Source organism: Undibacterium sp. GW821-FHT11H02 (assembly GCF_058808015.1).
On sequence record NZ_JBXARG010000001.1, the window covers coordinates 437,299 to 494,969 of the forward strand.

The window sequence follows — 57,671 nt, forward strand, 5'->3', positions numbered from 1 at the left end:
CCTGACGCCCAGCCACCAGATTCGATTCAATCATGACGCCGACGATACGTCGATCGCCACCTGCAATTTGAGCAGCGATATCAGCGCAAACTGGAATTTGGTTCAAAGGATTCTTAGAACTATTCGCATGTGATGCGTCTATCATAATGCGTGGCTGTAAGCCATTCGCCGCAATATCTTTCGCCGCAGCGTCAACACTGGCAGCATCATAATTTGGTGTTTTACCGCCACGCAAAATAATGTGGCAGTCTTCATTGCCATTTGTCGACACAATCGCAGAGTGACCACCTTTTGTCACGGACAAGAAGTGATGCGGTTGTGAAGAGGCTTTGATCGCATCCACCGCGATCTTTACGTTCCCATCGGTACCGTTCTTGAACCCCACTGGGCAGGACAAACCAGATGCCAATTCCCTATGCACTTGTGATTCGGTGGTGCGCGCGCCAATTGCACCCCAACTGATTAAGTCGGCGATATATTGTGGGCTGATCATATCCAGATATTCAGTACCCGCTGGCAGGCCAAGTTCATTAATATTCAATAGCAATTCACGGGCAATGCGCAGGCCGTCGTTGATACGGAAACTATTGTCCATATACGGATCATTGATCAAGCCTTTCCAGCCAACCGTAGTGCGTGGTTTTTCAAAATACACACGCATCACGATTTCTAATTCACCAGCAAATTGCACACGGGCTGCAGCGAGTTTTTTTGCATACTCGAGAGTCGCTTTCGTGTCGTGAATCGAGCAAGGACCTATCACCACCATGACTCTATCGTCTTTGGCTTGCAGAATGTTATGCAATGCGGAGCGCGCATTGGCAGTGACTTCTGAGGCTTTATCGGAGCAAGCAAATTCGCGTATCAAATGCGAAGGTGGAAGCAGCTCTTTCATTTCTCGAATACGTAAATCGTCTGTGCGTTGCATGATGTTTTCCCGAAGTTTCAGTTAGATAAAAATAGATTTAAAAATAGTGTTTAGAAAATTAGTTTGATCGGTTTTACCTATCCGCTTATCTGTCGAATAAATTTCAACAGGCAAAAAAAAACCGCCAAGACTGGCGGTTTTTTTGGATCGGTTAGGTTCTCTGTACGTCGATTTTGCTTCTACGTGAACTTACCGCTTCTCCACCGCCTTAGGGTTGGAATAGCTAAAGTAAAAGTGAAAGTAAAATCGTGCAAAATTCATGAAAACCTCGTGATCGAATGGGACGACTATAACAACATCAGCACGCTGTTGGCAAGCAATTTATCTGAATATGCGCGTATATTTGCAAAAGCCTTGAGCCAACATATGACTTAGGACATAAGCTTATATGCATTAACTTATTAAGCCCTATAAAAAACTGGCAATCTCATTCAAAGCTTTCTTACGAATGTTTGGCACCATGCAATGATCAGCAGGGTAGCCGACCACCAACAGTATGTAGGGCTTTTCATTATCAGGACGATCTAACAGCTCATTCAAAAATCCCATAGGACTTGGAGTATGTGTCAAAGTCGCCAAGCCTGCATGGTGCAAAGCTGCAATCAAAAATCCGGTGGCAATTGAAACCGATTCTGGCACGTAGTAATTTTTAACTGCGGTACCATCGTCCATCAAAGTGCTTTTTTGACCGAAGATTGCGATCAAATAAGGTGCAACTTCTAAAAATGGTTTGTCTGAATCTGTGCCCAATGGTGCTAAGGCATCTTTCCATTCTTGCGGCGCACGGCGCTCATAAAATTCACGCTCTTCGATTTCTGCTTCAACGCGGATACGGTGCTTCAATTCTGGGTCGCTGACAACGGCGAAATGCCATGGCTGATGATTGGCGCCAGACGGTGCTGTTCCGGCCGCCAACAGGCATTGCTCTATTACCTTACGTGACACCGGCTCGGAGGAAAATTCTCGTATGGTTTTACGACGCGCAAGCTCTTGGTAAAACTCTGCAGCGCGCGTTTCCATCTCACTTTCTGGATAGGCGCGATAAGTGCTCAAGGGGATAAATTGGGGGGAGCCTTGATTGAAGGAAAGTTTAGACATGCTGATCCTTTCGTAGAAAAAAGACACTGTAATCACAATATCTAATCTACTCAAGACGCAAAATGACATTCAATACAAGTTGCAAAAATAAAGGCTTTTTGACAATCAATCAACGGCTAAAAGATGTATAGACAATACGAACTTTTGCCGTTGATTTTTTATTGGCGCTATTTCAACAAACGATCAGGCGGTTCCACCTACGACCAAGCCGTCAATGCGCAAAGTCGGCTGTCCCACGCCCACGGGCACACTTTGCCCTTCTTTGCCACAAACACCGACACCCGAGTCAAGGCGCATGTCATTACCTATCATTGATACACGATTTAATACGTCAGGGCCGTTACCGATCAGGGTTGCGCCTTTCACTGGGTAAGTGACTTTACCATCTTCTATCATATAGGCTTCGCTAGCCGAGAAGACGAACTTACCGTTAGTAATGTCGACTTGTCCACCGCCGAAATTGACCGCGTACAAACCATTTTTCACTGACGCCAAAATCTCTGCCGGATCTTTATCACCACCCAACATATAGGTGTTGGTCATACGTGGCATAGGCAAATGAGCGAAAGATTCACGACGCGCGTTACCCGTCACAGGCATTTTCATCAGACGTGCGTTCATGGTGTCTTGAATATAGCCTTTGAGTATGCCATCCTCAATCAAGGTAGTGCATTGAGTAGGATTACCCTCGTCATCAATGTTCAAAGAGCCCCGACGATTCTCTAAAGTGCCATCATCCACGACAGTAACACCTTTAGCGGCGACTCTATCGCCGATACGACCAGCAAAGGTACTCGAACCTTTACGATTAAAATCACCTTCCAGTCCATGACCAATCGCTTCATGCAATAAGACCCCTGGCCAGCCAGAACCAAGCACCACAGTCATAGGGCCAGCAGGAGCCGGGCGCGCATCCAGATTAACCAAGGCTGATTTCACTGCATCATCCGCGTATTGTTCCAACATCGTGTCAGTAAAATACGAAAAGTTATAGCGACCGCCGCCACCGCTAGAACCCGTTTCACGACGTCCATTTTGTTCTGCAATAACGGTCAATGACATACGTACCAAAGGACGGACATCGGCGGCAATAACGCCATCACTACGAGCCACCAAAATCACATCGTATTCGCCTGCCAGGCTGGCCATCACTTGCACGATGCGTGGATCTTTAGCACGCGCAATTTTCTCGATGCGTTCTAGCAAAGCGACTTTCTGTGTTGCATCCAATGAAGCTAATGGATCATCTTGCAAAAATAAATTATGGCCTTGTATGCCTTGCATAGAGGAGGCAACTTGTATCTTGCCAGCACCAGCACGCGCAATTGTGCGCGTTGCTGCGGCAGCCTCTAATAGTGCATGTTCGGAAATTTCGTCAGAATACGAAAACGCCGTTTTATCACCGGACACGGCGCGCACGCCGACACCTTGATCAATAGAAAAACTGCCCGTCTTCACGATACCTTCTTCCAGACTCCAAGCTTCATTCTTGGTGAACTGAAAATACAGATCAGCATAATCAATTTTATGCGTGAACATGGTTTTCAAGGCTGACGCCAACTTGGTTTCATCCAAGCCAAACGGCGTCAAAAGGATATCGCGAGCGATCGCAAGATGTTTTAAATTCGAATCAAATGGTGTCATATTATTCAATCTTTATTGGCTATCATTTTTGACTGCCATAGTGGCTGTTAACTTGCGTATTGTAGAGTATTTCGTGTTGCTACTCGTTAGAAGAACAATCACGACTAAATAAGGACTAACAAGCAAAACGTCGGTGCTTTAAGGCTGGCAAGTTGTTACGGATATTCTGCATGACTTCACTGTCCAGATCAGCGACGACAAAGCCCTCCCCCTGCTCCAGGCAACTCAAGATCTTGCCCCAAGGATCAATCAACATACTATGCCCCCAAGTCTTGCGACCACTGTCATGAGTACCACCTTGCGCTGAAGCCAGCACATAACATTGGTTTTCAATTGCTCGGGCACGCAGCAGAATTTCCCAATGCGCCTGTCCTGTCGTATAGGTGAAGGCAGCGGGCAAAACTAACAAACTACATGTGCCCATATTTCGGAATAACTCTGGAAAACGCAGGTCGTAACAAATACCCAATCCAATTTTGCCTATCGCACTATCAAAACTAACTATGTCATTGCCTGCTTGTATCGTGTTTGATTCTTGGTAGCTTTCTTCGCCATTCGTAAAACCAAACAAGTGAATTTTATCGTAGCGCGCAATTTGCGTTCCGCTGGAATCAAACGCCAGACAGGCATTATAAATTTTATGGCTATCACCTGACTGCAAAGGAATAGTGCCGCCGATAATAGTCATCTGCAACTCTTGCGCCATCTGCTTTAAAAAATTCTGTAATGTGCCATTCCCAGGTGTTTCTGCATACGCCACCTTATCGGTATCGCGCAAGCCCATGATCGACCAGTATTCGGGTAAGACTGCCAGCTCGGCACCAGCTAGCTTGGCTTGCTGCAACAATCGTTTTGCTGTTTGCATATTGGTGTCTGGATGAGATACCGACACCATTTGTATCGCCGCGATTTTCATCATAGTCCTTATTTCACTTCTGCCTTATTTTTCTCTTGTTCAGCTTTTAATTGCTCTGCTTTTTGCTTATCTAAAATTTGTTGGCGCTCTTTATTTTCTATCTTAGTCACGACAGGGTTTTTCCAAGGACCCGTGATTTGGTACTCATAGGTAAATGCGCGCTTTAATGGATCCCTAAAAAACAATTGGGCTAAGAAAGTACCTAAACCTATCACTGGATTAACCGCCAGACCATACACCACCGAAGCTGCCCCTGCGTTCAAATCAGGAATCACAGCGACATGCAAATCTTGGGATTCTTTCGCGACGTCGGCATTACCTTCCATTAAAACGGTTGCATTCACGCTATTCATTTTTAGATTATCAGTCTTAGCGATTCCATGCTGTATCTGCGCTGTTCCCGTGATCGTATCGAAAGCAAATCCATCTGAAAAAACATCACGAAAATCTAAAGTAAATCGGCGTGGCAAAGACTGCATGCTCAACACACCAAGTAATTTAGCAGCACCTGGATCTACTTTGAGGAACTGCCCAGCCGCCAACTTTAATTGCAATTGCCCGCTTAAACTAGGAATATCAATATCGAATGGCAATCCTGTCCATTGTGCATCTCCTTCCAAACGCCCTTTACCACCCCGCATCACTCCCGGAAAATCTAACCTGTCCAACAGTTTCCCGGAGTTTGCGATATCTAAAACATAGCGCAAATTGGTCTGACTGTCATTGGCTCTCGCCACCCATTTGCCACTGGCGCTGAGCTCCGCATCTTCATTTTTTAGATTTAATTTATCGATGTGCCATTCGCGACCTTGTGCCGCCAGAGTATTGCTGGCATTCAAGTCCAAACGCCCTAACTTCTTATCAAACAATTCGAAATTTTCAACTTGAATATCGAGATTAGGGATTTGTTTGGTTGTATTTTTCGCTTCCAACAAATCACCTACATCCGATGCCGCTGATTTAGGGATCATTAAGCGACTCAAACGTGCAGATATCTGCCCGTTCGGCTGCTGATTGCCTAAGCCATTCCAGGTCAGATAGCCCGATGCCTGCTTAGAATCTAAATTTGCCTGCCACAAGCCAAATTGATGGGAAGCACCGAGCACAATATGATCTAATTTTTTTCCAAACAAAAATATTTCGTCCGTTGTTACGGAAAAAGTATTCGGCTCCAAATACTGTGCGATATCAGGATTCTTTTTCCGCTCTAGCAACGGTGCTTGTAAATTCTGCGCAATCCCTGTAGCCCCCTCAATATTTCCTTCAGCGGGTTTGCTTCCTTTTTCCAATACACGACGCCATTCGTCAACATTCAAAGATTTAGTATCGATATGTACACTGAGACCACTATCCGGCAATATCGCTGGTCCATTTACCGCAACGCTGCCACGTGCCACTTGCCACTTTGCATTTTTTTCATTTGATTTTTTACGTTGATAATGAGCATTAAGTCGACTACCAACGCTGAGTTTTATCTGTTCACGTGATTCGCCATTTATACCGGCGATATCAGGCAGGAGCTCAAATTTCAAGGCTAAGCTTTCATTGGCCGCTTTGTTTAATGGTGCAGGCAGATTCCATCCTAAACCTTGCAAAGCAGAATCCACAATCACTTCGGTCTGATGCTGCTTGACATTAATCTGCGTCGCATAACGACTTTCGCCGCTCAATCCAGTTAAAAGTCCGCCCAAATCCACATCCGCAAAATGTTTTCGTATCCCATCTGCACTAGCGATACCTTCCAGTTTAATGCGAATAGCGCCATCTTTCTGAGTACCGCCGCTCGCCTGCACAACACCACCTAGCATCGATGCTTTCAAATTACTCAAATTTAAACCACGTTCATTAAACTCGATACGACCATTTAATCCTGTGATCAATGGCAAATCAGCTTGCAGTGTCGTATCGTTTGCCCCAAATTGCAGAATACCCTGCACTTTAGAATCCATAATCGTATGCAAAGGTAACTGCAACTTTAAGCCCAACTGAGCATTGCCCGTCGCGAGCGTATCGTGCAAGAAATTGCCCAACCAATCATCCACAGGACTGGCCTTGACGTAACTGAGCATAGTTTGCAATCCACCGCTGGCGATGCCATCAATCTGCAATACAGAATTGTGTTCCATCAAATCTGGAATGATTGCTTTTACTTTCGAAACAGTAACACCATTAGTCATTCCGCTGTCCGCACGAATTTCCATACGGGCGCGATCAAAAATAAAGTTTCCCTTGATATTTTCTATCATCGGCCAAAAAGGCGCAGCCCCGTCTTTTGCAAAAACACCAGGCAAGAAATTCAATTTACCTGCTTGAAGATTGCCCTTCACAAAGAACTCGCTTTGTTCCAAGCTACGCCCTTCTTTTTTATGAAATGGGAATTGTGCTAAAGGACCTTTAAGGCGAAAAACCACGTCATTCGCCGTGCCATCGAGTAAAGCATTGCTCAACCAGTAACGCAGATCCTCAGGCGTGTGTGCAGGAATGTAACGATTAATCGTTTTTAGATCAAAACCATTCAAACGTCCGCTAATATCGACTTCACCCAAATCTTGTTGGCTCATGGATAAAATATGTTTGCCGCTCAAAGAAGCAATAGCACCGTCTTGCTCAAAATCCATATCATGAACTTGAAATAACAATTTGTCGCCGCCAACAAATTGCCACTGCGCGTGCATTTGCAAGCTTTTAAAAGGCATCAAAGGATCAACAAAATAGCTGGGCAATTGCAACACCAGATCATGCGAATCCAAAGTGAAACTGCCGCCTTTGTCGGTCGCATCGATAGCACCAGACAAGTTATCAAATCCGGGAATCGCGGGTACCGCAGCTCTCGCTGGGATCTTTCCTACTCTAGGGCGTGCAAGTTGCGCCTTCAACGGTTGCATTTCGAGATTACTGAAATGGCCTTTAATACTATAGCTAGAAATTTCGGGGAAACTACCTTGCCACCGTGCGGTAAATTCTTTCAATACGCCTTTCGGTGCGACATCAATTAGCAAACGGCGTTGATCCAAAGGAATAGGTAGATGTTCAGCAAAATTGGCTAAAGAATGCAGATCAAGTGACTGAGCGTAAAGTTCCACTTTTTCGCCCTGACCGTTTTCCCCTGGCGTAAAAGTCTCTTTTAGCGTGGTTGCAGGCAATAATAAGCCATCCCGGGTTTGCATAGAAAAGTCAACCAAAGCAAGGCTATGTCCTGCCTGACCCGGCACCCACGATAAATAACGGTGATTGTCTGCAACCCGCTCGGCGGCGATGATACGACCGCTCACTCGTGCCATATCCAAGACCGGCAAATCACGTCGAAATTTCCCTAGCACGTCTTGCAAACGTACATCTGCGGTGAAGTCGACAATTCGCCCCCGATCCAATTTCACCCAAGATCGTAATGTACCCACGCCCTTATCGAGCTTCACTGGCAAAGGGAAATATCGATGAATGACAGGCAAGTCAGCCTGTTTGAGATCCGAGTAAAGCTCACCCGACCAAGACGCCACATCGGTTTTTTTATGAGCAAAAACCGATTGACTAAAATTACCGCGAATATCGACCGGTGCCGCTAACCACGCCGGTGGCTTTGCATGCAGCGCAAAACGATGTTTATGCCACTGATTTTCCAACACGAAATTAACTTCATTTAACTCTAAAACAGGATTTCCCTGCAATTGATCGTCCCAGCTCATTTGCCCGTCTTGGATACTAATTTCATGCTGAGCCAAGATCCAGTCTATGCCAGCATCATCCTGATTCGCCTGTTGTTTCAATTTAATAGGAAAGCCAGCGACTTGTATGCTGCCTTCACGATCTCTTAGTATTTTTAAGCTGGGCTTCAACACAGAAATCTTGTCGAACCTGATATCCAACACGAACAAGGACCACCAGGAAATGCTGGTGCGAACTTCAGGCAAGCTCAATGCTGGCTTGGATGACTGGTCATGAATAACGACGTTGTTGAGCGTCAATTGCGGATTGAAATTTTGCCACCCAGCTTGAATCTTTTCGATACGAACTTGTCGCCCCATTTTGAGGCTGGCAAACTGCTCTATGTCGGTTTTGTAATTTTCAAGGCCTGGCAGCACCACGTAACGCAGTAGTAGAAATAAGAAGGCGAACAAAAAATACAGCACTAACAAGCACTTCATCGCTATGGCAAAAGTTCTTTTCAAACCTCGACCACTGTGGCACGCGATAAGGAAGCAGGCCCCGCGCGCATTTCGGACGACCTTACGCCAGCCACGCACAGGATCTTGCGGCTGCATCTCTGTTAGTAAGGATGATTGTGACGATTCCAATTTCACGTTGGAGCCGAACAAAAAAACTCAGAAAAAATAGGGGCGTCCTGTAGCACAAGTAAGCGCGACATCAGTAAAGCTATAAACAACCGCATACTCCCCCGTTTACTTCATAGTGAACTCGATACAAATGTCGCGAGCGGTCGAAGTTTGAATCGATAAGCGCAACTATGTTAAAACACAGTGAGCATCGCAGATTCAAAATTCGGTCACGCCAAAGTTTGTGCGGAGTTCTCTCAGAAAGAATTCAAAAATTGCCATTAAAGGCATCTATATAAATTAATGACATAGAGTATCAATTCACAGCACAATTGACCACTACTTTGCCAGCTCACACCCGTTTCAATTTAAATCAACGCATGTGTTTGTGATTCTATACTCTGGCTTTACAATGCATTTAGGCATCGTTGTCCTTCTGCACAACAGTGCGCCTGCTTTTGCAATTTGCCACCATTTGACCGCAATACTATGACTCCTACTTTCGTACTATCTGACCCACTACATCCTGCTTTACGCTCGCGTTTTCTGAGTCGCTGGTTAAATGCCAAAAGCACAAGAGCTCAAGAGCTTGAAAATATAGCGCAATTATCCCTGAGCACGGCCACTTTTGGCGAACTTTTACAAAATGAAATCGCGCAAGGCGTCAGTTTGGCTGCAGCAATGCGTCGCACCCGAAATCTTGTGCTCGCTAGCTTAATCTGGCGCGACTTGACTGGCGCGGCAAAGCTAAACGACGTTATCACTGCTATTAGTGAACTCGCCGATTTTGTAGTGCAAACACATTTACGCCATTTAATGGCAGAAATGGTGACGCTACACGGCGAACCGATAGGTGAAGAAAGTGGTGAGGAGCAGGAATTAATTGTTTTAGGCATGGGCAAGCTAGGCGGATATGAACTGAATGTCTCATCCGATATTGATCTCATTTTTTGTTATAGCGAAAATGGCGAAACCAAAGCGGGACCAGAACAACGAGAGCTTTCTAACCACGAGTTTTTTAGTCGACTCGGCAAAAAATTAATCGCGGCGATCTCAGAAATTACCGAAGATGGTTTCTCATTTCGGGTTGACATGGCCTTGCGCCCCAATGGTAATTCTGGCCCCTTAGTCGCCAGTTTTAGTATGGTCGAAGACTATTTTTTGGTGCAAGGACGTGAATGGGAACGTTATGCTTGGGTCAAAGCGCGTGCCATTACTGGCAAACCAGAACACATCGCGGCATTGAACCAAATTATTTTTCCATTTGTGTATAGACGTTATCTCGACTACGGCGTGATCGACTCACTACGCAATATGCACCATCAGATACGCGCGGAAGTCGTGCGTCAGGAAACCCGGCACCCAGATCGTGGTATCAATGTGAAATTGGGACGCGGTGGTATACGTGAAGTAGAATTTTTGGCGCAAGTATTTCAATTGATACGTGGCGGGCGCGAAGCAGTGTTGCGTGACCGCTCTACTCGCCAGACTTTGATAACACTTGCTGAAAAAGGCATACTCGATCAACAAGTCGTGAGTCAACTGATGCTTGCTTATACCTTCCTGCGTGACGTTGAACATCGCTTGCAGTATCTCGACGATGCCCAAACCCACATTTTCCCCGCTAAGCTGGAGGATCAGCATATCGTGGCGCAAATGATGGGTTACCCAAATGTCAACGCCTTAAATGCCGTACTGATTCCTCACATGCAATTTGTGGCCGAACAGTTTGACGCTATTTTCAAAGACAAGTCAGATAAAAAGACAGAACAATTATATGCGCCTAATCTGTCTGATCCAGAGGCCGTCGAAACGATAGAGTTGCATCTGCAAAGCCTAGGATTTCAAGAGGCCAAAGCGGTGGCACAGCGACTTGCAAGCACGTGGCAATCAACAAAAATGCAGTCTTTGTCGGATGCGAGCCAGCAAAAAATGACCGGCTTGATCAACCATGCGCTGACCATTCTGTCCAAACAAACTGAAGGGCAAACAGACACCGTGCCACGCTTGCTCGATTTCTTAGAGCAGATCGCACGACGCAGTGCCTACCTTTCGCTACTGAGTGAATTTCCTCATGCATTAGAGCGCTTGATTCGCATGATGAATGCGAGCGATTGGGCGGCCAAGTTTCTGAGTCGCCATCCTATCTTACTTGATGAATTATTAGATGAATCGGTATTGCATCAAGTCCCTGATTGGAATGCATTCAGTCAGGAACTTAGACTTAATCTGCAGCAGCAAGACGGCGACATTGAAACGCAGTTAGATACGCTAAGAGAAATGCATCACGCCTTATTGTTCCGTTTATTGGCGCAAGATCTGGAAGGTCGATTGAGCGTAGAACATTTGGCTGATGCCTTATCAAAATTAGCTGACATTATGGTGGAAGCAGTCATTCAGGCGGTCTGGCAAAGTATCCCGAATCGACATCGCCCAGTACCACGTTTTGCGGTCATCGCTTACGGCAAATTAGGTGGTAAAGAATTGAGTTATGCCTCAGATCTCGATGTCATTTTTTTATACGATGATGAAGACCAAGATGCGCCTGCGCTATATGCAAAACTCGCGCAGCGCTTCATCACATGGATGACTTCGCATACCTCTTCCGGGGTGTTATTTGACATTGATATCGCTTTACGTCCTGACGGCGCGAGTGGGCTGATGGTATCTTCAGTTAATTCATTCGAACGTTATCAAGAAAAATCAGCTTGGCTGTGGGAGCATCAAGCATTGACACGTGCTCGCTTTTGCGCTGGAGATGTAGCAATTGGTGCTAAATTTGAGCAAATAAGAGAAACGGTTTTGCGCTTGCGACGTGAACCAGAAATTCTGAAATCCGAAGTAATTAGCATGCGTAAAAAAATGCGGGAAGCGAATGTAAATCGCACTGATTTATTCGACTTGAAACATGACCACGGCGGCATGATAGATATAGAGTTCATGGTGCAATATTTAGTGCTGCTGCATGCACATGAATATCCTGAATTGACCGGCAACATCGGCAATATCGCGCTATTAAAACGTTGTGGAGAACTCGGTTTAATCGATTTGAAGCTCGCTTTAGAAACCGCAAATACTTATAGAGTTTTACGCAAATATCAGCACAATATGCGCTTACAAGGCGAAGAAAAAGCACGAGTCCAAACTGAAAAAGTGGCCCACGTCATTCTCGCTAGTGAAGCATTATGGGGTGTTTTATTTACGTAGCGATTTGCGTGAGGGCATAAAAAAGGCTTTGCGATGCAAAGCCTTTGGCGTATTTCGAGCGACAGCCTTTTATCCTTGCGGATGCATCGCCGTTATCCATTTTTTTATACGACCAGCATCCGCCAATCGAGAGTACTTACCCTTGGAATCAAGAAATACCATTACCACAGCACGGCCCTCGATGATGGCCTGCATCACCAAACAACGTCCTGCTTCTGCGATATAACCTGTTTTTTGCAGGCCTATATTCCAATCTGAACTCGCCACTAATTTATTGGTTGTACCATATTCGAGCAATTGCTTACCTTTGGGATTTACCGCATATTTAGAATCGGTTGAATATTCACGAATTAAAGGATACTGGTAAGCTGCATTGATCAATTTGACTAAGTCACGTGCACTTGCCACGTTCTTACTCGACAAGCCGCTGGAATCCACATACAAAGTATCATTCATACCCAATTGTTTGGCCTTGGCGTTCATGGCCGCAACAAACGCTGGCAAGCCACCTGGGTAATTGCGCCCCAACGCAGAGGCAGCGCGATTTTCAGAGCTCATCAAAGCAATATGCAACAAATCAGCACGCGATAACTTAGCACCTATCGCCAAACGAGATCCTGTACCTTTTTCTTTGTCCAAGTCTTCCGCAGTGATATCAATCATTTCATTCAAATCTTGCTTTGCTTCGACTACAACCAAACTCGTCATCAACTTTGTAATTGAAGCGATTGGCAAGGAAACTTCCGCATTTTTTTCAAATAAAACAGTTGAGCTATCCTGATCAACCACGAAGGCAACATTCGAAGCGAGCGCCAATGCATCTGCCTGTTTCAAACCAGCCACATCGCCCGCACTAGGACGCGAGTCTTTAACCAAGCGAAGCGCATGGCGTTGTTTGGAGGCTTTTGCTGCCAAAGTTTTTTGTTTGGATTTTTTAGATACTTTGCTATAAGCCACTTTAGACTTATGCGAAGTGCTTTTGATCACTTGTGCTTTTTTCGCGCGATGATGACTGGAGTTCGTAGCTGCCTGGGCTTGAGAGAGAACGAGAACTGAGGCTATGGCAAGCACTGATAGTGCGGATTTATTAATTGATACTTTAGAAAAACCTAACATAGATGTCACCATAGACTTCAGACTTAGTGCAACCATGTAATACTCCTTGAGACGAAAAATTTCCTAGTGGAACGAAGTGTAGCAAATTCTTGATAATTCGCAAGAGAATTAAAGACTTAGCGCCACTTCTTCACTACAAATCTACAAGTTGCAAGCAAATGAGATAAATAAAATATATCTTTCGGCATATTTCAGTATAAAAACAGTATGCCGACCTTGATTAGAAAATACGATCAATCCAAAAAACTGACGTACTCAGTCAACACTGCTCGCTCGGTTATCAAGCTATTTTCTATTTTCGACATATCTGCAAAGCCCAATGACATGCCACAAACCACCATTTGCTCTTCAGGCAATTGCAAGTGTTCTTCAATAATTTTGTGATATTGCGTAAACGCCGCCTGCGGGCAAGTATCCAAACCACGAGCACGCGCCGCGAGCATGATGTTCTGTAAAAACATGCCGTAGTCCAACCAAGATCCCTGCTCCATAATGCGGTCTATCGTAAAAATCAAACCCACTGGCGCGTCAAAAAATTGATAATTGCGTCCATGCTGTACATGCATGCCGACTTTATTTTCACGCGTTAAATTGAGTAAGGCGTACAAATCCCACCCAACTTTACGCCGTCTATCGATATACGGGCTGCGCCATTCAACAGGATAGTATTTGTATTCCTCGGTATGTGTTTTTGCTAGCTCAGGATTGTTATGTGCGGCTAAAATTGCGCCAGAAAGACGCTGCAAGCTTGCGCCGCGCAAAACCGTAACCTTCCAAGGTTGAGTATTGGTACCCGAGGGTGCGCGAGCTGCAATCTCGAGTATGGCCTGAATATCTTCCGTGGATACGGGCGTAGGTAAGAATGCGCGTAAAGAACGTCGAGAACGAATCACCTGATCCACGACTTCTTGCACGGTGTTTGAAATCATTTCTATGTCCTTTTAATGAATTGATCAGCAATTAGTGCTGACTTTAATCCAAACTATTTACTTTACAACTGCGTTAATTTCGTGACACGTGCCTTATCCAATTCAGCAAAAAAATCCAAGATCACACTTAACTCACGGCTACGCGTAAATGGTGGCAGGCTTTGCCAGATGCGTTTGCCATAAGGCTTAGAAATAAGTCGTGGATCGCAAATCATCAACACACCACGGTCAGTCTCATCACGAATTAAACGCCCGGCGCCCTGCTTCAAATTGATAATTGCTTCTGGCAGTTGATGATGGACGAAACCATTCAAACCTTTTTTTTCCATCGCTTCTATGCGAGCCGCTAATACCGGATCATCAGGCGGCGCGAACGGTAGCTTATCAATGACAACCAATGATAAGGCTTCGCCACGAACGTCAACCCCTTCCCAGAAGCTCTGACTACCGATCAGTACTCCATTTCCTGATGCCCGAAATCGATCCAACAATTCGGTACGTCCCGCATCGCCTTGAACAAACAAGGGGAAATTCAATGCACGTTTAGTGAATTCATCTCTCAACCTTTCCGCGCAATGCTTGACCGCCTTATTCGTCGTACACAATACAAAGCTGCGCCCACCAGCAGCCTCAATCACTGGCAAAGCAGCGTCCACTACCGCGTCGGTATACTCTCTGGAGTTGGGCTGCGGCATGCCATCTGGCACATAGAGGATACCTTGTTCCTGATAATTAAAAGGGCTAGGCCAGGTGCGGGCTGGCTCATCCCACAAACCCATCTGCGACACATAATGGCTGAAATCATTTTTCACCGCCATGGTCGCTGATGCGAATATCCAGGTACGCGGCACGCCTTCTCGTTGCTTGTTAAAAATGGGGGCAATCGATAGCGGAGTTCTATGCAATTGTAAGGAAGTTGAATATGCCTCTACCCACAACACGCATTCAGGTTTACCCTTACTTTCTTTTGCATTAGGGTCGAGTTCGCGCCAGTCATCTAGCTTCGTTTGCAGATCAAGTGCGCGCACCCGGCATTGCTCTATGGTTTCCGCACGTTCCGCTTGTTTTTCCAAAACACCAATCAAATCGCCAAGACTGTCTTTCAAGGTTTCCAACGCTGGAAAGAATGGGCTCGACGGTGCAATTTGTTGCAGGGACATCCGCATCGAATCCTGCGCGAAACAGAGACGTAAATCGCGTGCTGCACGTTCTACTGGTGAGACAACTTTTGCCCATTCCGCACCATCGCGCGCATGCGATAAACCTTCTGCCAAACTATCGCGACAGAGCTCTAAAATTTGCGATGTTGAGATCGATTCGCCGAAAAATAATGTCGCTGTTTCGGGCAATTGATGTGCTTCATCAAAAATAACGGTATTCGCCGACGGCAGCAATTCCGCAATACCGGTATCTTTTAATGCCAGGTCGGCAAAAAATAAGTGATGATTGACCACTACAACATCAGCCTGCTGCGCTTCCTTGCGCGCTTTCATTACAAAGCAATCCTGATAATACTGACATTCGGACCCCATGCAAGTATCTTTAGTTGATGTCACCAGATTCCATACCGCGGCAGTCTCTGGAACTCTCGCCAGCTCGGCCTTATCGCCACTACTCGTGGTTTTAATAAAGCGAGAAATATCACGTAGATAACCAACGTCTTCGCGTGAAGTCAGGCGACCATTTTGCAGGGTACGCTCTAAATGAAAATGACAAAGATAGTTCGCACGTCCCTTTAACAAGGCAACCGACACTGGCGCCTTTAAGACTTTTTTGATGGTGGGGATATCGCGTAAATACAATTGGTCTTGTAGGTTTTTGGTGCCGGTGGAAACAATGACTTTGCCACCCCACAATAATGCGGGGATAAGATAAGCAAAAGTTTTACCCGTGCCAGTGCCCGCTTCGGCCAATAAAGTTTTTTGATTTTCAATCGCATAAGCAATTGCTTTCGCCATTTCAATCTGCGCCTGGCGCGAACGATAGCCTTGAACCGATGAGCTTAGAACACCTGATTCACCGAAAATCTGTTCGACTTCACGATCATGAATACTACTGCCATCCGAATTTAAATTATGTTCAATCAAAATATTGCACAATCAAATACAACAAAAAAACATACTCCTGACAGCCTACAGGAAAGGAGCGAAGAAAATTAGAAATCTACATCATCACGCTGGAATATCTGGCGAGAGTTGCATTTTCAATAGTGATATGTAATCCTTGAGTTGCAGCTTACGTTTTTTCAAGCGACGCAATTGCAATTCATCGTGATTGGGATCCTTAATAATGGTCTCTATCACGGAATCAAGATCACGATGTTCGACTTCTAATTCACAAATACGCATTCGAATTTGATTTGTATGGTCCATAAGCTATAAGAGCGAGTAAAATGCAACGAGTTAATTTAAAAAAATCGGAATTTCCGACTAGTGTAATCTACCAAGACGTATGAGCCAATATAAGATCGAAGCTGGCACCGCTCAACATATCGGTGATCGTAAAGAACAACAAGACCGCGTGGCACTTTTTGCCGCGCCTAACGCGCCCGGCCATATGATGGCGGTCGTCGCTGACGGGATGGGTGGTAAAAGTGGTGGCGCTATTGCGGCGGAACAAGTGGTACGCTCAGCTAAGATGTTGTTCGACGAATTTTTTCCTGGCAACGACATCAAAGCAATGCTAGAAGCCATAGTACATGAAGCCCATACTGTCATTAAATTATCAGCAGTTTCCTCCGAAAAAGAACCTCACAGCACATTCGTAGCACTCGTCGTCTCTCCCGAAAAAGCAGTCTGGGCTCATGTTGGCGATTCGCGCCTTTATCGTTTCTCAGGGCCTAACTTTGCAGAACGAACGAAGGATCACTCTTATGTTGAACGTTTAGTAGACGAAGGAACTATCACAGCAGAAGAGGCAAAAAATCATAAAATGTCTAACGTGCTGGTGAATGTCTTAGGTTCAAAAAATGCCATTCCCTATGTGTCATTTGGCGAGAAAGACAACTTAGCAGCTGGAGACTCATTCCTATTGTGCTCCGATGGCTTATGGCATTACTTTGCGGATATCGAATTATCGGTAGCAGTGGGTGCTAGTAGCCCCCGCCAAGCATCAGAATTGATGATACGCAAAGCCAGAGAACGTGCCAACTCGCACGGAGATAATGTTTCTTTTGCGATTGTCAAACTGGTGCAACCTCCAGTCGAACAAAAAAACTATATTGCCAAGAAAATGACCCGCGCCAATTAGCTCAATTTTAAATAAAAAAAGCCTCACTAAAAAAAATTAGTGGGGCTTTTTTATTTAACCGAGATTTTCCGTTAGGATTTGAGATGACGAGGGATGCACTTTTCGAGGCAGTTTTGGTGCGAATGAGGCGCCAGTAGCGAGCTATTGGCAACGAAGAGCAACAAAAATGACCGAAAATGCGCCTTCGGCGCGCCTGATGGAAAATCTCGGTTTAAGTCAATTTAGTTAATGTAACTAAACAAGGAAAGTGAAGCAGTCTTTACAAAAGATTGTTGAGCAGCCTGTAAAACGATCTGACTCTGATTTAGTTCGGTGATTGCTTTGGCATAATCGAGATCTTGCAAGGCAGACAATTCTTGCTTGTAGATAACGCCCATGCTCTCTCCTGCGCTGTTCAAGTTCTCTAATTCTTTTAAAGAGACTCCAAGGCCTGTGCGCGCCAGCAACACATTCGACAAAGACTTATCAATATTAAAATTCGCCTGACTCAAATCTGCCGTCAATTCTAATCGCCGCTGCACATTGCCTGTTGGCGTTTTCAAGGTGTTAATGAGATCTGTAAGCGTCTCAAAAATATTTTGATTGCCAGGTTGAATCAAGAATTTATCACCAGGCCCTGGAGCGCCGGGCGTGTTAGTCAAAGTGATATCCATACCATCAACTGTGACTGTTTGTGGGCTGACATAAGCAGTACTAGGTACAACAACAACACCCGTAGTCTTATTAGTAACAGTGAAATTTGCGCCCATGTTATCAAAAGCGACTTCGTAATTATTGCCAGTCAAATTAGCCGTGGTTGGCACATTAATCGCTGCCGTTGCCACTGTTTGTCCAACATTTGAAGGATTTGGACGAATATTAAACTGGCCATTGGAAGTACGGATATTCCCAAAAATCGCTGAGCCAATTTCACTGATAGGTATTTGTCTTGAAGTATCAACTTGTAAAGAGCGCCCACCTTGATCACCGTTATATTGTGCACCGCCCTGTGTCTTTGTATAAGGCGCTGTGGTCGATGAAAAGCCTGAAAAAAGATAGGCATCAGTACCATCGGTAGCATTCGCAAAACCAAATAATTGTTCAAGATTACCTTGCAATTCATTTGCAATAAAACCTCGCTCTTGGTCTGTCAATGTGCCATTTCCAGCACTGACCACCAGAGTTTTTACGTTATGTAGGACATTCGTAACATTACTCAGGGTGTCTTCGGCAATACTTAAGGTATTAATTGCGTTTTTTCTATTCACCGCCATCTGATCATTGACTGCATCGGTCTGTGTTATCACTAAAGAACGAGCGGCACCAATTGGATCATCGGAAGGATTTAATATCCTACGACCCGAGGCAATTTGTTGCTGCGTGCGATTCAGTCCAACTTGCAGATCACTAATGCGCGCCCCACCGGATTCATAAATGGTATTGGTACTGATACGCATGGTTATTCCTCTTATCTTCCTAAGGCGAGTAAAGCATCAAATAACTGGCTAGCAATCTGCATTAATTTACCAGCTGCTTGATAAGCTTGCTGATAACGCAACAAATCTGCTGCTTCCTCGTCCAGATTTACCCCTGACTCAGATTGTTGCGCTTGCAAAGCTTGCGACAACAACTTGGATTCTGACTTATTCACTACTTCCATCTCATGGGCCTTATTGCCAACATTACTTACGAATTGGCCGTACGCACCTTGAAAACTTGTAGTACCAGATGCCATCGTATTTTTTGTTTGCAATCCTGCCAATAGACCTGCATTGCGATTATCACCCGAGCCTGAAGGATTGGTTGTGATTTTAACCACGTCACCGTTTGTATAGGAACCCGAAACATTAAAGCTCAAACCATTAAAACTAATGGTAGAACCTTCAATATAAGGTATCGCTGATCCGGCATTGTAGGATGTAGTGGTGCTGCCATTCTTCACGGTCACGTTCGCATTTGCGGGGAATCCAGTGAAATTATTACCAGCAGAGTTATATGTCAGTGTTGTAGGCGTAATTGGTAGAGAACTACCCAAAGTAAAGGTGTCGCCCGCCGCAGGCGTCGCTGGATTGTCCTTAATGATGAAACTTACTCCACCGTAGGTCACTGTAGCGCCACTGGTGTACGGTACGTTAACCACTTGCGGTGGTGTGGCAGCAGGCGCCGCAGCTGCAGCCACTTCGTAGTTGGAAGTAACTCCGCCGCTGGTAACTGATACTAGAGCACCTAAAGGAAACCCCGCTAAACTGTTTGGACCGGTTGCGAAAGTTAAATTAAGTGCGGGTGTCACCGTAGCGCTCTTAAACGAATCACCAACCGTGACCGAACCGATCACACCATTGAGTGAATTACTGGTAGCTGATACCAAGGAATTCACAACACCTGAGCTAATTTTTCCAGTCCCCAAATTAGTGCTGGGGACGCTTGTCGCCACTGGTGTCGCCGCGGCAATTTTTGTAATATCCGCAATTGCCAGGCTGATGGATGAGGCCGCCAACGCGGTTGGACGAACCATGAATTCGTCGTTCACATTTGGTGTAACAACTGCTGCGGGTGAACCGACAGCCGCCAAATTAAAACTAAGGCCATCTATAACTGCCGGCAAGGTCGCTGAAGTATTTACACTTCCGTCAGACACTCGGGTAATTTTGAAATAATTAGGCGCCGGCCCGACTCCCGCAAGATATTGAACACGATAATCACTCGTAGTCAAAGCACCTGCGTCTGAAAAAGTGACGGCCATATTTGCCGTACTCGTATTCAGGCCACTAGGGGTGGAAACCGGACCTGAAAATGAGAAAAAATCAGCTCCAGCCTGTCCATTTAAGTCTTGTCCCAGTTTATGCTGATCATTAAATTCGGTAGCAATAGAAACCGCAATTCGTCCTAGCGAGTTGCGCGCGACATCTAATGAATTACTTCTAAAGGCAAACAAGCCTCCCAGTTCACCACCGTTCAAACTTTGTTCATTTAGCTGAATTAAGGTGCCGTTGCTTTCATAGGAAACCTGGATGCGACTAGGGTCAGTAAGTGAACTGGTCGGTTGCAATACGCTGACTTTCGCGCCCAATACTAATGGCTGCCCAGTCCCCATAAAAATATTAAATTTTCCACCTTGATTGACGACTGAAACGTTGACCAATTTACTAAGTTCAGTCACCGCATAGTCACGCTGATCTAATAAATCATTTGGTGCGGCACCACCTGATGTTGACTGTGCAGCCTCAATAAAATCATTAAGATCAGCGATTTGTTTAGAAAAAGCATTAATACTCGTGACGGTTTGACCGATACGATTACTCACGTCCTCTGAAATCTGATCGAGACGCCCACCCAAACTTTGGATACGGGAAGCCAATGCCGAGCCTGTAGACAGTGCAGCCTGGCGTGCTGCCGCGCCTGCCGTACCATTTGGACTCGCTGCCAAATTTTGTATAGAACTGAAAAATTCTTGCAATGCAGGCGATACCCCGGCCGATTGGTCTGCAACCAAATTACTGATCTGTTGTATTTGATTTAAATAAGCGGCTGAAAAATTTTGTGAAGATTGAGTGGAATTGACTTGTTGACCAATAAATTCATTGTAGACGCGGCGAACTTCACCGACAACCGTTCCTTGTCCGATAAAGCTACCACCTACATTTTGCGCAGCTGCGGCACTTTGAAGCAAGAGTTGGCGGTTGTAACCTGGTGTATTGACGTTTGCAATATTGTGACCCGCGGTCGCAATACCCATTTGCGCTGCCGCTAGTGCACTTTGCCCAATCCCTAAGATATTGGTACCCATAATTCAACCTATTCACTCAAAATATCAATCTTCTTATTGCCTACGCTGAAATCCATTACAGACCTCCGTCTTCTAATTTAACGGGTTAATCTAGGAAAACTTTAATTTTTATGCCGCTTGGAATCAGCCTGAGAACGATTGCTGTATCACTTTCGTCAACTTTTGGGCATATTGAGGGTCCGTTGCATAGCCCGCTTTTTGCAAGGCATGCGCAAACTGTGAGGCATCACCGCCGTTTTGCAATACTGATTGATATCGAGGATTGTCGCGAATCAATTTTGCGTAATCTTTAAATGCATCGCTGTAGTTATCATAGGCGCGGAATTTTTCAATTTTTTGAAAAGCAACACCATTGGTGTATTCCGTAGTCATTGCATCCACAGTCCGCCCTGTCCAATTACCGGTCGCCTTAATGCCAAATACATTATGGCTGGATGAACCATCCATCGCGCGAATCTCGCGTTTTCCCCAGCCCGATTCTAATGCAGCCTGACCCAGCATGAACTTCGCCGGGATGCCGCTAGCAAGACTAGCCGATTCAGCATGAGGGCCTAACTTCCGGGTAAATTCTTGGACATGGCGAGCCGAGGAATTCGACTCAATAGGCCCGGTTGATTCAAGTAGTTGTGCTGCATTTGCCGCGTACTTCTGTTGTTGAAGATACTGACTAGCGCCACCCAATCCCCCCATTGGAACTGGTGGCGCATTTTCCGACTGCAAGGCTTGTGTCATTGCATTATTTGAAAGCTGCCGCACCATCGCATCAGCCAAACCTATGCCACGACTGGCCATTTTTTGTGATAGTTGCTGATCTAACATCGAGGTATACATCCGGCTTTGTTCATTATCAAACATACCATCCTGCCCGCCAGCTTGCCGCATTGATTTGAGCATCATACTCACAAATAGGGCTTCAAATTGACTTGCTGCAGCTTTCAGCGATTCGGGAGAATTATCCTTGGAAGACTGGCGTAATGCATCCAAACCCTTACTATCAAAAGCAAGTTTTTCAGACAAATCAGCACGACCAATCATTGAATTTCTCCCGCTAAAAGATCAAATAATTTCCAGATCAGCACGCAAAGCACCTGATGCCTTCATCGCTTGCAAAATAGCCAGCAAATCCTGTGGCGTAGCACCAATCGAATTAAGTGCTTTCACTACATCTGATAAGGACGCACCCGCCTTTAACATCAACAATTGACCGCCCTCTTTTGTAATCGAAATATTCGAATTCGGCGTCGCAACGGTTTGTCCATTACTTAAGGCATTGGGCTGACTGACGGCATTGTCTGTATTGATCACTACGCTCAAATTACCATGTGCGATGGCGCAAGTTTCCAAACTAACCGATTGATTCATGACAATTGAACCCGTACGCGCATTCAGAATTACTTTTGCTGCCATCTGAGCTGGCGTCACTTCTATACTTTCCAAGGCACCTAGAAAGGCGACGCGTTGATCATTTACCTGTGGTGCCTTCACTTGTATCACACGTCCATCGACCGCCGCAGCGGTTTCAGGCCCAAATTTTTGATTAATGGCATCGACCACACGGCTAGCAGTAGAAAAATCCGCTGTATTCAACTCCAACTGAATTGAATTACCGTGTCCCAATGGGGATGGAACTGCACGCTCGACCGTAGCACCAGCAGAAATTTTGCCGACACTGAGGTGATTAACCTGTGCTTTACTGCCGTTGGCTGATGCCCCCACACCACCAACCAAAACATTCCCCTGCGCCATCGCATAAATTTGATTATCAGCACCTTTTAATGGCGTCATCAATAGCGTGCCACCTTTCAAGCTCTTTGCATTTCCCATGGACGAGACTGTAATATCCAAAGTCTGTCCAGGTTGCGAAAACGGTGGCAAGGAAGTCGTCACCATAACTGCAGCCACATTTTTGAGCTGTAGACTAGTACCGACTGGAATTGAGACACCCATTTGTTGCATCATGCTGATAATGCTTTGCACCGTAAATGGAGTTTGCGTTGTTTGATCTCCGCTACCATCGAGGCCAACTACCAGACCATAACCCATCAGTTGATTTTGACGCACGCCTTGAATGCCAGCCAAATCCTTCAAGCGTTCGGCCTGACTCAGTTGCGGACTTGACAAGGCTCCTAGCAAACAGACAAATAGCGCTATACGCTTAAAAAGACCCTCACACTTAAAATGGATTTGATTGCGCGATTCCATATTGGACTCTCAAATTAAAAAGGCAAAAAGCTAAGGAAAAATCGGGTCAACAAAGAACTGACTTCCGCCATATCTACGCGTGAAGTAGAGCGATACTCGAATCGGGCGTCTGCAACTTGTGTGGACGAGACAGAATTTGCAGCGGTTATCGTTTGTGGATTAACGACACCGGAAAATCGGACGAATTCAGCTCCCTTATTAAACGCAATTTGTTTCTCTCCACTGACTAACAAATTCCCGTTGGGTAGCACATCAATCACTGTTGCCGCGATAGTTCCAGTAAAAGAATTGCTCGCAGTCTCTGCGCCTTTTTCATCAAACTTAGTTGAAGCTGTCGTAGAAATAGATGCTTTGGCTGTAGTACTTGCAGGGATGCCAAAAATAGTCGGCGCTGCGAATGCGGCACTACCTGACTTACTACCAGAAGCACCGGCCGCTTTGGTTGCCGAAGTATTTTCACTGATGGCAATCGTCAGCACATCACCAATCAAGCGTGCTTTAACATCTTCAAACAAAGGGCGATAACTGGCTGACTGAAAAATCGCCCCATTTGCTTCACGCTGATTCTTAGCGGTCTGCGCGTGCACGACACCGGACTGATGACTAATTGCTGGCGGCGTGGTCGCGCAACCATACAAAGAGAACAGCCCAAACAATATACAAGTAAATTTTACGATCTTCATCCTGAATCTCCCGCTTACATTCCTTGCCATAACCTAGCAAACAAAACAATAAGTATTACAACTGCGACAGGCGCTGCAACATTTGATCGGAAGTGGTAATCGCTTTACTATTGATTTCATAAGCCCGCTGGGTTTGTATCATGCTCACCAATTCCTCTGCCACATTGACATTCGAAGTCTCAACAAAAGATTGCACTAAGAGGCCGGCACCGTTTGTACCTGGTGTATTCGTACCTGGGTTACCAGATGAGGCGGTTTCCACATAGAGATTCTCGCCAAGTCCCATTAAGCCCGTTGGATTTATGAAGGTAGCAAGCTGAATCGAACCAACTTGAACTGGTGCCGTTGAGCCTGGCTGTGTGACCGAGACTGTACCGTCACGACCTACGGTGATTGACTGCGCATTTGCCGGGATTGTGATCGCAGGCTGAATGACAAAACCGCTGGAAGTCACCATTTGACCTTGTCCATCCACCTGAAACGATCCATCTCTGGTGTAACCAGTAGTTCCATCTGGCATCAGGACTTGAAAAAAACCTTGTCCATTAATCGCCAAATCTTTGGCGTTGCCGGTTTGTTGCAAATTACCTTGTGTAAAAATTCGCTCCGTTGCTACTGGACGCACACCCACACCAAGTTGCAAGCCTGATGGCAATTGCGTTTGTTGCGAGCTCTGAGCGCCTGGCTGACGTACTGTCTGATAAAGCAGATCCTCAAAAACCGCGCGCGAACGTTTAAAACCTGTCGTGCTGACATTGGCCAGATTATTCGTTATCACGTCCATCTGCGTCTGCTGCGCATCTAAGCCAGTCTTCGCAATCCATAATGAGCGTATCATTTCTTTCTCCTATTTATGCACAATGTGGCGACAGTCGTTCAGATACATAATCGAACACTCGACTAAAACGTAAGACCTACCAGCCAACTTAGTCAACTATAATTGTCGCAGTTACTTCATTGTGCATTGATTCGACTTAAGTCAATGCGAAGATCTGACTAGCTTTTGTGGCATTGCTCTCTGCATTGGTCAATAGTTTCATCTGCATTTCAAATTGGCGAGCGAGGTTAATCATCGTAACCATAGACTCGACCACATTTACATTACTACCTTCAAGCATGCCGCCGGCAACAGATACATTCGCATCTGGATCGGGCACAACGCCGTCTTTTGTTTTAAATAGACCATCGGCATCGCGCACCAAATTGGTTTCTGGTGGATTAACCAGTTTCAATCGTCCCAACACCTGAACCGCATTTGGCTTACTACCCATAGGTACACTAGAAACGGTGCCATCTTTGGCAATTGCAATTGTTACTTCTGGTGGAATAGTGATTGGCCCACCGTCGCCTAAAGCAGTCAAACCACTGTGTGTCTGCAAAATACCATTTTCGCTAATTTTTAAACTTCCATGGCGGGTCATCTTCTCACTGCCATCTTCTGCTTGTACCGCCAACCAACCTTTGCCTTGAATTGCGACATCGAGTTCGCGTCCGGTATTTTGCAGACTACCGCTGGAAAAATCTGTACCAACTGTCGCATCCACTACAAATGCGCGCGTTGGCATCCCTTCACTAACCACTGGCACGGCCCGAAATGAATCGAGCTGAGCACGAAATCCTGTCGTGGTGGCATTTGCCAGATTGTGCGAAGTCGTTGCTTGCTGCTCCAGGATATGTTTCGCCCCTGTCATCGCGGTATAAATTAAACGGTCCATCGCACACTCTCCGACTGAACAAAGAAAAGAAAAAATTAACGCAAATTAACCAAGGTCTGCAGAATCTGATCAACCGTTTTGATGGTCTGTGCGTTCGCTTGATATACGCGCTGTGCGGTAATCATGCTCACCAGCTCACCAGTCAAATCGGTATTTGAATCTTCAGTCGCATTCGACGTCAATAAGCCCACACTGCCTGAACCTGGAGGGCCCACTAAAGACGGTCCGGAAGTTGCGGTTTCTATCCATTGATTGTCACCCAAGGATTGCAAACCATTTGGATTTGTAAAGTTGGCCAAAACGACTTGACCTAGAACTGAGGTTTTACCATTCGTATAGCTACCGACAATAGTGCCATCTTTTGAGGTACTAAATTTCGATAACTTGCCTGAGGTATAGCCATCTTGCTTAATCGAATTTACGCTAAATGCAGATCCAAATTGTGTGGTGCCGGTCATATCATATTTGACGGTGAATGGCGTGGTAGCTCCAGTCAAAACGGGGATGGTAATCGAAAGTGCATTAGGATCGGTCGCTGCAAATGGCGGCGTTGCGCCCGTCAATTTGCCTAAACTATCGAACCCAACTATCCCAATAGTGACAGGTGGCGCAGGTAATACCGAGCCAATCGACAAACCATCAACCGCGGCATACACATCCCATTCTGAAGTGGCTGGCGCGGTCGGCGGCGTCGCGACAGGATCTCTACGAACGAAAAAAGTTTGTAATACGTGGGAGTTACCTAAGCTATCAAATACAGCAACTGAAGTCGCATTGTTATAAGACAGTGGATCAGACAAAGAGAACGCGATAGGCGTAATTACTGGCGGCGATGTCACAGGCAATTGGGTTCCAGGTACCAGCGCGCGTGAATCTAAATTAAATAATGCAGACACCGACTCAGAAACCTTTGGCGCGATATCACTAGTATTGATATTGATCGTGGTCGCAGCACCCGTCGACAAAACACCATTTGAATCTGCCGCATAACCAGTTAACTTAGCACCTTGTGCATTGACTATGTTACCTTCTTTGTCCATTGAAAACTGGCCATTGCGGCTATAGGTAATTGCACCGTTGGTTGACATCCTAAAAAAACCAGCGCCATTGATTGCGATATCAAGTGGGTTGTTGGTCGAAGTGATATTCCCCTGAGTAAACATTTGCGAGACGGTCTGCACCCTGGTACCAATCCCGGCACCACCACCACCCGCACCACTCAAGGAGTTTGCATAAACATCAGCGAACTGCGCCTGTGCCATTTTGAATCCAACTGTATTTGAATTGGAAATATTATTACCTATCACATCGAGTGATTTGGACGCAGCATTTAAGCCGCTTAAGCCTTGTTGAAAACCCATGACACTTCTCCTCTATTTGGGGTAAATAGCACTAACAAACAATCGACTATTAAGGACCATTGACTAATGGTCACTAAAAAAAATTAACTACCTTGTTCTAAATTTCACACATCAAAATACTTGCTTTACATCAGACATGGCTACTTCGCCTGCATTAGCGATACTCAACATGGTTCCTTGACTGCCAAATGACACGCTCGACACCAAACCAAAACTAAATGGCGTTACAGTCAGCTTCGTTTCGCCAGCGCTGGCTGTAACTTCAAATTTATAGTTACCGTTCGCAGCATCCTCACCCGCATCGGTTTTTCCATCCCAAGCCATAGAATTAAAACCGCTGGTCATACTATTGGAAGACATCGTTCTCACAACAGCACCGGATTGATCCTTAATCAAGACGCGAATCTTGTCGGCGTTTTGCGGCAAATCAAACCCCAAAACTGACTTACCATCTTTCAATTCAACATTCGAGCCAGGCACAACGACACCATGTCCTATCATTGAAGCAGCCTGTAGATTCTGGCTACTTTTAAAACTGCCGCTCATAGCAAGCATGGTTTCATTCAACTTATCAATTCCTGTCACAGTAGATAATTGTGCCAACTGACTAGTCACCTGGGCATTATCAAGTGGATTCAACGGATCTTGATTCTTCATCTGTGTGACTAACAAGGTCATAAAGCGATCCTGAGCATCCTGTGCGGTACTTTTGGTTCCGCGCGCCCCATTCATCGACGTCAACAAGCTAGGGTCGATGGTTTGTGTATTCACTGTACTCATAATGATTTCTCTCTAATCTAAGCGAGTTATTGACCAATACTCAGGGTCTTTAACAACATCGACTTTGCCGCATTCATGGTCTCGACATTGGTTTGATATGAACGTGAAGCGGAGATCATATTCACCATTTCCTCGACCACATTCACATTCGGCATTGCGACATAACCTTTTTCATCTGCCAATGGATGCTTAGGGTCATATTTCATCTGAGGAGGATTTGGATCCTCGACGACTTGCGTTACTTTGACTCCAGTGGACGCAGCATTGGATGTTGGCATTGCGGTAAACACGACCTGCTTGGCTTTATAAGCTTGTCCATTTGAACTGGTAACACTGTCTGCATTCGCCAAATTACTTGAGACCACATTCAAGCGTTGTGCTTGCGCACTCATCGCCGATCCTGAGACATCAAATATCTTAAATAAGGACATAATAATTACCCCTGAATCGCAGAAAGCAATCCTTTAATCTGCATATTAATAATGGTGAGACTTGCTTCGTAGCGCAAAGCGTTCTCGGTAAACTCATTGCGCTCAACATCCATGTCGACTGTATTTCCATCAACATTGCCTTGAACTTCCTTACGGTAGGCCGGTGGCAGCCCCGCAACCGTTCCAGCTTGACTCAGATGTGCCGCAGCGGTCTTAGTTAGATCGCGTGCGCCGTTGGTTTTATCGAGCGCCGCATGCATCGCCGCACCAAAGTCGATATCTCGCGCCTTATAATTTGGCGTGTCGGCATTTGCAATATTCGAAGCAAGTAATTGCTGGCGCTGACCACGTACTGACAGTGCCAACTGGTGAAAGCGCATGTAATCATCAAGCTTGTTCATCACAACTCCTTTATTGCTACTTCTTCGACATTGCTAACCGACATTCGTTGTTGTTGCGGTTTCTGTTAATGTGCATCATAGACCCGCGACTACACATTCAAACCCCAGATAAACCAATAAAAAGCCCGTCTATTCACGCAATCGAAAGTTATGCACGAGCTTACAATTTCCCCACTTTCAATGAATTAACAGAGCCACTCTGACATCATCATGAAAAACGTAGTGAAATTGATTTGTCTTTGTTTGATAAGCTTTGCAGCGCGTGGGACAAGTGCGCAAACAATCGATCTCAATTTAGTGTCACAAGAAGCTGAGAAATTTTTAAAACTACAAACACAGGCGATTCAAGACTCTCAACGAACTGTCGAAATCACAGTTGGCCGACTAGATCCTCGTGTCAAACTTCAAGCCTGCGATCAATTGAGTCCATTTTTGACGCCAGGTAGCAAAGCCTGGGGCAAAATTACTTTAGGCATACAATGCAGTAGTCCGAAACCCTGGACAATTTACCTGGCTGCCAATATCAGAGTATTCGGTGACTATTTTGCAACCAATAAAGCCGTCAGCCTAGGTCAGGTATTAAGCGAACAGGATTTAGTGAAGTTACATGGAGAAATTAGCAATCAACCGGCAGGCGTCATCACCGAGCTTGAGCAAGCGATAGGGAAAACGATGCTGGCGTCCTATTCAGCTGGTGTGAGTTTAAGAAAAGATATGTTTAAAATTATCCCTGTGATTCAACAAGGGCAAACCATTAAAGTCAGTAGCAGTGGCGTTGGCTTTACCGTATCGAACGAAGCGATCGCCTTGAATAATGCCGGCGAAGGACAAATTGCAAAGGCAAAAACCATGAGTGGGCAAGTGCTTAGCGGGATTGCAAAAGTTGGCGGCATCATAGAGATCAAATAACTTAATTTAAAATTACAACAAAACGATAATTTCTGAATTTCTTAAATAAGATTAAAGTTTAAAATAAGTGCGCCGTTATAATGGATGTAGATGTATGTAAATCCAACCCAAAGGTGACGAAGTGAAAATTAATGACGCTCTCAATTCAACGCAAGGCCTGCCCGCCAGCCAGCCTGCGCCCCGCGCCGATAAAGCCGGGGAAAATGCGAAGGTAGTCAATACACCTTCACATAACGTACAAATATCTCCGCTTTCAGTTCAACTGCAAGCACTGCAAAGCACGCAGGCAAGCTCCGCGGTTTTTGAAGCAAAGAAAGTGGAAGAAATTAAACTCGCTATTTCCGAAGGTCGCTTCCAAGTCGATGCTGAAAAGGTTGCGGATGGACTTTTAGAAACAGTTAAAGACTTACTTAACGCAAGAAGACAACCAACATGAATGAAGCACTAACCAACTCGCGCAAATTACAACAATTAATGGAAGATGAAGTTGTATTAATGCGCTCGTTGGATCAGCTTTTAGCCGAAGAGCAAAGTATCTTGACAAACAATGAGGCTGAAAAATTAGGTGTGATTACACCTGAAAAGAATAATCTATTGACGCGAATCATTGAACTCGAAAAAAATAGAAATTTATTATTATCCTCAATCGGATACTCGCCTGACACTAAAGGCATGCAAGCGTTTTTTGACACCGTGCCAGATAATTTGGCAATGGAAGAAACTTGGAAAGTTCTACTGTCTATCTCCAGCGACGCCCAAGAAAAAAACCGCACCAATGGCTTATTAATTAACCGCCATCTTAGTCGTAATCAAAGCGCACTCAATATACTCCAGCAAAATAATCAATCATCCTCCATGTATGGGGCGGATGGACAAACAAGAAACAGCTCAAATTCAGGTCGGGGCATCGTCGCAGGCTAAATAAGACGAATGATTTTTCCCACTCGTTTAGTTTAGTTAATTATTGCGAGCTGGGCTTTGACAAACTAACAGGCACATCCACTGGAGTTTCTGGCAACACCGCCAAAATCGTCACCGTGACACGCCGATTACGGCTACGTCCTTCTACCGTTTCATTACTTCCAACTGGAAACTTCGGTCCCTGCCCAACCGCTGTCATACGATTTTCATCGACACCGTTCTCCATAAACAAACGCGCAACCCTGCTGGCACGCACTGCAGAGAGCTCCCAATTAGATGGGAATGTGGAGTTCTTAATCGGCACGTTATCAGTAAAACCTTCGACCTGAATCGCATGATTATCACTTTTTAAGACACTAGCAATCGCATTAAGCGCTTGTATCGAATCTGAATTGAGTTTTGCTTCCCCGGGTGCAAACAACAAGCTAGCATTAATCTCGATGGAAACGCCTCTGCTGGTTTGCGTCACCCTCACCTTCCCTTCACGTACTAGAGGTTCAAGTGCGCTCAAAATATCTTTCGCGACCGTCGTCATTTTTTCGCGCTCTTTACGCAAAGACTCTGTAACACGAGGCTTTATAACAGGGAATTTATCGATTAAAGAACCTGAAGTATTTTTGATGTCCGGGATCACCCCTCCCGCCACGATAACAGAACCAAAGGCACCAGTTAATGCATTTGACAAGACACGATATTTACCATCGTTCACCGATGAAATCGCATACATCACAACAAAAAACGCAAACAACAATGTCATGAAGTCAGCATAAGATACTAACCAACGTTCATGATTATCGGGTTCTTCAGCGTATTTTTTGCGTGCCATAAGAAAATTCAGGCTTAGTTGCGATGGTTAGACAAACGTTCCTCGACGATTCTTGGGCTATCACCTTGTGCAATGCTAAAAAATATATCTGCCAACATTTCTCGTCGAACGACTTCGCGCCCCACAATTTCCTTTAATTTATTTGCCACAGGAAGGAAAAATAGATTGGCTAGTCCGACGCCATAAATCGTTGCGACAAAAGCGACAGCAATCCCACTACCCAATTTACTCGGATCAGTCAAATTTTCCATGACATGTATCAAACCTAAAACCGCACCTAGAATACCTATCGTTGGAGAATAACCGCCAGCGGCATCCCAAATCTTGATCGCCTGGCGTTGCTCCATTTCGTAGAAGGAAATGTCCACGTCAAGAATTTCTTTGAGACGCTCCGGATCGATGCCATCAATCACCAACTTCAACCCCTTTTCAATGAAGGGATCTTTGGAAGAGGTGATATAGCGCTCCAGGCTTAAGAAGCCTTCGCGCCGCGCGACTACACTCCAGACCAGCGCCTCATTGACATTCTTTTTGCTCTTATCTTCGGGCATGAATGCGATCCACTTCAGCATCTTAATTCCGCGAATAAAGACTGGCATACGACTTTGCAACAACACGGCACCGATGGTACTGACAACCACAATCACGAAAGCGGCCGGTTGCAATAAGGACGACAAATGTCCGCCTTCTAAGACCTGCCCAGAAAGGATACCAACTAATACTAGAATTATTCCTACTAAGCTAGCCCGGTCCACGCGCGCTCCCTCAAAGATGCTCTTAATCTCGCCACAGCCTGACTATGCAATTGCGAAACACGTGATTCAGAAACGCCCATAACAGCGCCGATTTCTTTTAGATTCAATTCTTGTTCATAGTACAAACCCATCAATAGTTTCTCACGCTCGGGGAGATTATTAATGGCATACACAACTGCATCACGAAAGTCTCCATGCAACAAATCTTGCAAAGGATCGCCCGAACGTTCGTCATTGCAAAAATGATCTAGAAAATGTTCCTTGGTATCTGCATCATGAAAATCCTCATAGTACAAGAGCTGATGCCCACCACTCTCACCCAACAACTCTTGATAGTCGATGAGAGTGAGTTTCAAATGCTTAGCCACTTCGGTTTCCATCGGCGGGCGTCCCAATCTTTGCTGTAGCTCGTTCATCGCCGTTTCGATCTTACGCATATTTTGACGCACGCCACGTGGCAACCAGTCACTACTACGCAGCTCATCCAACATGGCACCGCGTATCCTTTGGATCGCATACGTCTCAAATTGTGCCCCATGATTTTCTTCGTAACGATTGACTGCATCAAGCAATCCTATCATTCCGGCTTGAACTAAATCATCCACTTCAACACTGGGGGGCAGGCGAGCTTTTAATTGATAAGCCAAGCGTTTAACCAACGGAGCATGCTCAGTAAGTATTGAATTTTTATCTGATTTGCCGCTTGCTGTGTACATAAATAAATTAATTAATATTCCAAATGAGCACCCAGAGCAGGTATTGAATTCAATTGGAAGCTCCCGCTTGCAGAAGATACCAGTTTATCCGCCATGCGCACAAAAGCATTTGCAGCTTTCGAGAAAGGAAAGGCATCTACTACCGTTCTTCCCAACTCTGTAGCTCGTTTCAAATACATATCTTCAGGCACATGCCCAACAAAATTTAAATCTACCGCCAGATAACGTCGCGCGGTCAAAGATAAATTTGAAAAGACACGCTGAGCCTGATCTTCCGTTGCGCCAGACACGACAATATTATAAGTACGTCTGCCAAGGCGATTATTCAAACGCTTAATCAGGCCATAAGCATTCGTGATTGTCGCTGGATCAGTCGATACTTGAATCAACATTTCGCTTTCATCAAACGAAGACAAAATAAAAGAGTCATCAGAATTCAACTCACAATCCACCACCACCATATCTGATCGGTTCGCAGCCAAGTCAAATACTTTTGATAGGTCACGATAACCGCTTTGCGGCAAGCCTAAAGACTTAGGGATGATATTCGCGACTTTCGTCACGGATAACCCTGGCGACACTACCTTTATCACAGCGTCCATTGTACGCTGATGTCGTGCCACCTCCAACAGCGTCTGATCAGATTTCAAGTTTAGCCAAGCACTTAATGTTGAGCTAGTTGATTTTGCATCAACCATCAATGTATTTTTGCCGCTACGTGCGAACGTCGCTGAAAGATTAATCAGCGTTCCATTTCGCTCTTCTGCAGGCAGGGCAGACATAAAGGTGAGTACACGTAGTTTAGGCAGTTCCAGCATGCGCCGCAAGCCTTCCGCCTGATCAAATTTAGCCAAGATGTACTCCCGCTTTCGCCGCTCCATGTGCACTATTGAAACTTGTCCCACTCGACATCAATAGAGGCAGCTCATCATTTTCAAATTTATAGGCGGAGGTTTCACGTTTCAATTTGAAAGCACGATCCACCAGATATAGCTTATTGGCGACATGCAGATCCTCGGGCACGCGCTGACCACTCGCCACATAATAAATATTTAATTTTTGACGAATCGCAATATCCAATGCACCACCGATGGTCGCTGCCTCATCAAGTTTAGTCAAAATACAACCAGACAGGCCATTACCTTTATATGCACGTACTACTTCGCTCAGTGTCTCGCCAGTTGACGTCGCATTGAGGCACAGCAAGCGCTTCACGTCGACACCCGAACCAGACAACATGGCAACCTGTTCTGTGACCATTTTATCGCGCTGACTGACGCCGACCGTGTCAATCAAAACGGTATGTTTGTCTTTTAACTCACGCAAGGCAATTTTCAAATCTGCCTCATCTTTGACGGAATGCACCATAACACCGAGAATTTTCCCGTAAATCCTCAACTGCTCATAGGCACCGATACGATACGCATCAGTCGTAATCAAAGCCAATTTCGAAGGACCATGACGCATCACGCAACGTGCAGCCAGCTTTGCGGTGGTAGTGGTTTTTCCAACACCCGTGGGACCGACCAGCGCGTACACACCGCCGCGCTCCAAGATTTCATTTTCGTTATTAATTGCCGACATGTTTTTGACCAAAACCGACTTAACCCACTCTAGGCCGGACGTCGCATTTTCAGATTCAGGCATTCTTTCAACCAGGTGGCGCGACAAACTTGCGCTGAAACCAGTGGCCAATAATTCGCGCAAGATGTCAGCTTTATGTGGTGACTTTTGTTGCGTACCTTGCCATGAGATTTCGGACATTTTATTTTCCAACATCCCGCGCATAGAGCGAATTTCATTCATCATCAAGGCCATCTCAGCTTGATTGGCACGCACAGTCTGCTCAGCCTCCCAAACTTGGTTCGTATCAAATTTAGGCTCTGTCAAATGTGCTTTGGAATTAAATTGTGGCTGATCCACTGTCACTTGCGGCTTGGCTGATTCAGGCATGATAGATCCTAACATGCTGTCATTCATCGCCAAGATTTCTACTTGTCCATCGACATTCCGATTCGACAAAATGACGGCATCATCGCCCAAGGCGGCACGTACTTTTCTTAAAGCTTCGCGTGAGCTAGGCGCGATAAATTTCTTAACGTTCATAATTGTCCTCCAACTAGGCTAGTCACCCGTATAGTTTTTGTTTCTGGCAATTCCGCATGCGATAACACTTTGACCTGAGGCAAGCTACGCCGTAGGAATCGGGCCATCAAGGCGCGCAAAGGGCCTGGTACCAATAACACGGGCGTTAGCCCCATTTGCTGTTGATGTTGTGCTGCGACCTCGGTTTGCATTGCTAAAGTGTCGGCCAGACCTGGTTCCATGCTGGCGCCATCGACGCCATTGCCCTGTAAGGTTTGCATGAGTAAGCGCTCCAATTTATTGTCCAGAGTCATGACACTCAGCTCATTCCCAGTGGGGAAAATCTGTTGCACGATTGCGCGTCCCAAAGCGATCCTGACCTGCGCCGTTAGTTCATTCGCGTCTTGTGTTTGAGTGGCGAACTCAGTCAGGGTTTCTACTATCGTTCGCAGATCACGGATGTGTACCCCTTCTATCAACAAGTTCTGCAATACTTTTTGAATGATCGATAGAGACAAGACGCGTGGCGTTAAATCTTCAATTAGCTTCGGTGAATCTTTCGCCAAATGATCGAGCAATTGCTGAACTTCATGACGACCTAATAATTCAGAAGCGTTACTTGTGATGAGATGATTCAAATGTGTGGCAATGACTGTCCCAGCATCTACCACGGTGTATCCCATAGACTGAGCCTGCTCCTTGGTCGCAGCATCTATCCACACGGCAGGCAAGCCAAAGGCAGGATCGGTTGTTGGAATACCTGGCAATGGACCTGTAACCATGCCAGGATCTATCGCCAAAAATTGGCCCATATTGGCTTCGCCCGCTCCAACTTCAACTCCTTTAAGGGCAATCCTATAGGCACTTGGTTTCAACTCCAGATTGTCACGGATATGAACTGGTGGCGATAAAAAACCGATGTCCTGTGCGAATTTTTTTCGTATGCCTTTGATCCTACGCAGTAATTCGCCACCTTGAGTTTTATCAACCAGTGGAATTAAACGGTAGCCTACTTCCAAGCCTAAAGTATCAACAGGAAGGATGTCTTGCCAAGTCGCTTCTTCCATTTCAGGGGTTGGTGCTGGTGCCACCGGCGCCTGATCTGCGGCCTCAGGCGCAGCTGCACGTTTTTCCATTAAATACCCGCCGCCAGCTAGCGCTGCGGCCAGCAGGATGAATGCGATGTGTGGCATACCTGGAATGACACCCAAACCGCCAATAATTGCAGCCGTAATGTAAAGAACCTGTGGTTTAGCAAACAATTGGTTGATAAATTGACTGCCAATATCTTGTTCGCTCGCCACACGAGAAACCACAATACCTGCTGCAGTAGAAATGATCAAAGAAGGAATTTGCGCAACCAAGCCATCACCAATTGCTAGTAGCGCATAGATTCTCGACGCATTCGCAAAGTCGAGATCATGCTGCACCATACCAACAATCAGTCCGCCTACGATATTAATGATGGTCACAATAATGCCCGCGACTGCATCACCCTTCACATATTTGCTGGCACCATCCATTGCGCCATAAAATTCGGCTTCTTGAGCCACTTCAGTACGACGTTTGCGAGCATCTTGTTCACCAATTAATCCAGCATTCAAATCAGCGTCAATCGCCATCTGTTTTCCAGGCATCGCATCCAAGGCAAAACGAGCACCAACTTCAGCGATACGCCCCGCACCTTTTGTCACCACCGTGAAATTGATAATAGTCAAAATAATGAAGACGACGATACCAACTGTGTAATTACCGCCAATCAAAAAATGTCCGAAGGCCTCAATGACTTTACCGGCAGCATCTGGGCCCGTATGTCCTTCTGTCAGGACAATACGAGTTGATGCGACATTGAGTGACAGACGCAACATGGTGCTCACCAACAAAACCGTTGGAAACACCATAAAATCTAAAGGTCGCACAGTATAAAGACTAGTCAGCAAAACGATAATTGATAGCGCGATATTGAAACTAAAGAAAATGTCCAGAGCAAACGCCGGCAAAGGCAAAATCATCATCGACAACATCATGATGATTAATATCGGTGCCGCTAGAGCTTTACTCCCCATACCCGATAACCAGCTAGGAAATTTTAAGGAATTCATGTTGGCATTTCACTTTTTATTGACATTGGATCCAGACCATCTGGCACAGCAATATTCTTAGGTTCTTGAGGCGGCAAACCACCCGTTTTTTTGAAAGTCTTTAGTTGGAATACATACGCGAGTATTTCAGCGACTGCTGCGTACAAGGCCTCAGGAATTTCGTCGCCTAGTTCTGTATGTTTGTGTAGAGCACGTGCTAACGGAGGGGCCTCTAGAATTGGCACATTATTTTCTTTTGCGATCTCACGAATTCGAGCCGCGACTACGTCGGTACCTTTTGCCACAACGCGCGGCGCACCGGATCCATCAATATATTTTAGAGCAACGGAAAAGTGGGTTGGATTCGTCACCACCACATCGGCGGTCGGAATTTCAGCCATCATACGGCGGCGAGCCATCTCGCGTTGTTGTGCACGTATTTTGGCTTTGATCTGAGGATTACCATTTGCTTCTTTTGATTCTTGTATCACTTCCTGATGCGTCATTTTCAACTTTTCGGCATATGCCCACATTTGATATGGCGCATCGATGACTGCAATCAGAACCAAACCACTCACAATCGTCAAAAAACAAACACCCAGCATATGGCCCACGTGTGCACTACCTTGCTGTAGTGTTTCATGCACCAGACCGAAAATTGCCTCCTTTTGACGCATGATCACAACCCATGCGATGACACCAATCAAGATCGTTTTCAAAATAGCTTTGACTAGTTCAACACCAGAACGTGCAGAAACTAAATTGCCCAAACCAGCGATAGGATTGAGACGTGAAAACTTAGGCTCTAAGGCCTTAAAACTAAACAACCAACCACCAATTAATAATGGTGAAGCTAATGCAGCAATCAATAAGAGCGCAGCAATCGGCATGAAGGCCAGCATCACCTCTTCAACCATATTTAAGATCCGAGTCAACAAGAAACTTGAGTCGAATGCCACCGCCCGCTCAAACGACACACCAGTAACCAGACTCTTTTCCAATTGACGGAACAGCGTATCGCCATAGAAAAATAGACCACCGCCCGCAGCCAATAGCACGGTACAGGTCGAAAGCTCACGGGAGCGCGGGACGTCGCCCTCTTCACGCGCTTTTTCAAGGCGCTGGGGCGAGGCCGGTTCCGTCCGTTCTAATCCACTGTCGTCAGCCATTTGTTTTCCATTAGTATCGGTACTAGCACTATCTCTCTAGGACAAATTATTAACGAAAAGCGCCGCGTGACATCAATGGAATAAGCAGTGATTCACCCCTTAGTTCTCAAAAACAAGAGAGAAAGGCGAATCCCACTAAAAAGCGTGAGTAAGGTGAAAGAAAATCGGAAAGTACAATAAAAAAACTCTGCAATCTGAATTCGATTGCAGAGTTTGGTCAATTAAGACAAGCTAGCACCGGGTTAAGTGCTAGTCTTAAGAAAGAAACTAGGCTGAAGCGATATTTTTCGCCCACACCAATGCCGAAAGATGTGCCTTATTAACATCTTCATGTGCAATTTTTAGTGTTTCCGCTAATGATTGCACCAGCATACTATTTAATTCACAAGCTTCCGCCAAAGCTAGATAAGGGCCATACACGCCGCTGCGTGACACTAATGCATCAACTACCGATTCAGGTAATTGGATCGTTGACAAAACTTCTTCCATCGGCAAGCCGAGTAATCTATCTAACAAGGAAAACATGCCTGCAACAAATAAATTTTCAGCCTCGGTTTTGCTCATAAATGGCTGACCAAGTATCTCTGCGAAACGCCCGCGAATAATTGCAGTTTCAAGCAATACTGGAGAATTTCCGTTCGTGCTAGCTGTTGCCAACAATAGCGACAACCAGCGATATAGAGGGCTATAACCCAAAATTGTGACGGCATGCTTTAGTGACTGTACTTCTGTACGCAAACCAAAACCGGCAGAATTTATATATCGTAATAATTTATACGCCAAAGCAGCATCGCGTTTAACCACGGTTTCCAATTGCTGAATATCCGCGTTTTTGCGTATCATTTCCATTAATTGAAGTATCGTAGTCTGCGTCGTATTTAGCCCCTTTTGCGCCAAGTTTGGGCGAGGTGTCAAATGCAGTTTGCCGACAAAACTCGAGAGGCCCAAAGCCGCACAGGCATCAAAATCTTGCCAGCTACCGACATTACGCGCCACCATTTGAACATTTGACTGTTTAAGCGCAGCGTACATTTTTGCTTGCGATGCCAAGTTACTGGAATCGAGCTGTACTTCCATGTGGGTAATCAGCGAGAAAAATGAACGCTCGAGTGCGGTAATATCCGCATTACGGAGACATATACCAAAGCCTAGAGCACGTAACTCTTTGATCGTTTCCAAACTAGCAGGATCACCAAAATAACGTTTCGAGAAAATCAAAACGGTATTTTTCGCAGAAAGTTGACGCAAACCTTCCGCTTGTAACAAGCCAGGAACAGCCTCCAAGAAAATCAGACTATCCCCGAGCAAAAAACCCTTTTCTTCATCATGAAATTCAGCCGCAACAAAAGACATCAAAGAACTCAGCGTGGAAATATCCACCTCAACATTCTTTGCACCATTTTGCCACGACAGCTGAAATCCTATGACTCGTTGAGTTGGATCCAGTAAAGGCTCTCTGACAATGAAATTTACATCACTCATAAATTAAGAATTATTTTTTCAATTAAAAACCAAAATCAATTTCAATATTTTTCAATTTGGTTTCGATTTGATCTACAACTAAATCTGGACACGCGATCCACAATTGAGCCTGAGTGCAGCCAAAGAAATCAACTTTCATCACGTTCTGATCATGAAATTAACTGTTACAAAATTCCAGACAGTTTCATTCCATTATTACGTTTGCTTGTTCAATCTGATAAGCGAGAAACTAGGCAGGTTTGCCTAATTTTTCGAAAATCTTTGACAACTTCTCATCCAATGTCGCTGCCGTAAAAGGTTTGACAACATAGCCATTTGCGCCAGCCTGGGCTGCAGCAATAATGTTTTCCTTCTTCGCCTCTGCAGTCACCATCAAAACAGGCAACTTTGCCAACGCTGGATCAGCACGAATATGCTGCAACATCGTCAGGCCATCCATATTTGGCATGTTCCAATCCGAAATAACGAAGTCGAAATCTCCACCTTTCAACTTGGCCAATCCTAAGGCACCATCTTCTGCCTCATCAACATTGGAATATCCAAGTTCCTTGAGAAGATTTCGTACAATACGACGCATAGTTGAAAAATCATCTACAACTAAAAATTTGAGGTTTTGATCAGCCATAACTTACTCCATAATTTCACAAAGGACGGTAGTACATATTATCGGTTATATACACATATTTGGGTATGCAATTTCTTCGCAATTCCCTGATTTGACACTAAACACGCAACGCTCGACTACCATGCTGATCCAGATAATGAAGGACTCGATGAGATAGTTCGTTAAGCGGCGCTACTTCATTGACAGCACCAACTGCAATTGCTTCCCTGGGCATTCCAAATACTACACAGCTTGCTTCGTCTTGGGCAAAATTGTACGCGCCAGAATTTTTCATTTCCAACATTCCTTCAGCACCATCCTTACCCATGCCAGTCAAAATAACGCCAACTGCATTTTTACCTGCATACTTTGCCGCCGAACGAAACAATACATCGACCGAAGGTCTATGCCTATTTACCGGCTCACCATCGCTCAATTCGGTCACATAATTCGCACCACTACGTGCCAATAACAAATGAGAGTGACCCGGCGCGATATAAGCATGTCCTGGCAAAATGCGCTCCCCACCTTGCGATTCCGAAACCGAAATCTTGCACAATCCATTCAAACGAGCCGCAAATGACTTGGTAAATCCTTCCGGCATATGTTGAGTGATCAGTATCCCAGGACAATCAGATGGCATTTGCACTAAAAAATTCTTAATCGCTTCCGTTCCGCCTGTAGAAGCACCAACAATGATTAATTTTTCACTACTCACCAATGGATTCCTTACAGATGGCAGTACTGACAAAGTTGGGTGATTATGGTTGCCACTTGCTATGGTTCTGGCACGAATCTTTGCTTTTGATGCTGCCCGAATTTTGTCAGTAATTACCTGAGAATATTCTAACATTCCACTTTGGATCGAGAGTTTTGGTTTCGTCACAAAATCCACCGCGCCCAACTCTAAGGCGCGCATCGTGATCTCGGATCCTCGCTCAGTCAACGACGATACCATGATCACTGGCATAGGTCGCAGCCGCATTAATTTCTCCAAGAAGTCCAAGCCATCCATTTTCGGCATTTCTACATCAAGCGTAAGCACGTCTGGATTGCATTGCTTAATCAAATCACGCGCAACCAAAGGGTCAGGCGCAACACCGACAACTTCCATGTCCGGCTGGCTGCGAATAATTTCGGTCAAAATACTGCGTATCAGTGCCGAATCGTCAATAATTAATACTTTAATCTTCATTGGTATTCCACGTCGGGTGATTGTTCGTCTTCATTAGTATGTAAAAAAGCAAGCATATAACTACTGCCTTACATTCAAAATAAATCTACATCCCCGCCAACAGGAGCACTCTTTAATCGACTTGCATAATCGAGCTCGCGTTTTTTCAAGGTATCGTTATGCTCAACTTTTAGCTTCTTCACCAATACTTTACCAGTACGAGGAAAGAAGTAAACTTTGCGCGGATAGATATCATTAAGATCTTCGGCTATGACGCGCATCCTTTCCATTCTTAGATAATCCAAAACAAACTTTGCATTTCGCTCACCGACATTAATCGCTGTAAAACCACGCAAGACGTTTCCACCACCAAAAACCTTGGCTTCCATATTCTCTCTACGAGCACCAGCCTTTAGCAATTCGTTAATCAGTACTTCCATCGCATAAGTGCCATAGCGCATTGAAGCAGACACCGGATTGTCCGAATTTTCGCCGCCATCGGGTAACATAAAATGATTCATTCCGCCTACGCCGGAGACACGATCACGAATACAGGCTGAGACACACGATCCCAAAACAGTAACGATTAACATGTCTTTACCTGTGAAATAAAACTCACCAGGTAATATCTTCGCTGCATCACAATCAAAAGTGCGATCGTAATAAACGTTAGTCGCAAAGTGTTCTTCACTAAACTGACTCATGGATCACCTTTTATTTAGATCGTGAGTGCCAGACTTCTTCTGTTTATCATCTTGACTTGCTAAGACATAAACGGTCTTTCCACGCAACTTAAAATCGTCGGAAACATACAAGAAATTCTCTGAATGCCCGGCAAATAGCAAACCGTCCGACTTCATTAGTGGCACAAATTTTTTCAAGATATTTGATTGCGTAGGCTTATCAAAGTAAATCATGACGTTTCGGCAGAAAATTGCATCAAACTCGCCGTTTAAATGCCATCTATCATCTAGCAAATTAAGTGGTTCAAATGAAATCAAATCACGTAATTCTGGTCTAACTAGTACAGTACCTTCATTCTTACCACGCCCCTTGAGAAAGTATTTGCGTACGATCTCCGGTGCCATTTTTTCTACACGCTCTATGTTGTAGACACCGCGCGCGGCAACACTCAAAACATTTGTGTCAATATCAGTTGCAACAATTTGCAAATTTGGTTTTGAAGTATGTAGAGCTTCGCAAATACAGATTGCAATTGAATAGGGCTCTTCACCGGTAGAACTTGCCGAACACCAAACTCGCAGCGGTCCATTTTTCTTCTTTACGTGTTCCGCTAAAATAGGAAAATGATGCTCCTCACGAAAAAACGATGTCAGATTCGTCGTTAAAGCATTGGTGAACGCTTCCCATTCAGCACTCTCACTTTCTCGCTCAAGTAAATCCAAGTAAGTCGCAAAAGACACAATACCTGTGGCACGTAAACGTCTTGCCAATCGGCTGTAGACCATCTCCTGCTTACTATCCGATAAAGAGATACCTGCCCGGCGATAAATCAAATCACGAACGCGTTCAAAATCACGATGATTGAATAGAAATTCTTTTTCACCTTCAGTTCTATCTGCCGGCTTCGCCATCCGATTTTTCCTGTCTCAAATAAACATCAATCCTACAAGCAAGCGTGATTCGATTGCATTCAAAATATACTCAATCCGCGTGATCCATTAATCCCATCTCGGGGCTAGACATCAATTTTTCGATATCGACCAGAATTAACATACGTTCGTCGAGTGTACCCAAGCCTATCAAAAAATCATCATTGAAAGTGGTGTTCATCTCTGGCGCAGGACGCACTTGTTCAGGCAGTAAAGTCATTACATCAGAAACACTATCGACGACCATGCCAACCACACGTGTACCAATATTCAAAATAATTACCACAGTCAATTGGTCATAAGTTGGAGTACCGAGATTAAACTTAATGCGCATATCTACGATCGGCACAATAATGCCGCGCAAATTAATAACACCTTTCAAAAATTCAGGCGCATTCGCAATTCGAGTCACGGCTTCATAGCCACGAATCTCTTGCACTCTCAAAATATCAATACCGTACTCTTCACTGCCTAAGGTGAACGCAAGAAACTCATGCGTAGTAATATCACCTTTATTTGCAGTACTACTTGCAACTGAATTGTCAGAATTTTGTGCCATGTTAAATTCCCCATAAACCAATGTTAATTCAAAATTATCGTACTGAACGCAATAAAGCTGCGACATCAAGAATTAAGGAAACGCCACCATCACCCAAAATAGTAGCCCCTGAAATTCCAGGAATTTTCCGATAATTCGATTCAATATTTTTCACAACAACTTGCTGTTGCCCTACCAGATCGTCCACAAATAAGGCCGCTTTTTTTCCATCAACCTCTACGATAACGGTGATTCCATCAGACGGATTGGTATGCTGCGGAATGATATTAAACGTCTCATATAAGGGAATTAAAGGCAAGTATTCCTCGCGTATTTTAATCACCCGACCTTTACCATTAATTTCCTTAATATCTTCGTGCCTTGGTTGCAATGACTCCACGACAAAACCCAGAGGCAGGATATAGATCTCTTCCCCGACTTTAATCGACATTCCGTCAAGAATTGCTAAGGTCAACGGCAGGGAAATCGTGATGGTAGTACCAAAACCTTTTGCTGAGCGTATGTCAACCACGCCGCCCATTTGCGTAATATTCCGTTTGACGACATCCATGCCAACGCCGCGCCCAGATACATCTGTAACGACTTCCGCCGTGGAAAATCCTGGTGCAAATATCAATTGCCAGACATCGACATCTGACATTGAATCAGAAACGGCCAAACCATTTTGTTTGGCCTTTTCCAAAATCCGATCACGATGCAAACCACCACCGTCATCACATACTTCGATCACAATATTGCCACCTTGGTGTACAGCAGAAAGCGATAATCTGCCAGTCTCACTCTTGCCATTTGCAACGCGCGTTGCTGGCATTTCTATTCCATGATCTATACTGTTTCGCACTAAATGTGTGAGAGGATCGACTATGCGTTCAATCAGTCCTTTATCTAATTCTGTTGAAGCACCATAGGTGACAAACTCGACTTTTTTACCCAATTTTGTTGCGAGATCACGGACCATACGTGGGAAGCGCGAAAACACATAATCCATAGGCATCATGCGAATCGACATGACGGCCTCTTGCAGGTCTCGGGTATTGCGCGTCAAATGAGCAACACTACTAAGCAAACGCTCGTTAGACACAGGATCTAAATCCTGCGTACGCTGTGCCAACATCGCCTGGGTGATCACTAATTCACCAATCAAATTAATAATTTGATCGACTTTTTCTATACCTACTCGTATTGTGGTCGATTCTTGCGTGCCTACATTTTTATCAACTTCTTTTTTTGCTTGTGGTTTTGCGCTGCTGGTAACATCTTGTACCGCTTTTTCTATTTTTTTCGCAGTTTCAGCTTGAGTTTCCTGCTGAGCTTCCGGCGGAAACATTTGATCTAAGGGTTGAAAGAAACCATATCCCAACTCCTCTTCTGTCTTCTCTGCAGTAGAATCAAACTCGTGCGACAGCGTTTCACGTGAGATTGAAATTTTATCGACGTCCAGAATAAAAGAACAGACCGCCAAAATATCGTCTTCACTACCATTCGTATTCAAGACAATCGTCGCGCCCCCCTCTTTTGTTTTTTCAGAAGAAGCAGTACCTAACAGTCCCAATTCATTGGTCAATAACTTTAGATCTTCGTCTCCAACCTCGATAAACTTTATGCGAAAGCAAAATTGAAATTTTTCATCTTCATGAGGCGCTTTAGATAGTGAACTCAATTCAGCAACAGTTGCCGGTTTGGTCTTAATCTCTTCCTGAGCAAACGATTGCAAGAGCATTCTGACATCGCCAACGGCATCTAGATCTACAGCAGATCCTACTCGATGCCCATCCAATTGCATCTTCAAAATATCTTTCGCAGCTAGAAATGCATCGACATGCTCGGCTGTTAGCGCCATTTCACCTTTTCGAATTTTGTCTAACAATGACTCCAAGATATGAGTCACATCACTCATATCAGTCAGCCCAAAAGTAGAAGCGCCTCCCTTAATCGAATGTGCCGTACGAAAAATAGCATTGAGATCCTCTGGATCTGGGGATTCGACATTCACGCCCAATAACAACTTTTCTTTCTCTGCGAGAAGCTCTTCAGCCTCATCAAAGAAAACTTGAAAGAACTGACTCATGTCAATCGTCATTATTCCACCCCATTTTTACTCAAAAGCTTTTCGCAATAATTGCGCAAACTAGCCAATAACTTTTTTTACCACTTCGGTTAACTTCTGTGGATCAAATGGCTTCACCAACCAACCGTTAGCACCTGCAGCTCGACCTTTGGCTTTCATATCGTCACTTGATTCTGTCGTCAGCATCAAAATAGGAACACGTTGATAGCTTGGCATTGCACGCAGTGACTTAATTAAAGTCAAGCCATCCATACGAGGCATATTTTGATCGGTCAGAACTAAATCCACGACTTGATTCTTTGCTTTTTCAAGACCATCTTGACCATCTACAGCTTCAATGACCTGGTATCCGGCCGCCTTCAAGCTAAAGGCAACCATTTGACGTAAAGACCCTGAATCATCTACCGCTAAAATTGTTTTGGCCATCATTACTCCATTCAGAAAATTCGGGAAATAAAATTCCCAGATCTAAGCACAACTCAAAATAATTCGATATCACCGCTATCCAAATGCTCTTGATTGACGGTCTTGCGTAAAAGGCTCTTCAATTCAACGCTCTGTTGTTCTAACTTTTCTGTCACTTCAGTTAATAAGCTTTCGATTTCATCATTTTCTCCGACAGTCGAAATCACATTGCCGACAACATCCAAAGTACAAAGCAACTCTCTGAGTCCGGCACTACGTTGCATCGTTCTCGAAATTAATTGACTAGTAAGATCCTGAAATTGCAGACTGGTAACCGCCTTATTGATATGCAATGCAATGTCAGACTGAATTTGCTTTAATTTCTCCACATTTTCTTCTGGCACATTCACACTACTCACAATCATACTAATCTGTTCTTCTTGAGAAAGCACGGAGGCATGCAAGTCCAAGAAATTTGCACCAAGCTTTTCAATCGCTTCCGCAAGTAGAATTGTGGTCTGAATCAAATCAGTTTCAACTTCAAGCAAGTGGGCAACGCCGTGATCTGAAACCCCAGCTAACAGTTGCTTTACTCTAGATCCCAACATCTTTTTCTTTGACATCGTTAGCGTCCCGTTCTGCAATCCGTCGATTGCAACTCTTCAAGTGATGATTGACATCTTACTTATTTCCCTCAATTGGGACTTCAATTGACTTCCCTAAGTCAACTTCGCCACCATCTTGAGAGGCTGACAATTCAGTTTTCTTATTCATCACAATGATGCTAATTCTACGATTAACAGGATTTAATGGATCGACTTTATCAAATAGAACTGAAGATGAAAGTCCAACGACGCGTAGCACTTTCTTCTCATCCATCCCACCATAAATTAATTCACGGCGAGAGGCGTTAGCCCGATCGGCAGACAACTCCCAATTACTATACCCCTTCTCACCACTACCATAAGGTGCCGCGTCAGTATGTCCAGATAAACTGATGCGATTCGGAACCTCATTCAAAGCCAAGCCGATTTCGTGCAAGATCTCTCTGGTATAGGGCTGCAAGTCAGCCTTAGCAGAAGCAAACATAGGTCGATTTTTTTCATCAACCATTTGTATCCGCAAACCTTCAGTCGTAATATCGAGCAAAAGCTGCTTCTTAAATTGTTTCAGTGTTGGATTTGATTCAATTGCCGCTTCAATTTTTTCTTTTAGATTTTTTAGTCTCTCAGCGTCAGCTTTAGCTAATGCCGCTTCCGCAGCTTGAAGATTGTAAGTTTTCTTAACGGAGTCAATCTCCCCCTTACGTTTTTGTCCTTCTTGCAAAGAAAGATCTTTGCCGCCACCTTTGATTACACTAGAACTATCTCCACTACCATCGCCGCCAGACATAGCAACCTTCAATGGCGTTTGAAAATACTCTGCAATACCTTGCAAATTACCTTTTGCAGTCGAACCCAATAACCACATCAGCAAGAAAAATGCCATCATAGCGGTCACAAAATCCGCATAGGCGATTTTCCAAGCACCGCCATGATGGCCGCCAGCGACTTTCTTGATTCGCTTTACAATAATTGGCCTGAGTTCATCATTCGCCATTTTAACTATCTACCCAATTATTTTGACTTTGATTGTTTAATATGCTCTTCCAACTCAGAAAAACTTGGGCGCTCTGTCGAGTACAGAACCTTTCGTCCGAATTCAACTGAAAGAGCCGGCGCATAACCATTTAAACTCGCCAACAAAGTCACTTTGACACACTGAAATGCTTTAGATGACTCATCCAATTTTTGCTCTAACAAACTAGCAAGTGGCCCAACAAAACCATATGCCAACAAAATACCAAGAAATGTTCCAACCAAGGCTTTAGCAATCAATATTCCCAGCTCGGCCGGAGGGATGCCAACTGATTCCATCGTATGCACAACGCCCATCACTGCTGCAACAATACCGAAGGCAGGCAAACCATCACCCAATTTAGCCATAAAGTGCGCAGGAATTGCGCCTTCATGGTGATGCGTCTCAAGCTCGTTGTCCATCAGATTTTCAATCTGAAAGGCATCCATATTTCCCGACACCATCAAACGTAAGTAATCACTCAAAAATTCCATCAAATGATGGTCATTTACTACCAAGGGATACTTACTAAATAATGGACTTTCCTCAGGCTTTTCGATGTCACCTTCAATTGACATTAAACCTTCTTTGCGTATTTTTGTGAGGACATCGAACAACATGGTCATCAACTCCATGTACATCGCCTTTGTGTACGGAGAGCCCTTTAATACAGAAGGCAAAGCCTTCAATGATGCCTTCAAAGATTTAGGGGTATTGCCAACCAAAGCAGCACCAACTGCTGCGCCACCAATCATCAGTAATTCAATTGGCTGAAACAACACTGCCATATGTCCGCCGGCAAGCATAAAACCGCCGAATACGGATCCACATACAACTATATAACCCACAATAACTAACACGAGTTAGACTCCTTAATCAGTTGGACCTCGAATTAACACGGTTTTCGAGCTACAGCTTAAGAATACCAGCGATCTGGTAACATTAGGCAACATTTCCCAGAATATTGCTCAAAAAATATATTTGTGTTGTTTCATTATATGCGCCAGCCAAACAAAATTGGACCACTTGGCTCCAATTCCAAACGCAGATCTGGCTCTATGCCAGGAACCACAAATTCATAACTCAGGAAAATCGATCCAGGCCTCATTTGAGCTTGAACCTGTCCCCAAATCGATGGCATCGCTGCCGGTGACAAATAACAAAATACAATATCAAACGACGCCAAATTACATTCAGTATAGCTACCCAAATTAATCTTAACGCCCGTCTTTGCAATTGTTGCTCGCAATGTGCTAACAAGCCAAGGCAAAGGGGCAATTTCGACACCATAAAATCGCCCTGATGTAGCACGCTGAGATAGCTTTATAAGCAATCCCCCCATGCCGCTACCTAAATCGATAAATTTAAATTCTCTGTCAATTGGCAACAGATCCAGTATTGGCTCTATTAAAATGGCTTTTGAAGGATAGTAAGGAACTTGCGTTCGATAAGTTGACCAAAACAGCAAACTTAGAACAAATAACCCGATGAGATAAAAATGCGGAGATATATTTTGTTGATAAGAGAAATAAATCAACAAAGGGAAAGAAAATTGGATGAGACTCCACCACCAATCAAATCGCAGAATCAGAGCTGCGACACCAGCAATAGAGCAATGAAGCAAAATGGCAAATAAGAGCGAAACTACAAGATCAAAACTAAATTTCAGAAACAGCAACAAAAAATACGTCAAAACCAAACTGCCAATTTGCAGCAGCAAAGATCGAACACCAATAGACAACTTCAAATTGCTCACCCCTTATAAGCTACAAACAAAAGCCTAAACTAAAGCAAGCAAATTCTATCGCAACTAATTCAGCACCGGTGACATTTCTGTCAAACGTGATTTTTTCGTTTTACCAGCACGGGAAGGAACATGACAGAGTCCGCAAGCATAATGATCATGCAAATCAAGCGAATGCCCGACAAATTGGCCTCCACAATGCTCACACTTCACAAACGAGAGCATGTTGCCTTCAAAAAAACGCACTAATGTCCAGGCACGCGTTAGCGATAGCACAGCCTCCTCACCATCTGCAATAGGCATCTGCTCAAGATAAAGCTTGTAAGCTTTAACAACCGCATGGATGCCGCTAATTCCAGCATGCTCACGCAAATATTTGAAAATATTCATGAACAACGACGAATGAATATTAGGCTGCCAAGTAACGAACCAATCGGTTGAGAACGGCAACATACCTTTAGGTGGAGAGACACCTTTTAACTCTTTATAAATCTTCAACAAACGCTCACGTGACAATGAAGTTTCCGATTCGAGTAACTGTAAGCGTGCACCCAAGTTGACCAAATCAACAGCCAATTGAATTTCGTTAGCCTCATTTACAATACTTTTCGTTGCCATGATTACACCTCAATATTCAAGAACAATGTGAAACGCTAATTCAAACACTTAAGCAATTTCTTCAACTTTTTGGCCAGCCATCAATATAGCCGCATGAGAATGCGCCAAAGAGCGTTCTTTGTTATAATTTGTCAACATGCAAAGAATTGAACTATCTTCGAATCTGAAACGTGCCAACATCATGTTGGAACCTGCCAGTTTCAAAATTTGAGCGTTATTTAAACCCTCAATCAGATCGGCGATTTCTTTACCAATACCCAAACGGAAGATCGCAGTTGCCTTGTCCGCACGAATCATTTGCTGAGCGAGCATGAGGTAACTCAAGTTAGCATCGCGAATTTCAGCCATCATATCATTTGGTGTCATTTTAGCACTCCCACTATTTAATCCTGACAGAATGTGTTGCCAGTGGGATACATTGTGTTACCAAGCAAAATACTGGTGTATCAGCGGAACTGCGGAATTGAATTCGGAAAATAAAGAAAGACCCAATAGGAATTCATCCTACATTGGATCAGCAATGAAGAGTTGCGAAAATAAATTCGCAATTTTAATTTGAAATTAATAATTTTCTTATTTCAGCATGAATCAAGAAAACCATCATAAAAACAATAACTTAGATATTTTTTAAAAATAAAACTACTGCCTTCAAATACATTAACGGCAGTGATTCCGAAAACTTTAGGGTCAACAGGAAAATATTTTTAAATTTATTTTGAGCTATTCCTACAAAGCTTAACGGCAAAAAAAAGCGCCACTTTAGGGTGGCGCTCAAAAAAAATTCAAAATTTTGTTGGTATTTTGCCTGAAAGCATTAAAAAAACATGTAATTTAGTCACTGCCAAATCGATAAATTCAAAAAAATGTGCTGATCAACACACCCGATTACTATTTCGACGAGTTAGGATTCCGTTTTCCAGAAGCAGTTTCCATTGGATGCTTTAGAAATATCGTTAAGCAATTCCTCATGCATGTTCAATTCAGCGTCGCTTGCATTACAAACCAATACATTAAAATCAATCTCTTCAATTTCTACAACTTTAGCAATGACCTGAGTCTGCTCTTCCTCTTCTATACTAAAACTATTCTGCCCTCTAGACATGGCTAAAAATACATCAGCCAATAACTCAGCGTCCAATAAAGCGCCATGCAACTTTCGGTGTGAATTGGAAACTTCGTAACGATCACACAGAGCATCTAGAGAATTACGTTTACCAGGATGAAGTTCTTTTGCCTGAACTAAAGTGTCGACCACATTCGATACATGCTCTTCAAATTTGGGCAGTCCCAGGCGCTCAAACTCAGCGTTCAAAAAGCCCAAATCAAACGGAGCATTATGAATAATAATTTCTGCATTCTTAACAAATTCAATAAACTCCGCTGATATCTGAGCAAAGACAGGCTTGTCGCTCAAAAACTCAGTCGTCAATCCATGAACGGCTAGCGCCCCCTCTTCTGAATCACGTTCTGGATTGATGTAACGATGAAAATTATTCCCAGTCAACTTGCGATCAAGCAATTCAACACAACCAATTTCGATGACTCTATTTCCTAAACGAGGATTTAGACCAGTCGTTTCAGTATCTAATACAATTTGTCTGCTCATAGACACTTCTCTCTTTTCTAGTTTATTTTATTTAATATCTTCGACTTAAATATTGTTGATTACTTCATCGGGAAGCCAAGAAAGACTGACTTTAGCTGCGCTCAAAGATTCGGACAAAAAAGCCGCGTCGGTACCAACTAAACCCACATGAAGCAAACGATTATCGAAATAAATATAAGGTAATTTCTCTCGACGCCAGAACGGTATTCGCAAACTCTGAAAATGACTTTTCATGTCTCTAGATGGCCGTAATTTGCCTAGTCGTAGGCGCTCACCACCAGCGCGCTGTCGGACTTCCAACTTATTATTTAGAAGAAATTCAGCATCAATGCCTATGTCGCCATACTGAAATAAAAGACGTCCTTTTAACTCTGGGAAATAGTGACTCTCTTCGCCCTTCCATTGAAAACCTAAAGTACCTACAAAGCTACTGATGCGACTTGTATCAAGCAAGCTGATTTTGTCGTCATAGCGGTATAAAACAAAACCCAAATGTTGAACTGTTACGCGCGCATCTTCACGCGCCTCAAACAATTGGGCTTGCATTTCACGTAGTTTAGAAGAGGATGGTAATTGCAGGCCATGTTTCGATAACCAATATCGGAATAGATTAGTCAATCGATCGGGACTTAAGGCACTCAATGCACTAATTTTTAAATCAGCACCATCGCGACAAAGCCCAAAATCTTGCTCAGCGACTTCATCAAGGATACGATTTGCAGAGCGTACATGTTCTGAAGTGCGCAACAGCCTTTCAGAAAAGTCAGGCGCAATTTTTTCTATCTCTGGCATCACCAAGAGTCTAAGTGCATTTCTAGTGTAACAAGTTGCGGTATTTGATTCGTCTTCAATATGTGAGAGATCATGTGATTGCGCATAGCTAAGCAAGGTTTGTTTCGTTTCCTGCAGCAAGGGGCGCGCTAACAGCAAATCCGCATTTTCGAGTAGTGAAGCAGCGTAATTGAAATAATCCATTCCCGCTAAACCTCGCACCCCAGTGCCACGCAACAACTGCATTAACATGGTTTCAGCCTGATCATCTTGGTGATGAGCGGTGAGTAAGAGAGGAATTTGATCAAGCGCACAAAGTTGTCCCAACGCGGCATAACGCTGGCTACGTGCTGCCGATTCGATGCCCAAACCTTGAGAGCTGACCGCTACCCGTGAAGCTCGAAAGCGAATATGGTCTTCATGACACACGTCCTGACAATGTTGCAACCAGGCATCCGCATTGGGGCTCAATCCATGATGTATGTGAAAGGCATGTAGGGGAATATTTTCTTGCTTAGCAAAACGATGGGCGATCTTAAGCAGGACAGTTGAGTCAAGTCCCCCACTGTAAGCAACTGCAAACCCTTTTTGCTTACAAGCAGGTACTTGACTCTCTATGATGCCAGCAAGTCTGGCAAAAAAACCTTGTTCGAGTTGCTTAGCACTGTTTAAGTGCGATGAACTCATTCTGCTACTCGGGTTTCCTTAAACTTACCATAACTCATCAACTTTTCATGACGAGCCGCTAGTAAATCTTTAGTCTTCATACCTTGGAATTGGCGCAATGTATCCGCCAATGCACGCTTAACTAAAGCGCACATTTGTTTGGGGTCACGGTGAGCCCCGCCCAATGGTTCATTAACAATTTTATCGATTAAACCCATTGCTTTTAAGCGATTTGCGGTCAAACCGAGTGCTTCCGCGGCATCGGAGGCGCGCTCGGAAGTCTTCCATAAAATAGAAGCACATCCTTCAGGAGATATTACAGAATACGTCGCATATTGCAGCATCAACACTGAGTCGCCAACCGCCAGCGCCAAAGCGCCCCCAGAACCGCCCTCACCAATAATGGTCGCGATCAATGGCACTTTCAACTCGGCCATGACGTATAAATTATGACCGATAGCTTCAGATTGCCCACGCTCTTCTGCATCAATCCCTGGCCATGCACCAGTCGTATCAACAAAGGTAAAAACCGGAATATCAAATTTTTCGGCCAACTTCATCAGACGCATCGCCTTACGATAGCCTTCAGGCTTAGGCATACCAAAATTGCGCATTGCTCGTTCTTTGGTATCACGACCTTTTTGATGTCCGATTACCATGCATGCCTGACCGTTAAATCGTGCCAAACCTCCGACAATTGCCAAATCGTCCGCAAATGAACGATCACCATGCAACTCATGGAAATCCGTAAATATCTGGGAAATGTAATCGAGCGTATAGGGACGTTGTGGATGACGGGAAATTTGAGAAACCTGCCAAGGCGTCAATTTGGCATAAATATCTTTTGTCAACATCTGACTTTTTTGTGACAGTCGATCAATTTCTTCTGAAATATCTACCGCAGAATCATCTTGCACAAAACGCAATTCTTCTATTTTGGTCTCAAGTTCTGCGATTGATTGCTCAAATCCTAGAAATGTCGTTTTAGTCATCGTGCCTCCTTAAAAAATCCACACGAGTTAAAAATAAAGTTAACTTAATTTAACTACTTCAATTTATATTAAATTTGAATCTAAACTACGCCACATATACCATGTCGCGACAGTTCTCCACGGCTCCCAATTTGCAGCAACTTCCCTGATATCGATACGCGACACGGGTTCACCTGAGAAATAATTCTTGCTAATGCCTGAGATTAGACCATTATCGTCCAAAGGCAAAATATTTGGCCGTAATAAATTAAAAATCAAAAACATTTCGGCGGTCCAACGGCTTATGCCTCTAATCTGTACAAGTTCAGCAATCACTTCTTCATCCGACATGTCGGCCCATTTATCGACATGCACCTTACCATCTTTAAAATGCGTCGCTAAATCTAGGATGTAATCCGTTTTACGCTTAGATAAACCGCTTGATAACAATTTATCCTTCCCCATCGCCAAGACTTGTTCAGGCGTAGACTTTGGACATACTCTTAAATAACTTTCCCACAAAGCATTTGCGGAAGCACCAGAAATTTGTTGAGCGATGATAGAGCGCGTCAAAGTTGTAAATGGATCGTCTCGTCCCATCAGGTACAGATCACCAAATTGTGGAATTAATTTACGCAAAATTCTATCGCGCTTCATCAATTCAATCTTAGCTTCCTCCCAGTATTCTGGAACGTGTAATTCCTCATTACGGACTCGACTATTTTTATTCATTTATTATCTTCCGTATTACCAAGACACACCAAGAGCCAAATAGGCACTGCATCCAATATTCGTCATTAGCCTTTGTAGACCTGACGGTTTTAAAGGAAAGCCGCCGATTTTACATGATAATGATTCTGAAAAGACTATTTTATCGCTGGAAAAAGCAATGAGGCGCGGATAAAAATCTATTTAACTACTAAAAATTAGTAGCAATTCAAGCACAAAAAGAATGCACAATGGGTTTCAAACATGCTTAGCGATCACAGATTAAATGAATTGTGCGAACTCAATTTGAATTATTCAATCACCACTTAAGCGGCGCTGATGATATTTCTCGTCAATCAACATTAGAATGCTACTTTTTCGCCTCATGTAGACAATATCTACAACGCATCGTTGAGTTTATTTGTTAAGATTGCGCCTGATCTGATTCAGCGAGCTTAAAGCAAATTAGAAGATCAACAAAGTAAGCTAATGCAAGCGCCTCAAGCAAAATGATCTGACTCATAAAATTCACGAAATCAAAAGAAAAGATACTCAATTACATTATGCGACACTCGATAAAAAACGCTTTTGCAGTCACTATTTTACTCAGTGCAATGTTTCCGGCGATCAGTTTTGCGGATGATGCCAGTGACGCTAGTAAACTTTATAAAGCCGGACAATTGAATGAGGCATTAAAAAAAATTGATACCGTATTAAGTCAACGTCCAAAAGATGCGCAAATGCGTTTCTTGAAAGGGATTATCTTAACTGAGCAAAATAAGGCCAATGAGGCTATCGTCATTTTTACAAAATTGACCGATGATTATCCTGAGCTACCAGAGCCATATAATAATCTCGCGGTTTTATATGCGTCGAATGGCCAATATCTGAAAGCTAGTACTGCACTAGAAATGGCAATTCGTACCAATCCGACGTATGGTACTGCACACGAAAACCTGGGTGACGTCTATGCTAAGCTAGCGAGTCAATCGTATGACAAGGCTTTACAACTAGATTCAGGAAATTCGACTGCAAAACTGAAACTGAGCTTGGTGAAGAATTTATTTGGCAACTCATCTGGCGGCACCAATCCCAAAAATACTGCTGTCGCAACGCCTATTGCAACTTTACCTCCTTCGCCGACAGTAACAGCTGCGCCGCCAAAGCAAGTCGAAGCTAAAGTTGCAAGTACGCCTGCGACGAACACCAGTAAAGCTAGCACAAGCTCTAGCGATAAAGACACCGTGCTTGACATTGTTGAAGCTTGGGCAAAAGCCTGGAGTAATCGCGATGTCGCAAAATATTTAGCTTACTACGGCAAAGATTTTCAAACACCCAAAGGCGAATCTAGAAATGCCTGGGCAGAAGATCGCCGCTCGCGAATTGAAGGTAAAGGAAAAATCAGCGTTCGAATTGAAGACGCAAACATTAGCATTGATGGAAATTCCGCAACTGTAAAATTTAAGCAGTTTTATAGCTCTGATCGCCTTTCTTCCACCAGTAGAAAAGTTCTAGTTCTCAGCAAGCAAGATGGCAAGTGGCTGATTAAGCAGGAGCGTTCGGGTAGCTAATGTTTTTCATTTTCCCTAGAGCTGTTTCAATGCGTAGGCTCATTGAAACAGCCGCAATCAGTGTAACCACAGCCTTGACTTTAGTTTTTGCCAATACTCAGAACGCATGGTCAAATAATAATCCGCCAGACAAGTCTAGTTTTCAAATAACGAAGCAGGGCCCCAATCCAGATTTAATGCTGATTCAGGTATATCAGCATTTAGCCAACAACGAGTTAGATAAGGCACAGACAAAGATTGATACTTTGTTGACCGCCTACCCCAATTTTCAATTAGGGCATTTAATTCGTGGTGATTTAATTACCATGCGCACGCGACCGGTGAATCGCTTTGGTGCGGTCAATGGATCCGCCAATGACAAGTTAAAGGATTTGCATGAGGAAGCTCAGGCACGCATTCGCGCAATCACAGAACGCCCGCAAAAAGAGTTAATTCCCAACGTACTTTTACAAATGAGCGACGAACAGCGCTATGCATTGGTGATGGACGCAAAACGTGCGCGGATTTTTCTTTACGAAAATATAGGCGGTACCCCTACTTTGGTAAATGATTATTACGTCAGCCAGGGTAAGTTGGGGATTGATAAATTTAAAGAGGGAGATCAACGTACGCCGCTAGGTGTGTACTACATCACCACGCGTCTGCCGGGCGCTAAGTTGCCCGATTTTTATGGCCCTGGTGCACTTCCGCTAAATTATCCTAATGAATGGGATAAGTTGAATGGCCGTGGTGGCTCTGGAATTTGGTTACATGGCGTCCCACAACACAATTACAGTCGCGCTCCGCTTGCTTCGGATGGGTGTGTCGTGTTGTCGAATCAAGATTTTTTGGCCTTAGCTGCGACGGTTGACATAGCGAAAACGCCGGTCATCATTAGTGAACGCATTGAATTCATCAATCGAGCCAACTGGGCCGTGGAAAAACAATCAGCTCGAAAACTGCTCGATGTATGGCGCACTGATTTTGCGACCGGAAATCCCAATACCTTGGCACGTCATTACAGTAAAAATTTTAAATCAAGTCTGAATGAAGGACTAACTAGTTGGCTACAAAAACGAACACAGGGTATCGCGGGAATACCAGACACCAGCATTAAATTGCGCGACATTTCTCAATTCAGGTACCCTAGTCGTGAAGAAATTATAGTCAGTAGCTTCATCCAAGATATCAATACAAGTCGAGGCCTATCTAGCTTTAAACACAAACAGTATTGGACTAAAGAATCAGGTCAATGGCGTATCGTTTTTGAAGAAAACACTCTCATCGCAGGCAATCGTCTCGACCCTGAAGTAGCGAGGTCGCAACTACCAGTTGCTCAAGTTAGCGTCGCTAAAA

At 44.4% G+C, this 57,671-nt stretch carries 52 protein-coding genes (2 of these 52 only partly in view); 7 read left to right on the forward strand and 45 right to left on the reverse strand.

Annotated elements, in window-relative coordinates; translation table 11 throughout:
* The 5 genes from aroG to AC1RR2_RS02015 all read right to left on the reverse strand — a co-directional run.
* On the reverse strand, positions 1–928 hold the 5' portion of the coding sequence (aroG, locus tag AC1RR2_RS01995; protein ID WP_493220625.1) for a 3-deoxy-7-phosphoheptulonate synthase AroG. Its footprint begins 131 nt before the window's first position; only the first 928 of its 1,059 coding nucleotides appear in the window; it begins with the start codon at positions 926–928; its stop codon lies off the left edge, out of view.
* Positions 929–1,336: 408 nt separating this feature from the next.
* Positions 1,337–2,026 (reverse strand): nitroreductase family protein, encoded by a 690-nt coding sequence (locus tag AC1RR2_RS02000; RefSeq protein WP_493220626.1) that lies wholly within the window; start codon positions 2,024–2,026, stop codon positions 1,337–1,339.
* Between the two features lie 183 nt (positions 2,027–2,209).
* On the reverse strand, positions 2,210–3,670 hold the full coding sequence (gene tldD / locus AC1RR2_RS02005) for a metalloprotease TldD (protein WP_493220627.1): 1,461 nt from the start codon (positions 3,668–3,670) through the stop codon (positions 2,210–2,212).
* Positions 3,671–3,785: 115 nt separating this feature from the next.
* The gene (locus AC1RR2_RS02010; RefSeq protein WP_493220628.1) at positions 3,786–4,589 is read right to left on the reverse strand and encodes a carbon-nitrogen hydrolase family protein; all 804 of its coding nucleotides are present in this window, start codon (positions 4,587–4,589) and stop codon (positions 3,786–3,788) included.
* Positions 4,590–4,594: 5 nt separating this feature from the next.
* Positions 4,595–8,845 carry a YhdP family protein gene (locus AC1RR2_RS02015; RefSeq protein WP_493220691.1) on the reverse strand — a complete coding sequence of 1,417 codons (4,251 nt, stop codon included), beginning with the start codon at positions 8,843–8,845 and terminating at the stop codon, positions 4,595–4,597.
* A gap of 501 nt (positions 8,846–9,346) precedes the next feature.
* Between AC1RR2_RS02015 and glnE the strand changes: the two genes are divergently transcribed.
* Positions 9,347–12,064: a bifunctional [glutamate--ammonia ligase]-adenylyl-L-tyrosine phosphorylase/[glutamate--ammonia-ligase] adenylyltransferase gene (glnE, locus tag AC1RR2_RS02020; protein WP_493220629.1), complete on the forward strand. Its 2,718-nt coding sequence runs from the start codon at positions 9,347–9,349 to the stop codon at positions 12,062–12,064.
* Positions 12,065–12,133: 69 nt separating this feature from the next.
* Here the strand turns inward: glnE and pbpG are convergent, their stop codons facing one another.
* The 4 genes from pbpG to AC1RR2_RS02040 form a co-directional block, all read right to left on the reverse strand.
* On the reverse strand, positions 12,134–13,216 hold the full coding sequence (gene pbpG, locus AC1RR2_RS02025; protein ID WP_493220630.1) for a D-alanyl-D-alanine endopeptidase: 1,083 nt from the start codon (positions 13,214–13,216) through the stop codon (positions 12,134–12,136).
* A 197-nt stretch (positions 13,217–13,413) separates the two neighbouring features.
* On the reverse strand, positions 13,414–14,109 hold the full coding sequence (locus tag AC1RR2_RS02030; RefSeq protein ID WP_493220631.1) for a nitroreductase: 696 nt from the start codon (positions 14,107–14,109) through the stop codon (positions 13,414–13,416).
* 62 nt (positions 14,110–14,171) lie between these two features.
* Positions 14,172–16,196 carry a DNA repair helicase YoaA gene (yoaA, locus tag AC1RR2_RS02035; protein ID WP_493220632.1) on the reverse strand — a complete coding sequence of 675 codons (2,025 nt, stop codon included), beginning with the start codon at positions 16,194–16,196 and terminating at the stop codon, positions 14,172–14,174.
* An 84-nt stretch (positions 16,197–16,280) separates the two neighbouring features.
* Positions 16,281–16,481 carry a YdcH family protein gene (locus AC1RR2_RS02040; protein WP_493220633.1) on the reverse strand — a complete coding sequence of 67 codons (201 nt, stop codon included), beginning with the start codon at positions 16,479–16,481 and terminating at the stop codon, positions 16,281–16,283.
* Positions 16,482–16,560: 79 nt separating this feature from the next.
* On the opposite strand from AC1RR2_RS02040, the gene AC1RR2_RS02045 reads away from it, so the two are divergent.
* Positions 16,561–17,358 (forward strand): PP2C family protein-serine/threonine phosphatase, encoded by a 798-nt coding sequence (locus AC1RR2_RS02045; RefSeq protein ID WP_493220634.1) that lies wholly within the window; start codon positions 16,561–16,563, stop codon positions 17,356–17,358.
* Between the two features lie 221 nt (positions 17,359–17,579).
* Here AC1RR2_RS02045 and flgL read toward each other — a convergent pair whose 3' ends face one another.
* From flgL to flgB, 11 genes are all read right to left on the reverse strand, one after another.
* Positions 17,580–18,794 carry a flagellar hook-associated protein FlgL gene (gene flgL / locus AC1RR2_RS02050; protein WP_493220635.1) on the reverse strand — a complete coding sequence of 405 codons (1,215 nt, stop codon included), beginning with the start codon at positions 18,792–18,794 and terminating at the stop codon, positions 17,580–17,582.
* An 11-nt stretch (positions 18,795–18,805) separates the two neighbouring features.
* Positions 18,806–21,124 carry a flagellar hook-associated protein FlgK gene (gene flgK / locus AC1RR2_RS02055; RefSeq protein ID WP_493220636.1) on the reverse strand — a complete coding sequence of 773 codons (2,319 nt, stop codon included), beginning with the start codon at positions 21,122–21,124 and terminating at the stop codon, positions 18,806–18,808.
* 123 nt (positions 21,125–21,247) lie between these two features.
* Positions 21,248–22,159, reverse strand: coding sequence for a flagellar assembly peptidoglycan hydrolase FlgJ (gene flgJ / locus AC1RR2_RS02060; protein ID WP_493220637.1), 912 nt, complete (start codon positions 22,157–22,159; stop codon positions 21,248–21,250).
* Between the two features lie 21 nt (positions 22,160–22,180).
* Positions 22,181–23,326, reverse strand: coding sequence for a flagellar basal body P-ring protein FlgI (locus AC1RR2_RS02065; protein ID WP_493220638.1), 1,146 nt, complete (start codon positions 23,324–23,326; stop codon positions 22,181–22,183).
* Between the two features lie 14 nt (positions 23,327–23,340).
* Entirely contained in the window at positions 23,341–24,009 is a 669-nt protein-coding gene (locus tag AC1RR2_RS02070; RefSeq protein ID WP_493220639.1) for a flagellar basal body L-ring protein FlgH, read from the reverse strand.
* Positions 24,010–24,064: 55 nt separating this feature from the next.
* On the reverse strand, positions 24,065–24,847 hold the full coding sequence (flgG, locus tag AC1RR2_RS02075) for a flagellar basal-body rod protein FlgG (RefSeq protein WP_493220640.1): 783 nt from the start codon (positions 24,845–24,847) through the stop codon (positions 24,065–24,067).
* A gap of 136 nt (positions 24,848–24,983) precedes the next feature.
* Positions 24,984–25,724 (reverse strand): flagellar basal-body rod protein FlgF, encoded by a 741-nt coding sequence (gene flgF / locus AC1RR2_RS02080; protein WP_493220641.1) that lies wholly within the window; start codon positions 25,722–25,724, stop codon positions 24,984–24,986.
* Between the two features lie 35 nt (positions 25,725–25,759).
* On the reverse strand, positions 25,760–27,085 hold the full coding sequence (flgE, locus tag AC1RR2_RS02085) for a flagellar hook protein FlgE (protein ID WP_493220642.1): 1,326 nt from the start codon (positions 27,083–27,085) through the stop codon (positions 25,760–25,762).
* A gap of 111 nt (positions 27,086–27,196) precedes the next feature.
* A complete protein-coding gene (locus tag AC1RR2_RS02090; protein ID WP_493220643.1) occupies positions 27,197–27,865 on the reverse strand; it encodes a flagellar hook assembly protein FlgD in 669 nt (222 codons plus the stop codon).
* 26 nt (positions 27,866–27,891) lie between these two features.
* Entirely contained in the window at positions 27,892–28,296 is a 405-nt protein-coding gene (flgC, locus tag AC1RR2_RS02095; protein WP_493220644.1) for a flagellar basal body rod protein FlgC, read from the reverse strand.
* Between the two features lie 5 nt (positions 28,297–28,301).
* Positions 28,302–28,700, reverse strand: a complete 399-nt coding sequence (flgB, locus tag AC1RR2_RS02100; RefSeq protein WP_493220645.1) for a flagellar basal body rod protein FlgB — start codon at positions 28,698–28,700, stop codon at positions 28,302–28,304.
* 207 nt (positions 28,701–28,907) lie between these two features.
* On the opposite strand from flgB, the gene flgA reads away from it, so the two are divergent.
* From flgA to AC1RR2_RS02115, 3 genes are all read left to right on the forward strand, one after another.
* Positions 28,908–29,606, forward strand: a complete 699-nt coding sequence (gene flgA / locus AC1RR2_RS02105) for a flagellar basal body P-ring formation chaperone FlgA (RefSeq protein ID WP_493220646.1) — start codon at positions 28,908–28,910, stop codon at positions 29,604–29,606.
* 121 nt (positions 29,607–29,727) lie between these two features.
* Positions 29,728–30,042, forward strand: coding sequence for a flagellar biosynthesis anti-sigma factor FlgM (gene flgM, locus AC1RR2_RS02110; RefSeq protein ID WP_493220647.1), 315 nt, complete (start codon positions 29,728–29,730; stop codon positions 30,040–30,042).
* Positions 30,039–30,527, forward strand: coding sequence for a flagella synthesis protein FlgN (locus AC1RR2_RS02115; protein WP_493220648.1), 489 nt, complete (start codon positions 30,039–30,041; stop codon positions 30,525–30,527). The genes flgM and AC1RR2_RS02115 overlap by 4 nt, the downstream gene beginning before the upstream one ends.
* A gap of 40 nt (positions 30,528–30,567) precedes the next feature.
* Here the strand turns inward: AC1RR2_RS02115 and motD are convergent, their stop codons facing one another.
* From motD to AC1RR2_RS02240, 25 genes are all read right to left on the reverse strand, one after another.
* Positions 30,568–31,353, reverse strand: coding sequence for a flagellar motor protein MotD (motD, locus tag AC1RR2_RS02120; RefSeq protein ID WP_493220649.1), 786 nt, complete (start codon positions 31,351–31,353; stop codon positions 30,568–30,570).
* Positions 31,354–31,367: 14 nt separating this feature from the next.
* Positions 31,368–32,108, reverse strand: a complete 741-nt coding sequence (locus AC1RR2_RS02125) for a flagellar motor protein (protein WP_493220650.1) — start codon at positions 32,106–32,108, stop codon at positions 31,368–31,370.
* Positions 32,090–32,824 (reverse strand): RNA polymerase sigma factor FliA, encoded by a 735-nt coding sequence (locus AC1RR2_RS02130; RefSeq protein WP_493220651.1) that lies wholly within the window; start codon positions 32,822–32,824, stop codon positions 32,090–32,092. Before AC1RR2_RS02130 ends, AC1RR2_RS02125 begins: the two co-directional genes overlap by 19 nt.
* An 11-nt stretch (positions 32,825–32,835) precedes the next feature.
* Positions 32,836–33,678, reverse strand: coding sequence for a MinD/ParA family ATP-binding protein (locus AC1RR2_RS02135; RefSeq protein WP_493220652.1), 843 nt, complete (start codon positions 33,676–33,678; stop codon positions 32,836–32,838).
* The gene (flhF, locus tag AC1RR2_RS02140; protein ID WP_493220653.1) at positions 33,671–34,930 is read right to left on the reverse strand and encodes a flagellar biosynthesis GTPase FlhF; all 1,260 of its coding nucleotides are present in this window, start codon (positions 34,928–34,930) and stop codon (positions 33,671–33,673) included. Before flhF ends, AC1RR2_RS02135 begins: the two co-directional genes overlap by 8 nt.
* Positions 34,927–37,011 (reverse strand): flagellar biosynthesis protein FlhA, encoded by a 2,085-nt coding sequence (flhA, locus tag AC1RR2_RS02145; protein ID WP_493220654.1) that lies wholly within the window; start codon positions 37,009–37,011, stop codon positions 34,927–34,929. Before flhA ends, flhF begins: the two co-directional genes overlap by 4 nt.
* On the reverse strand, positions 37,008–38,159 hold the full coding sequence (gene flhB, locus AC1RR2_RS02150; RefSeq protein ID WP_493220655.1) for a flagellar biosynthesis protein FlhB: 1,152 nt from the start codon (positions 38,157–38,159) through the stop codon (positions 37,008–37,010). Before flhB ends, flhA begins: the two co-directional genes overlap by 4 nt.
* A 267-nt stretch (positions 38,160–38,426) precedes the next feature.
* Entirely contained in the window at positions 38,427–39,641 is a 1,215-nt protein-coding gene (locus tag AC1RR2_RS02155; protein WP_493220656.1) for an EAL and HDOD domain-containing protein, read from the reverse strand.
* Positions 39,642–39,870: 229 nt separating this feature from the next.
* On the reverse strand, positions 39,871–40,266 hold the full coding sequence (cheY, locus tag AC1RR2_RS02160) for a chemotaxis response regulator CheY (RefSeq protein WP_314862798.1): 396 nt from the start codon (positions 40,264–40,266) through the stop codon (positions 39,871–39,873).
* A 97-nt stretch (positions 40,267–40,363) separates the two neighbouring features.
* Complete coding sequence (locus AC1RR2_RS02165; protein ID WP_493220657.1) at positions 40,364–41,440, reverse strand: protein-glutamate methylesterase/protein-glutamine glutaminase; 1,077 nt, start codon at positions 41,438–41,440, stop codon at positions 40,364–40,366.
* Positions 41,441–41,514: 74 nt separating this feature from the next.
* Positions 41,515–42,123, reverse strand: coding sequence for a chemoreceptor glutamine deamidase CheD (cheD, locus tag AC1RR2_RS02170; protein ID WP_186942954.1), 609 nt, complete (start codon positions 42,121–42,123; stop codon positions 41,515–41,517).
* Positions 42,124–42,126: 3 nt separating this feature from the next.
* Positions 42,127–43,014, reverse strand: coding sequence for a CheR family methyltransferase (locus AC1RR2_RS02175; protein WP_493220658.1), 888 nt, complete (start codon positions 43,012–43,014; stop codon positions 42,127–42,129).
* A gap of 70 nt (positions 43,015–43,084) precedes the next feature.
* Positions 43,085–43,591, reverse strand: coding sequence for a chemotaxis protein CheW (locus AC1RR2_RS02180; RefSeq protein WP_493220659.1), 507 nt, complete (start codon positions 43,589–43,591; stop codon positions 43,085–43,087).
* Between the two features lie 34 nt (positions 43,592–43,625).
* Positions 43,626–45,671: a chemotaxis protein CheA gene (gene cheA, locus AC1RR2_RS02185; protein ID WP_493220660.1), complete on the reverse strand. Its 2,046-nt coding sequence runs from the start codon at positions 45,669–45,671 to the stop codon at positions 43,626–43,628.
* 48 nt (positions 45,672–45,719) lie between these two features.
* Positions 45,720–46,085, reverse strand: a complete 366-nt coding sequence (locus AC1RR2_RS02190) for a response regulator (RefSeq protein WP_493220661.1) — start codon at positions 46,083–46,085, stop codon at positions 45,720–45,722.
* A 53-nt stretch (positions 46,086–46,138) separates the two neighbouring features.
* A complete protein-coding gene (locus tag AC1RR2_RS02195; protein ID WP_493220662.1) occupies positions 46,139–46,687 on the reverse strand; it encodes a chemotaxis protein in 549 nt (182 codons plus the stop codon).
* A gap of 58 nt (positions 46,688–46,745) precedes the next feature.
* Positions 46,746–47,663, reverse strand: a complete 918-nt coding sequence (gene motB / locus AC1RR2_RS02200) for a flagellar motor protein MotB (protein WP_493220663.1) — start codon at positions 47,661–47,663, stop codon at positions 46,746–46,748.
* A gap of 17 nt (positions 47,664–47,680) precedes the next feature.
* Positions 47,681–48,541 (reverse strand): flagellar motor stator protein MotA, encoded by an 861-nt coding sequence (gene motA, locus AC1RR2_RS02205; RefSeq protein WP_493220664.1) that lies wholly within the window; start codon positions 48,539–48,541, stop codon positions 47,681–47,683.
* A 134-nt stretch (positions 48,542–48,675) separates the two neighbouring features.
* Positions 48,676–49,428, reverse strand: coding sequence for a class I SAM-dependent methyltransferase (locus AC1RR2_RS02210; RefSeq protein WP_493220665.1), 753 nt, complete (start codon positions 49,426–49,428; stop codon positions 48,676–48,678).
* 63 nt (positions 49,429–49,491) lie between these two features.
* Complete coding sequence (gene flhC, locus AC1RR2_RS02215) at positions 49,492–50,043, reverse strand: flagellar transcriptional regulator FlhC (protein WP_493220666.1); 552 nt, start codon at positions 50,041–50,043, stop codon at positions 49,492–49,494.
* 48 nt (positions 50,044–50,091) lie between these two features.
* On the reverse strand, positions 50,092–50,409 hold the full coding sequence (gene flhD / locus AC1RR2_RS02220) for a flagellar transcriptional regulator FlhD (protein ID WP_390209525.1): 318 nt from the start codon (positions 50,407–50,409) through the stop codon (positions 50,092–50,094).
* A gap of 535 nt (positions 50,410–50,944) precedes the next feature.
* Positions 50,945–51,649: a DNA polymerase III subunit epsilon gene (dnaQ, locus tag AC1RR2_RS02225; protein ID WP_493220667.1), complete on the reverse strand. Its 705-nt coding sequence runs from the start codon at positions 51,647–51,649 to the stop codon at positions 50,945–50,947.
* Positions 51,650–51,694: 45 nt separating this feature from the next.
* Complete coding sequence (tilS, locus tag AC1RR2_RS02230; protein ID WP_493220668.1) at positions 51,695–53,107, reverse strand: tRNA lysidine(34) synthetase TilS; 1,413 nt, start codon at positions 53,105–53,107, stop codon at positions 51,695–51,697.
* Entirely contained in the window at positions 53,104–54,078 is a 975-nt protein-coding gene (locus AC1RR2_RS02235; RefSeq protein ID WP_493220669.1) for an acetyl-CoA carboxylase carboxyltransferase subunit alpha, read from the reverse strand. Before AC1RR2_RS02235 ends, tilS begins: the two co-directional genes overlap by 4 nt.
* A 63-nt stretch (positions 54,079–54,141) precedes the next feature.
* Complete coding sequence (locus AC1RR2_RS02240) at positions 54,142–54,789, reverse strand: DNA-3-methyladenine glycosylase family protein (RefSeq protein WP_493220670.1); 648 nt, start codon at positions 54,787–54,789, stop codon at positions 54,142–54,144.
* Between the two features lie 539 nt (positions 54,790–55,328).
* Between AC1RR2_RS02240 and AC1RR2_RS02245 the strand changes: the two genes are divergently transcribed.
* Positions 55,329–56,336 carry a L,D-transpeptidase Cds6 family protein gene (locus AC1RR2_RS02245; protein ID WP_493220671.1) on the forward strand — a complete coding sequence of 336 codons (1,008 nt, stop codon included), beginning with the start codon at positions 55,329–55,331 and terminating at the stop codon, positions 56,334–56,336.
* 29 nt (positions 56,337–56,365) lie between these two features.
* Positions 56,366–57,671, forward strand: partial view of a L,D-transpeptidase family protein gene (locus AC1RR2_RS02250; protein WP_493220672.1) — the 5' portion only. It continues 428 nt past the right edge of the window; 1,306 of the gene's 1,734 nt are visible here — the first part of the coding sequence; the start codon lies at positions 56,366–56,368; the stop codon falls past the right edge of the window.

Coding starts and splice junctions, on each gene's coding strand:
- AC1RR2_RS02000 (WP_493220626.1), bottom strand. CDS start 2,026: ATGTCTAAACTTTCCTTCAATCAAGGCTCCCCCCAATTTATCCCCTTG.
- tldD (WP_493220627.1), bottom strand. CDS start 3,670: ATGACACCATTTGATTCGAATTTAAAACATCTTGCGATCGCTCGCGAT.
- AC1RR2_RS02015 (WP_493220691.1), bottom strand. CDS start 8,845: ATGCAGCCGCAAGATCCTGTGCGTGGCTGGCGTAAGGTCGTCCGAAAT.
- AC1RR2_RS02240 (WP_493220670.1), bottom strand. CDS start 54,789: ATGAATAAAAATAGTCGAGTCCGTAATGAGGAATTACACGTTCCAGAA.
- dnaQ (WP_493220667.1), bottom strand. CDS start 51,649: ATGAGCAGACAAATTGTATTAGATACTGAAACGACTGGTCTAAATCCT.
- flgL (WP_493220635.1), bottom strand. CDS start 18,794: ATGCGTATCAGTACCAATACCATTTATGAATCCGGTGGGGCGCGCATT.
- AC1RR2_RS02155 (WP_493220656.1), bottom strand. CDS start 39,641: ATGAGTGATGTAAATTTCATTGTCAGAGAGCCTTTACTGGATCCAACT.
- AC1RR2_RS02130 (WP_493220651.1), bottom strand. CDS start 32,824: ATGTACACAGCAAGCGGCAAATCAGATAAAAATTCAATACTTACTGAG.
- flhD (WP_390209525.1), bottom strand. CDS start 50,409: ATGACACCAAATGATATGATGGCTGAAATTCGCGATGCTAACTTGAGT.
- AC1RR2_RS02165 (WP_493220657.1), bottom strand. CDS start 41,440: ATGAAGATTAAAGTATTAATTATTGACGATTCGGCACTGATACGCAGT.
- AC1RR2_RS02045 (WP_493220634.1), top strand. CDS start 16,561: ATGAGCCAATATAAGATCGAAGCTGGCACCGCTCAACATATCGGTGAT.
- motD (WP_493220649.1), bottom strand. CDS start 31,353: ATGGCACGCAAAAAATACGCTGAAGAACCCGATAATCATGAACGTTGG.
- AC1RR2_RS02090 (WP_493220643.1), bottom strand. CDS start 27,865: ATGAGTACAGTGAATACACAAACCATCGACCCTAGCTTGTTGACGTCG.
- cheY (WP_314862798.1), bottom strand. CDS start 40,266: ATGGCTGATCAAAACCTCAAATTTTTAGTTGTAGATGATTTTTCAACT.
- AC1RR2_RS02070 (WP_493220639.1), bottom strand. CDS start 24,009: ATGAAGATCGTAAAATTTACTTGTATATTGTTTGGGCTGTTCTCTTTG.
- motB (WP_493220663.1), bottom strand. CDS start 47,663: ATGGCGAATGATGAACTCAGGCCAATTATTGTAAAGCGAATCAAGAAA.
- AC1RR2_RS02040 (WP_493220633.1), bottom strand. CDS start 16,481: ATGGACCATACAAATCAAATTCGAATGCGTATTTGTGAATTAGAAGTC.
- flgC (WP_493220644.1), bottom strand. CDS start 28,296: ATGTCCTTATTTAAGATATTTGATGTCTCAGGATCGGCGATGAGTGCG.
- tilS (WP_493220668.1), bottom strand. CDS start 53,107: ATGAGTTCATCGCACTTAAACAGTGCTAAGCAACTCGAACAAGGTTTT.
- AC1RR2_RS02235 (WP_493220669.1), bottom strand. CDS start 54,078: ATGACTAAAACGACATTTCTAGGATTTGAGCAATCAATCGCAGAACTT.
- flhA (WP_493220654.1), bottom strand. CDS start 37,011: ATGAATTCCTTAAAATTTCCTAGCTGGTTATCGGGTATGGGGAGTAAA.
- flgJ (WP_493220637.1), bottom strand. CDS start 22,159: ATGATTGGTCGTGCTGATTTGTCTGAAAAACTTGCTTTTGATAGTAAG.
- AC1RR2_RS02195 (WP_493220662.1), bottom strand. CDS start 46,687: ATGTCAAAGAAAAAGATGTTGGGATCTAGAGTAAAGCAACTGTTAGCT.
- flgF (WP_493220641.1), bottom strand. CDS start 25,724: ATGGACCGTTTAATTTATACCGCGATGACAGGGGCGAAACATATCCTG.
- flgE (WP_493220642.1), bottom strand. CDS start 27,085: ATGGGTTTTCAACAAGGCTTAAGCGGCTTAAATGCTGCGTCCAAATCA.
- flgK (WP_493220636.1), bottom strand. CDS start 21,124: ATGGGTACCAATATCTTAGGGATTGGGCAAAGTGCACTAGCGGCAGCG.
- flhC (WP_493220666.1), bottom strand. CDS start 50,043: ATGGCAACGAAAAGTATTGTAAATGAGGCTAACGAAATTCAATTGGCT.
- cheA (WP_493220660.1), bottom strand. CDS start 45,671: ATGACGATTGACATGAGTCAGTTCTTTCAAGTTTTCTTTGATGAGGCT.
- AC1RR2_RS02180 (WP_493220659.1), bottom strand. CDS start 43,591: ATGGCACAAAATTCTGACAATTCAGTTGCAAGTAGTACTGCAAATAAA.
- pbpG (WP_493220630.1), bottom strand. CDS start 13,216: ATGGTTGCACTAAGTCTGAAGTCTATGGTGACATCTATGTTAGGTTTT.
- AC1RR2_RS02175 (WP_493220658.1), bottom strand. CDS start 43,014: ATGGCGAAGCCGGCAGATAGAACTGAAGGTGAAAAAGAATTTCTATTC.
- AC1RR2_RS02190 (WP_493220661.1), bottom strand. CDS start 46,085: ATGGCCAAAACAATTTTAGCGGTAGATGATTCAGGGTCTTTACGTCAA.
- flhB (WP_493220655.1), bottom strand. CDS start 38,159: ATGGCTGACGACAGTGGATTAGAACGGACGGAACCGGCCTCGCCCCAG.
- AC1RR2_RS02065 (WP_493220638.1), bottom strand. CDS start 23,326: ATGGAATCGCGCAATCAAATCCATTTTAAGTGTGAGGGTCTTTTTAAG.
- AC1RR2_RS02245 (WP_493220671.1), top strand. CDS start 55,329: ATGCGACACTCGATAAAAAACGCTTTTGCAGTCACTATTTTACTCAGT.
- glnE (WP_493220629.1), top strand. CDS start 9,347: ATGACTCCTACTTTCGTACTATCTGACCCACTACATCCTGCTTTACGC.
- AC1RR2_RS02115 (WP_493220648.1), top strand. CDS start 30,039: ATGAATGAAGCACTAACCAACTCGCGCAAATTACAACAATTAATGGAA.
- flgA (WP_493220646.1), top strand. CDS start 28,908: ATGAAAAACGTAGTGAAATTGATTTGTCTTTGTTTGATAAGCTTTGCA.
- flgG (WP_493220640.1), bottom strand. CDS start 24,847: ATGATACGCTCATTATGGATTGCGAAGACTGGCTTAGATGCGCAGCAG.
- AC1RR2_RS02010 (WP_493220628.1), bottom strand. CDS start 4,589: ATGATGAAAATCGCGGCGATACAAATGGTGTCGGTATCTCATCCAGAC.
- flhF (WP_493220653.1), bottom strand. CDS start 34,930: ATGAACGTTAAGAAATTTATCGCGCCTAGCTCACGCGAAGCTTTAAGA.
- AC1RR2_RS02030 (WP_493220631.1), bottom strand. CDS start 14,109: ATGATTTCAAACACCGTGCAAGAAGTCGTGGATCAGGTGATTCGTTCT.
- cheD (WP_186942954.1), bottom strand. CDS start 42,123: ATGAGTCAGTTTAGTGAAGAACACTTTGCGACTAACGTTTATTACGAT.